This is a genomic window from Chryseobacterium sp. POL2, assembly GCF_011058315.1.
In the GTDB taxonomy this organism is placed as follows: Bacteria; Bacteroidota; Bacteroidia; order Flavobacteriales; family Weeksellaceae; genus Soonwooa.
Map to the genome: position 1 here is coordinate 2,883,390 of NZ_CP049298.1, position 57,671 is coordinate 2,941,060.

The 57,671-nt window shown below is 37.0% G+C and carries 38 protein-coding genes, 2 tRNA genes and 3 rRNA genes (2 of these 43 cut by a window edge); 20 read left to right on the top strand and 23 right to left on the bottom strand.

The genetic code is table 11. The annotated features are described in order from the left end of the window. From G6R40_RS13430 to G6R40_RS13440, 3 genes are all read right to left on the bottom strand, one after another. Positions 1-79, bottom strand: partial view of a tetratricopeptide repeat protein gene (locus tag G6R40_RS13430; RefSeq protein ID WP_165136576.1) — the 5' end (the start) only. The gene continues 1,607 nt to the left of window position 1, outside the view; 79 of the gene's 1,686 nt are visible here — the first part of the coding sequence; it begins with the start codon at positions 77-79; its stop codon lies beyond the left edge, outside the window. A 274-nt stretch (positions 80-353) separates the two neighbouring features. After that, the gene (gene recF, locus G6R40_RS13435) at positions 354-1,430 is read right to left on the bottom strand and encodes a DNA replication/repair protein RecF (protein ID WP_165136579.1); all 1,077 of its coding nucleotides are present in this window, start codon (positions 1,428-1,430) and stop codon (positions 354-356) included. Between the two features lie 44 nt (positions 1,431-1,474). Further along, a complete protein-coding gene (locus G6R40_RS13440; RefSeq protein WP_165136581.1) occupies positions 1,475-2,242 on the bottom strand; it encodes a hypothetical protein in 768 nt (255 codons plus the stop codon). Positions 2,243-2,296: 54 nt separating this feature from the next. On the opposite strand from G6R40_RS13440, the gene G6R40_RS13445 reads away from it, so the two are divergent. From G6R40_RS13445 to rrf, 17 genes are all read left to right on the top strand, one after another. After that, positions 2,297-8,230, top strand: a complete 5,934-nt coding sequence (locus tag G6R40_RS13445; protein ID WP_165136584.1) for an alpha-2-macroglobulin family protein — start codon at positions 2,297-2,299, stop codon at positions 8,228-8,230. 237 nt (positions 8,231-8,467) lie between these two features. Continuing rightward, a complete protein-coding gene (locus tag G6R40_RS13450) occupies positions 8,468-8,926 on the top strand; it encodes a DUF1569 domain-containing protein (protein WP_165136587.1) in 459 nt (152 codons plus the stop codon). A gap of 16 nt (positions 8,927-8,942) precedes the next feature. Beyond that, positions 8,943-9,431, top strand: coding sequence for a hypothetical protein (locus G6R40_RS13455; protein WP_165136590.1), 489 nt, complete (start codon positions 8,943-8,945; stop codon positions 9,429-9,431). Then, positions 9,431-10,492 (top strand): NADH:flavin oxidoreductase/NADH oxidase, encoded by a 1,062-nt coding sequence (locus G6R40_RS13460; protein WP_165136593.1) that lies wholly within the window; start codon positions 9,431-9,433, stop codon positions 10,490-10,492. Before G6R40_RS13455 ends, G6R40_RS13460 begins: the two co-directional genes overlap by 1 nt. A 408-nt stretch (positions 10,493-10,900) precedes the next feature. Beyond that, a complete protein-coding gene (locus G6R40_RS13465) occupies positions 10,901-11,158 on the top strand; it encodes a hypothetical protein (RefSeq protein ID WP_165136596.1) in 258 nt (85 codons plus the stop codon). A 60-nt stretch (positions 11,159-11,218) separates the two neighbouring features. Then, positions 11,219-12,085, top strand: a complete 867-nt coding sequence (locus G6R40_RS13470; protein ID WP_165136599.1) for a BadF/BadG/BcrA/BcrD ATPase family protein — start codon at positions 11,219-11,221, stop codon at positions 12,083-12,085. 53 nt (positions 12,086-12,138) lie between these two features. Next, the gene (locus tag G6R40_RS13475; RefSeq protein WP_165136602.1) at positions 12,139-14,427 is read left to right on the top strand and encodes an NADP-dependent malic enzyme; all 2,289 of its coding nucleotides are present in this window, start codon (positions 12,139-12,141) and stop codon (positions 14,425-14,427) included. Positions 14,428-14,558: 131 nt separating this feature from the next. Next, a complete protein-coding gene (gene ruvA, locus G6R40_RS13480) occupies positions 14,559-15,143 on the top strand; it encodes a Holliday junction branch migration protein RuvA (protein WP_165136605.1) in 585 nt (194 codons plus the stop codon). A 47-nt stretch (positions 15,144-15,190) separates the two neighbouring features. After that, complete coding sequence (gene sprA, locus G6R40_RS13485) at positions 15,191-22,288, top strand: cell surface protein SprA (protein WP_165136608.1); 7,098 nt, start codon at positions 15,191-15,193, stop codon at positions 22,286-22,288. Positions 22,289-22,369: 81 nt separating this feature from the next. Then, positions 22,370-23,611 (top strand): serine hydrolase domain-containing protein, encoded by a 1,242-nt coding sequence (locus G6R40_RS13490; RefSeq protein WP_165136611.1) that lies wholly within the window; start codon positions 22,370-22,372, stop codon positions 23,609-23,611. Between the two features lie 147 nt (positions 23,612-23,758). Next, positions 23,759-24,136: a glycine cleavage system protein GcvH gene (gcvH, locus tag G6R40_RS13495; protein WP_165136614.1), complete on the top strand. Its 378-nt coding sequence runs from the start codon at positions 23,759-23,761 to the stop codon at positions 24,134-24,136. A gap of 28 nt (positions 24,137-24,164) precedes the next feature. Beyond that, entirely contained in the window at positions 24,165-24,494 is a 330-nt protein-coding gene (locus tag G6R40_RS13500) for a VanZ family protein (RefSeq protein ID WP_165136617.1), read from the top strand. 790 nt (positions 24,495-25,284) lie between these two features. After that, positions 25,285-26,801: ribosomal RNA gene (locus tag G6R40_RS13505) — 16S ribosomal RNA — on the top strand. 210 nt (positions 26,802-27,011) lie between these two features. Then, positions 27,012-27,085: transfer RNA gene (locus tag G6R40_RS13510), tRNA-Ile, on the top strand. 83 nt (positions 27,086-27,168) lie between these two features. Beyond that, positions 27,169-27,242: transfer RNA gene (locus G6R40_RS13515), tRNA-Ala, on the top strand. Positions 27,243-27,399: 157 nt separating this feature from the next. Further along, positions 27,400-30,151, top strand: a 23S ribosomal RNA gene (locus G6R40_RS13520). Positions 30,152-30,310: 159 nt separating this feature from the next. Next, positions 30,311-30,418, top strand: a 5S ribosomal RNA gene (rrf, locus tag G6R40_RS13525). Together the 16S, 23S and 5S rRNA genes with 2 tRNA genes alongside form the textbook arrangement of a ribosomal RNA operon. 161 nt (positions 30,419-30,579) lie before the next feature. Here the strand turns inward: rrf and G6R40_RS13530 are convergent. After that, entirely contained in the window at positions 30,580-31,422 is an 843-nt protein-coding gene (locus G6R40_RS13530) for an isoaspartyl peptidase/L-asparaginase (RefSeq protein WP_165136620.1), read from the bottom strand. Positions 31,423-31,427: 5 nt separating this feature from the next. Further along, positions 31,428-32,315: a cyanophycinase gene (locus G6R40_RS13535; protein ID WP_165136623.1), complete on the bottom strand. Its 888-nt coding sequence runs from the start codon at positions 32,313-32,315 to the stop codon at positions 31,428-31,430. Between the two features lie 230 nt (positions 32,316-32,545). On the opposite strand from G6R40_RS13535, the gene cphA reads away from it, so the two are divergent. Continuing rightward, positions 32,546-35,182: a cyanophycin synthetase gene (gene cphA, locus G6R40_RS13540; RefSeq protein ID WP_165136626.1), complete on the top strand. Its 2,637-nt coding sequence runs from the start codon at positions 32,546-32,548 to the stop codon at positions 35,180-35,182. Positions 35,183-35,384: 202 nt separating this feature from the next. Here the strand turns inward: cphA and G6R40_RS13545 are convergent, their stop codons facing one another. Together G6R40_RS13545 and aqpZ are read right to left on the bottom strand one after the other, a co-directional pair. Then, on the bottom strand, positions 35,385-38,975 hold the full coding sequence (locus G6R40_RS13545; protein WP_165136629.1) for a T9SS type A sorting domain-containing protein: 3,591 nt from the start codon (positions 38,973-38,975) through the stop codon (positions 35,385-35,387). Between the two features lie 694 nt (positions 38,976-39,669). Continuing rightward, positions 39,670-40,389, bottom strand: coding sequence for an aquaporin Z (aqpZ, locus tag G6R40_RS13550; RefSeq protein ID WP_165136632.1), 720 nt, complete (start codon positions 40,387-40,389; stop codon positions 39,670-39,672). Positions 40,390-40,514: 125 nt separating this feature from the next. On the opposite strand from aqpZ, the gene G6R40_RS13555 reads away from it, so the two are divergent. Next, a complete protein-coding gene (locus G6R40_RS13555) occupies positions 40,515-41,507 on the top strand; it encodes an LLM class flavin-dependent oxidoreductase (RefSeq protein ID WP_165136635.1) in 993 nt (330 codons plus the stop codon). Positions 41,508-41,549: 42 nt separating this feature from the next. Here the strand turns inward: G6R40_RS13555 and G6R40_RS13560 are convergent, their stop codons facing one another. From G6R40_RS13560 to G6R40_RS13640, 16 genes are all read right to left on the bottom strand, one after another. After that, positions 41,550-42,932, bottom strand: a complete 1,383-nt coding sequence (locus G6R40_RS13560; RefSeq protein ID WP_165136637.1) for an NADH-quinone oxidoreductase subunit N — start codon at positions 42,930-42,932, stop codon at positions 41,550-41,552. A 16-nt stretch (positions 42,933-42,948) separates the two neighbouring features. Then, positions 42,949-44,451 carry a NuoM family protein gene (locus G6R40_RS13565; protein WP_165136639.1) on the bottom strand — a complete coding sequence of 501 codons (1,503 nt, stop codon included), beginning with the start codon at positions 44,449-44,451 and terminating at the stop codon, positions 42,949-42,951. A gap of 2 nt (positions 44,452-44,453) precedes the next feature. After that, on the bottom strand, positions 44,454-46,349 hold the full coding sequence (gene nuoL / locus G6R40_RS13570) for an NADH-quinone oxidoreductase subunit L (RefSeq protein WP_165136642.1): 1,896 nt from the start codon (positions 46,347-46,349) through the stop codon (positions 44,454-44,456). 6 nt (positions 46,350-46,355) lie between these two features. Next, a complete protein-coding gene (nuoK, locus tag G6R40_RS13575) occupies positions 46,356-46,685 on the bottom strand; it encodes an NADH-quinone oxidoreductase subunit NuoK (protein ID WP_165136645.1) in 330 nt (109 codons plus the stop codon). A 3-nt stretch (positions 46,686-46,688) separates the two neighbouring features. Continuing rightward, complete coding sequence (locus tag G6R40_RS13580; RefSeq protein WP_165136648.1) at positions 46,689-47,186, bottom strand: NADH-quinone oxidoreductase subunit J; 498 nt, start codon at positions 47,184-47,186, stop codon at positions 46,689-46,691. A gap of 2 nt (positions 47,187-47,188) precedes the next feature. Beyond that, the gene (locus G6R40_RS13585) at positions 47,189-47,728 is read right to left on the bottom strand and encodes a NuoI/complex I 23 kDa subunit family protein (protein WP_165136650.1); all 540 of its coding nucleotides are present in this window, start codon (positions 47,726-47,728) and stop codon (positions 47,189-47,191) included. A gap of 111 nt (positions 47,729-47,839) precedes the next feature. Further along, positions 47,840-48,904, bottom strand: a complete 1,065-nt coding sequence (gene nuoH / locus G6R40_RS13590) for an NADH-quinone oxidoreductase subunit NuoH (RefSeq protein WP_165136653.1) — start codon at positions 48,902-48,904, stop codon at positions 47,840-47,842. A 77-nt stretch (positions 48,905-48,981) separates the two neighbouring features. Then, positions 48,982-49,980 carry a 2Fe-2S iron-sulfur cluster-binding protein gene (locus G6R40_RS13595; protein ID WP_165136656.1) on the bottom strand — a complete coding sequence of 333 codons (999 nt, stop codon included), beginning with the start codon at positions 49,978-49,980 and terminating at the stop codon, positions 48,982-48,984. Positions 49,981-50,020: 40 nt separating this feature from the next. Further along, positions 50,021-50,857 (bottom strand): hypothetical protein, encoded by an 837-nt coding sequence (locus G6R40_RS13600; protein ID WP_165136659.1) that lies wholly within the window; start codon positions 50,855-50,857, stop codon positions 50,021-50,023. Between the two features lies 1 nt (position 50,858). Then, positions 50,859-52,214 (bottom strand): NADH-quinone oxidoreductase subunit NuoF, encoded by a 1,356-nt coding sequence (nuoF, locus tag G6R40_RS13605; protein WP_165136662.1) that lies wholly within the window; start codon positions 52,212-52,214, stop codon positions 50,859-50,861. Positions 52,215-52,224: 10 nt separating this feature from the next. Next, on the bottom strand, positions 52,225-52,734 hold the full coding sequence (gene nuoE / locus G6R40_RS13610; RefSeq protein ID WP_165136665.1) for a complex I 24 kDa subunit family protein: 510 nt from the start codon (positions 52,732-52,734) through the stop codon (positions 52,225-52,227). Between the two features lie 91 nt (positions 52,735-52,825). Further along, the gene (gene nuoD, locus G6R40_RS13615; RefSeq protein ID WP_165136668.1) at positions 52,826-54,049 is read right to left on the bottom strand and encodes an NADH dehydrogenase (quinone) subunit D; all 1,224 of its coding nucleotides are present in this window, start codon (positions 54,047-54,049) and stop codon (positions 52,826-52,828) included. A gap of 61 nt (positions 54,050-54,110) precedes the next feature. Then, entirely contained in the window at positions 54,111-54,605 is a 495-nt protein-coding gene (locus G6R40_RS13620) for an NADH-quinone oxidoreductase subunit C (protein WP_165136671.1), read from the bottom strand. Positions 54,606-54,617: 12 nt separating this feature from the next. Then, positions 54,618-55,178, bottom strand: a complete 561-nt coding sequence (locus G6R40_RS13625) for an NADH-quinone oxidoreductase subunit B (RefSeq protein ID WP_165136674.1) — start codon at positions 55,176-55,178, stop codon at positions 54,618-54,620. A 14-nt stretch (positions 55,179-55,192) separates the two neighbouring features. Further along, positions 55,193-55,558 (bottom strand): NADH-quinone oxidoreductase subunit A, encoded by a 366-nt coding sequence (locus G6R40_RS13630; protein ID WP_165136677.1) that lies wholly within the window; start codon positions 55,556-55,558, stop codon positions 55,193-55,195. Positions 55,559-55,920: 362 nt separating this feature from the next. Continuing rightward, positions 55,921-57,045 carry a GNAT family N-acetyltransferase gene (locus G6R40_RS13640; RefSeq protein ID WP_165136683.1) on the bottom strand — a complete coding sequence of 375 codons (1,125 nt, stop codon included), beginning with the start codon at positions 57,043-57,045 and terminating at the stop codon, positions 55,921-55,923. A gap of 109 nt (positions 57,046-57,154) precedes the next feature. On the opposite strand from G6R40_RS13640, the gene G6R40_RS13645 reads away from it, so the two are divergent. Then, positions 57,155-57,671, top strand: the 5' portion of a protein-coding gene (locus G6R40_RS13645; RefSeq protein ID WP_165136686.1) for a zinc metallopeptidase. 194 nt of this gene lie beyond the right edge of the window; 517 of the gene's 711 nt are visible here — the first part of the coding sequence; the start codon lies at positions 57,155-57,157; its stop codon lies beyond the right edge, outside the window.

The following is a 57,671-nucleotide window of genomic DNA, read 5'->3' on the forward strand; positions in this document are numbered from 1 at the left end:
TTTGTTTTTTTGCTCTTTGACTAGAAATTATGATTCCACAAAATAAAAGAAGGATAAAAAAAGAGTAGTTTTTTAACATACTTACAAATGTATTATAAAATTTAGTTAATAAAAATAATTAAATGTTAAGGATTTTATTTTGTATCATATTGATAATCATAGGTATTTATTTGTAAAATAATTTGTCCACCCCGATGTCCACCCTGTTTTTTTGGAATGCTTTTAATTTTTTTGGAGTTTTGTCAAAAATATTTAGACAACTATTACTAACCTCTTACCAAGAAATTATGAATGTCTAAATTGATTAATAACCATTCTATTATATGCAAAATGCCAGTTACTAGCTGGCATTTTTATATTTCGTAGATACTGCTTTTCGCGTTGATATTTTTAATGATATTTTCTGTCCTTTCCTTGTGTGTATCGGTAATAAATATCTGTCCAAAATTTTCTTGATTTACCAAATCTATCAATTGTGAAACGCGTTTGTCGTCCAATTTATCAAATATATCATCGAGGAGAAGAATAGGCGTTTTGTTGGTCAATTCTTTTATTCGGATCATTTGTGCGAGTTTCAAAGCGACAAGAAAGGTTTTTTGTTGCCCCTGAGAACCTGCTTTTTTTATTGGATAATGCATCATTTCAAACAACAAATCATCTTTATGAATGCCACGCGAAGTATAAGTAAGAATTCTGTCTTTTTCTAAGTTTAGCTTTAGTAATTCCGAGAAATCTTGTTCCAAATCCGATTGATATGTGATAGTGACTTCTTCTTTTCCTCCTGAAATGCTTTTATAAAATTGTTGCATCACAGGATTAAGTTTCAAGACAAATTCTTTTCGTGTGGTAAATATTTTTTCGCCAAATTTTATCAGAGGCTCATTATAAATTTCTAAACTCTCGATGTCAAAATATCTGTTTTTTGCAAAGGATTTTAATAAAGCATTGCGCTGTTGTAAGGTTTTTTGATATTGTATTAAGGCAAAAAGATAGTCGCTATCGGTCTGAGAAATCATCGCATCCAAAAACTTTCTACGACTTTCTCCAGAATCCGAAATTAAATTTTGGTCATAAGGCGAAATAATAACCGAAGGCAAATATCCAACATGATCGGAAAGACGATCGTAGTTTTTATCATTTTTTTTGATGACTTTTTTGGTGTCTTTGCTGAGGATGATTTTTAAAATATCTTCTTTTTCCTCGTTCTGAATTTCAGCTTCGATACTGAAGAAATCGCTTTCATTTTTAATATTATTAAAATCCGAATTTCCTAGAAAACTTTTACCGACTGACAAATAATACAAAGCATCGAGAATATTGGTTTTTCCGACACCATTATTGCCCACAAAACAATTAATTTGTGCGCTTAGATCCAGTTGCAAACTTTCGTGGTTTTTGAAATTATGAAGACTGAGTTTGTTAATTCTCAAAGTATTGATTTTTTGGAATAACAAAGATAAGTCAATTCAGACTCTTAAAAAAGGTCAAAGCTTTTATGAATGAAATAAATAATTAACGGAAGTCCAGAACAAGACTCGATCCCAAAGGAAAAGTAAGCGTCCGACTTTTTATCATTCGCAAAATATATCAGAATACAACTGATGAGTGATGTTATAAATAAAGCAACTCTTATGTCAGTTTTAAAGCTAAAAACGCTGATAATATTGGCAATCAAAATTAAGAAATAGGCAAGGAGTTTGGTGTTTTTGATGCCAATTATTTTCGGAAAAGTAACAATTGTATCCAACTTCATATCCCGAATGTCAAAGGGCAAGACCAAAGCTGAAATATAAAAAAAACTGAATCCAATAATTTCCCATTTAACTTCTGCCAATCCCAAGAATCCAAAGCACAAGCCCCAAACCAGGCCAACGTAAAATATTTTAAGAAAAGGAATTTTCCGAATGGTAGCTTCCCAGAATTTGCTGTTGTATAAAAGTCCAAGAATAACGATGAGAAGCCACCTTAATAATATTTGCTGGTTATGATTTTTGATAATCAGTAGAACGCAAATAATGCCTGTAATACTGTTGAAAATTAATACTTTGTAAAATATTTTTCCTTGATTTTGGTATTTTGTATAAAGATAGCCACTAAAAAATGTCAGGAAAATAAGATAAAGCTTAGGCAAACGGAACGCGTTTTGTTCCAAAAGGAAAAAAGCTGCCAACATGGTTCCCATTAAGGATACGTAGATTTGGCTGTCAACAATATATTTTTTTGCTAATTTTAAAACTGACATTATTTTACAAAGTAAACAAAATTGTGGCTTTGTAAAATTTAAAAATAAAAGTTTATGAAAAAACTGATTTCTACTTTTGGATTGTTGCTTTTGACAAGTTTTGTCACAACCTTGTATGGACAAAATTTCTACGAGCAACAATGGAAAATTCTTACAGAACAAGCGCAGAAAGGAAACTTTAAGTCCAATCAGCCCATTATTCTCAACATTCAAAAGCAAGCCATGAAAGATAAAAACCTTCCAGAACTTATCAAATCGCTGAAAGCTGAATTTAGCATCATGCGAAGAACGCTAGATGATACGCAGAATGATACGGCGAGTCAATTTTTTAAGAAAATCCAAGAAGCGGGAAGTTTATTTTCTGGTGAAGAAGCCTTGGTTTTTCAAGTTTTGAAAGCAGAGTTTATCCGAGATTATTACGACTCGGTGCAATGGCGAATTCGGTCCAGAACCAATACCGACAACCAAGATGTCAGCCAAATAGAAACCTGGACCAATCTTGGGTTTAAAAATTATTTGAGCAAAGAATATCAAAATATTTTCAAACAAAAAGAGCTTTTAAAATCGATTAGCTTAAAATTCTACCAAAGTATTTTCAATTCAAAATTCGATTTGGAATATTATCCTACGATGTTGGATTGGGCAAGTGGACAATATATTAACTTTTTGAGCAATTCTACTTTGTTTACAAAAAATGAGTTGGAAACGAATGAGGCAACAATTCTTAAACTTTATGATGATGTTATTGCAGCCAATTCGGGTAACGCCAATTTGTATTTTAAAACTCAAAAATTAGATTATCAAATTGGACGAAATCCCAATGATAAAAGCCTAAAGGAAAAATGGCAAACTCTATATAATGATTCTACAGAAGGCGATTACAAAGTGATGATTGCTTCGCGAATCGCTGAAAATTTGATCTCAAATCAAAAAGAATCGGAAGCTTTAGAAATTATTAAAAAAGCAAAATCAGCGTATCCCAAATCAGGTTTTTTAGGAAATATTCAAAATCAGGAAAACCAGATTCTTCTTCCCAATGCTAGTTTCTATTTAGAATCTACAACTTTGGCTAACAAACCGATTCAGCTTTTGGTGGAAGCAAAAAATGTCAAAAAAGCACAGCTTAAAATTTACCAAGTCAAAGAGGATATCAAAGGTTTTTTAGGCTATTTATCTAGGTTTAATGATTCGAACAAATATCAAAATATAAAAAAAGTTTTAGTAAGAACAGAAAGTTTTGATTTTCCTACAAAGAATGATTATAAATCTCATAAAACAGCTTTCGAAATAAAAGCGCTTCCAGCAGGCATCTATCTCACCGAATATCTTGTGGATGGTAAGCCTATGTCATACCAGCGGGATAATTATTTTTTGGTATCTGCCGCAAAATCTATTTTTAAAAATGTAATTAATGATAACAATACAGATTGGGAATATTTTTGGATCAATTCTGAAAATGGAAAACTAATTAAGAATCCCAACCTAAAAGTTCATGAGTTTCCTTTTGAGTCGCAATCTCCCTCGGTTCAACCCATCATTGTTTCGAAAGATTCCAGTTTTAAAATGCCTATTTCTGATAAAAAAGCTTATTATCGTTTCAGTGTTATAGAAGATGTTAACACTGGAGACGTAGAGTTAAAACACACTTATGGCTCGACTAATGATTACTACAACAATAGAAATATCGATAAAGAACATCGTGCGCAGATTTTCCTAGATCGCGCGATTTATAGACCTGGACAAGTCGTTTATTTCAAAGTCATTAATACAAAGCTTGAAAATAATAAGGAAACGACAATGTCGGGCATTAAACAAAAAATTATTTTGGAGGATGTTAATTCCAATGAAGTGGGCGCCCAAACTTTTGTAACCAACGAATTTGGTTCTTATAGCGGGAGTTTCACTTTGCCAAAATCAAAGCTTAATGGACAATTTAGATTAAGTATTAATGATTCTAATCTTGAGCTTTATTCGGGGAAAGCATTTTCTGTTGAAGAATACAAACGTCCAAATTTTGAATTAAATTTTGACCCGATCAAAGACGAATATAAATATGGTCAAAAGATAGAACTAAAAGGAAAAGCAATCATGTTTTCGGGAGTTCCGTTGTCGAATGCTACTATCAATTATGAAATCAAAAAGCAAAATATCCGTTGGCGATATTTCTCGTGGTATCCACAAATTTTTGATAACGAAAATTCAATTCTAGGTGAAACAAAAACCAATGACAAAGGCGAATTCACAATTGTTTTGGATCTCAAGAAAAACGAAAAACTAGAGGGCATCCAGATTGACGAATTTAATATTAATACTAGCGCGACGGATATTTCAGGCGAGACGCAATCGGCAAATACGCGTTTGACGGTGTCTTCGGTTTCGCATTATATCACGGCGACGAATCTTAAAGACCAGTTTTCTGATGATGAGATAAAAGTAAACGTTGAAACCAAAAATTACAACAACCAAAACTTAAAAAAATCCTATCACACGAAATTAAGCAAACTAGAAGAACCGCAACGTATTTTCAGGAATCAGTTTAAAAATCAAATTCAGGATTTACCACAATTATCAAAGTCGGAGTTTGAAAAATTGTTTCCACACGATCGTTTTGATAAAACTGAACTTCCTAAAAATTGGAAAACCGAACAGGTTTTGTTTGACAAAACGGCGCAAGATTCTTTGTTAAATATCGGAAAATTGTCGCCAGGTTTTTACCGATTGGAGTTTTACAATATCGAAGGAAAAGACAGCATCAAAACAAGTCAAGATTTTCAGGTTTGGAGCAAAACCAATTTGGATCCGAAACAAAAAACTTTTCTGAATACCAGTTTTGATAAAAAAGAATATCAAGTTGGAGAAACAGCAAATCTTTTGATTTATTCGGCCATTCCAAATGCTTTAGCCAATATTTATATCCAAAATGGCGATGGAGAAACTTTATATGAAAGCAAATCTTTATCGAATGGATTTTTAAAATATCCAGTTAAGATTAATCAAAAATCAGAAGTCTGGAACGTGCAAGTGGTTTTGGCAGCTTTTAATGATGTACGAACCGAAAATTTGTATGTGCCAATCAAAAGAAAAGATGATGGCTTGAAAATAGAAACCACAACTTTCCGCGACAAATTGCAACCGAATTCCAAAGAAAAATGGAGTTTTAAAATCGTTGGTGCACCAAATGAAAAAGTGCTCGCAGAAGTACTTGCCAATATGTACGATATGTCGTTGGATAAATTTAGAAGTAACAATTTTTCGTTTAGCAATATTTATTATCGCAACGATATTATTAATGATTATAATTTAAATACATCATTAAGTAGTGCATACTTTTCTGATAGACTTAAGAATATAGAATCAAAGTTTGTGAAAAAACCAGAATTTGATTGGAAGTATTTTAATTTGATTTTTACAGATATAGATGGAGATGGCCTAAGTGACGCTGATGATGCTTGTCCAACGGTTTATGGTTTGAGAGAATATAATGGTTGTCCAAAACCTGCAATGGCGTATGCATTGGAAGCTACTGGAGCGGTAAGAGGATCAAATATGAGAAGTAAAATGGCAATTCCAGCTGCTGCACCTATTTCTAAAGAAGAACGCTTAATGGAAGATAAAAATTCATTTAATCAAAATGAGGATTTAGAAAAAATAAAAATTCGGGAAAATCTCAACGAAACGGCATTTTTCTATCCAAATCTCGTGACCGATGAAATGGGAAATATCAGTTTTGAATTTACCACGCCAGAAGCTTTAACCAAATGGAAGCTGATGTTGTTGGCGCACACCAAAGATGCAAAATCTGCTTATGCTGAGAAAACAATGATCACACAAAAAGACTTCTCGGTGACACCAAATTATCCGCGCTTTTTACGGGAAAGTGACGAAATTAATTTCCAAAGCAAACTGAATAATTTAACATCAAAACAACTGAATGGCGTCGCACAAATCAAAATCTTGGATGCTTTTACCAATGAAGATATTACGCAGAAATTTGGATTAAGCCAAATGACAGCAACAAAAGGCTATAATTTTGAACAATCATTTTTACTCAACGGGAATAGTAGCGATGCTTTAACGTGGACTTTAAAAGTTCCGAAAGATGTTAGTTCTATCATTTTGAAAGTCGTTGCAAAAGCAGGCGAGTTTTCGGATGGCGAGCAAAAAGCCATTGCCATTCTCCCAAATCGTATGTTGGTGACGGATGCGGTTCCGGTTTTTGTAAAAGAAGGCGAAACCAAAACTTTCCAGATTGATAATTTGCTTAACAATAATTCTTCGACTGTTTCTAATGTTAGACACACTTTGGAGTTAACAACCAACCCGATTTGGGAAGTGATGTTTGCGTTGCCAAGTCTTAAAAATGAAACTAAAAACTCGGCAGATGTTATCTTTAACAAATGGTTTGCGGATGTTATTGCTTCGGAAGTTTTCAAAGCCAATCCAAGACTGAAAACTATTTTTGACGAATACCAAGCGAAAGGACTTTTGACCTCGAATCTTGAAAAAAATCAAGAGCTGAAACAACTTCTTCTCGACGAAACGCCGTGGATGTTAGACAGCAAAAATGAAGAAGAACAAATGTCAAAATTGGTGCGACTTTTTGATGTCAACACGATGCGTAATAGTATTCAGCAAGATTGGGAAAGTTTGTTGCAATTGCAAAATCCAGATGGCGGATTTAGTTGGTATCCTGGCTATCCGAGTTCTTATTATTCGTCTTTGTATATTCTTAAAAACCTAGGAAAGCTCAATCTTTGGTTAAAAGATAATGTTAAAGAGTATCAGTCGGATTCTCAAAAACAAATGCTAACCAAGCTTATCACATTCGTAGATAATAATATTAATAAATATTGGGATGTTCGTAAAGAAAATCCTTGGAGCAATGCTTCTTTGGAATATCTCGATGCAAGACATTATTGGGAAAAAGATTATCCATTGACAGCGAATCCTAAAACGCTGAAAAATTTAGTTATTAAAAAAACGAAAACGGCGAAGATTGACGAATTCACATTCTTTGGATTGCATCGTGCAGCATTGTTATTCGATCAATATGGATTAAAAGATGTGTCAACAAAATTGATGACCTATCTTAAAGAAACTTCCACCGAATCCAAAACGCAAGGTGTCTATTGGAAGCAAAATCTAGACGATTGGGGTTGGTATGCTTCAAAAGTGGTGAACCATGCTGGCGCGTTGGAAGCTTTCAATGTTTTGAAACCAAACGATCAACAATTTATTGAAGATCTTAAAATTTGGTTGATTACCCAAAAAGAAGTTAACTCTTGGGGAACTTCGAGAAGTACCGCAGAAGTTATTTTTACAATTCTTAATTCTGGCAAATCTTGGACAACGCCAGAAAGTGATAAAGCGACTATTATTTGGGGATCAAAAGATATGAAACTAGCCGACCAAAAAGCAACGGGCTATATTAAAATGAGCGATACAGCTGATAAATTGGACAAGTCTTTGGGAAAAGTTACGGTGACCAAACCTGGTCCCGGCATTGTGCAAGGTGGCTTGTTCTGGCAATATTATGAAGATTTGGATAAAATAAAATCTTCGGAAAATTATATTTCCATCAACAAAGAATACTTCAAAAAAGTGAAAACCGAAAATGGCGAACAACTTATTCCTATCAATGAAAAAACAATCTTGAAAGTTGGTGACAAGATTACAGTGAGAATGATTCTTAACGCCGACCGTAATATGGAATATGTTCATCTCAAAGATATGCGCGCTGCAGGAACCGAGCCTTTGGACGTTATTTCTGCATACCAATGGAAAAATAATTTAGGTTATTATCAATCAACAAAAGATGCGTCAACCAACTTCTATATCGAGTATATGCCGAAAGGAAAATACATCTTCGAATATGATTTGGTAGCCAATGCTTCGGGGATTTTCTCAACTGGGATTTCGACTTTACAAAATTATTATGCGCCTCAAATGAATAGTCATACGGCAGGTTCCAAAATGGAGATCAAATAATTTTTTAGATTTAATAGTATAACAAAGCGGCAGAACTTCTGTCGCTTTGTTATTTTTATTAAGTTTATTTTTAATTTTAAATAGGATAATTTTGCATTGAAAGTTTGAATAATTTCCTAAGATTTATTATTATTTCAAGTTTAATTTTAGCAACTTTGTTATTGGTTTTAATTTTAAAAATAAAATCCAAACCAAAACTTCAAGACAATAAAAACAACTCAAAACCCATCATTTCTTATGCGAAATATTTTCAGTGCCGTAGATGCTGACTTTTACATCAAAGCCATCAACCAACTAACACCGGAAACATCTGCCAAATGGGGAAAAATGTCGGTTGATCAAATGTTGGCACATTGCAATGTGACTTATGAATTGGTGTATGAACCGCAAAAACACAAAAAACCGGGCTTCCTTGCAAAATGGATGATGAAAAAATTTGTGAAACCAAAAGTGACCAATGAGTTAGCTTACAAGCAAAATTTGCCAACTGGACCTATGTTTTTAATTAAAGATAAAAAAGATTTTGATTTTGAAAAAAAACGTTTGATTGGTTTTATACAAAAAACACAACAATTCGGAGAAGCGGCTTTTGATGGTAAAGAAAGTGCTAGTTTTGGAAAGCTAAATGCGCAAGAATGGAATAATATGATGGCCAAACATCTCGATCATCATTTGGCGCAGTTTGGCATTTTATAATTTAGTTAAAAAAAATATGAGATTAATTTTCTTTTTTTTATTGACGATTTCTAACTTGTTTTTTTCTCAATCGAAAGAAGCGATGCAGGCTTACCTTATCAATAACGAAAAAGCTTTTATTGGAAAAATAAATAACGGAACGCCGATTTCTGTTAACATTATAAAAGCTGAAGCTTTAGATAATAACATTAATGAATTTGCAGTTTCAGGAACATCCGATGTGGAAGGCACAGTTTGCAACTTTAATGGAAAATTGACTTTGGAGTCCCAATCCGACAATCCCAAGTTAGCAACTTTGTTTTATAAATTCGAATTTCAAGAAGAAAAACTTCACGAACATACGGGGATTTTTACGGGCTCTTTAGCGATGAAGACGTTGACCGATACTTTGGCACTTGTCGTTTTTGAAGGCACTTGGGAAAGTTATAACAAACGTATGCGCTTCCCCGTTTTTTTTGATAATAATGAATTCTTAAAAACCAAATTGCAAGAACTCGCAAAATAATGAAGCTATACGAAAATATTGATTTCCGAAAACTGACCTTGGAAAACCGAATCGTGATGTCGCCCATGTGTATGTATTCTGCAAAAGATGGTGTGGCAACCGATTTTCATTTGGTTCATTACGGAAGTCGCGCGCAAGGTGGCGTAGGACTTGTAATGGTGGAAGCAACGGGCGTTGTGCCAGAAGCTCGTATCACCCCGCGTTGTCTTGGACTTTGGAATAAAGAACAAGAGCTGGCTCTGAAAAGAATTGTTGATTTCGTGCACAAAAATTCTAAATCAAAAATCGGTATTCAGCTCGCACATTCGGGACGCAAAGGATCGATGTGGAATAGTCAACAACTAAAGCTGTCAGAAGGTGGTTGGCAAACGGTCGCGCCAAGTGCAATAGCTTATGCGCCAGAAGATGAACTTCCAAAAGCATTGAGCATAGCTGAAATTAAAACCTTAATTCAGGATTTTAAAAAATCGGCGAGTAGAGCTGTAGAAGCTGGCTTCAACGTCATCGAAATTCATGCGGCGCATGGCTATTTGATTCACCAATTTTTATCACCAAAATCAAATCTAAGAACGGATGAATATGGTGGAAGTTTTGAAAATCGAATTCGATTTTTGCTCGAAATTGTAGATGCAGTCAACGAAGTTCTTGATGATAATATAGCGTTGTTTGTGCGCGTGTCCGGGTCAGAATATGTGGAAGGCGGTTGGGATATCGATGACAATGTTCGTCTGGCTGAGGTTTTGAAAACCAAATCTGTTGATCTTATTGATGTCTCGTCTGGCGGGAATATTCATGGTGTTAGCATTACTTTGTTTAATTCCTATCAGGTGCCATTTTCGCAAAAAATCAAACAAAAAACAGGTATGAAAACGGGCGCGGTTGGACTGATAGAAGATGCTAAAACCGCGGAAGCTATTTTACATAATAATGAAGCCGATCTTATTTTTCTAGGTCGAGAACTTTTGAGAAATCCATATTTTCCCGTTATTAATAGTTTTGAATGGGATGAACATTGTGCTTTTCCCAAACAATATGAAAAAGCCAAACCAGAAAATTCTTAATTATATTTAAAATTGAAGAAGATTTAAATTGAGAAATTATCGCACAGATGGAGATGGGGTTTTAAAAAATTAAATACTTTTTTAAAAACATAACAATCTGAGATTTAAAACAAATTTGATTGTAATTTTTAAAGAAATAAATATTAAAATTTCCTAAAAAAGTTTCAGAATATTTTAAAATTTTGAGGCGCTCTTTTGTCTCTTAGAATCAATAATCAAAGTCTTTTTTGCCTTTTAAAGAACAGAAATGTTATTTTATATAAGTTAAAAAAATGTTATTTTACTTTGATATTAATTCTGTATATGTATCTTTATTAAGGAAATGATTTGGTTTTTATTATGAATTCAGTTCATTAGCGAAAATCGTATTAACACTTAGTTCATACCACTTACAATACACTATTTATTATGAAAAAACGTCCCAATTACCGGAAATTTCAGCCTCAATTGAAGCGGATTGAGGAACTTGAAAAGAATAATTCTGCTTTCAAAAGAATATATTCAGAATACGAATTGATGTCCAACGAACTGTGGGAAATTGAAAATGATGAGAAAAACTCTATTCCTGATGATTTTATAAACGCCATCCAATTGCAAGCCGAATATCTAGAAGAAGAGATTAACAACTGGCTGACGAATATCACACCAAAGGATACAGAAGCCTAATATGCTATTTAAAGAATAATTTCCTACTTTTACAGGCCTAATTTTTTTATAAAAATATATATGATTGCTATTGTAGATGGAGGTTCTACTAAATGCGATTGGGTTATTCTAGAACAAGATGGTAAAGAAGTTTTTAAAACGGAAACCATAGGTTTTAATCCCAATATTATTTCACCAGAGCTTATCGCGCCAGAAGTTGAAAATAATAAAGCTTTGATGTCTGTTGCAGCAGAAATCAAACATTTGTTTTTTTATGGTTCGGGCTGTGGGGTTCAGAAAAATCGAGAAATCGTTCAGAAAGAACTTAATAAAGTTTTTACTAAAGCTTACGTTACCGTCAAAGAAGATCTTATCGCAGCAGCGTATGCAGCTTATCGTGGTAAGCCCGAAATTGTTTGTATTCTTGGGACAGGTTCTAACTCTTGCTATTTTGATGGTGAGGAGATGAGAACCGAATTGCCTTCTTTAGGATTTTTAATTGGTGACGAAGGCAGTGGCAGTTGTCTTGGTAAGCAGTTGGTACGCCATTTTTTCATGAAAAAATTACCACAGGATTTGCACAATCAATTTGCAGAAATTTATCAATTAAACATTGAAGATCTTTTGCAAAATATGTATCATAATCCTCGTGTTAATGCTTATTTTGCAGATTTTACAAGATTCATTGTCGATCGCAAAACACACCCATATTTTCAACAATTTGTTTATAAAGAGTTAAAGAATTTTTTAGAATTCCAAGTACTCCCATATAAAGAATGCCGCAATAGCGAGCTTAATTTTATCGGATCAATTGCTTATTTTTTTGAAGATATATTAAGAGCTGTTGCAGCAGAGTTTCATTTTACAGTTGGGGACATTGTACAACGACCGATAGAAAGTCTTGTCAACTACCATCGTAACTATATTTTGCCAAAACTTTTACCCTAAGTTTTTGGAATTAATTTGAAGAAGGGAATTTTTTATTAATTAAAAAAATTAAAATGTCGAAACAAAATCAAAAGGATTTAAATGCCTTTAATAAAGCCGCTTTAGATTATCACAGAGCAGAACCTAAAGGCAAAATCGAAGTTGTACCATCCAAACCGCATTCTTCACAAAGAGATCTGAGTTTGGCCTATTCACCCGGAGTTGCCGTACCTTGTATGGAAATCCACAACAATCCACAAGCTGTTTATGACTATACCTCCAAAGGGAATTTGGTGGCCGTTATTTCTAACGGTACAGCAGTTTTAGGATTAGGTGACATTGGCGCGGAAGCTTCAAAACCAGTGATGGAAGGTAAAGGTTTATTGTTCAAAATATTTGCAGATATCAATGTCTTTGATATCGAAATTAATGAAAAAGATCCCGATAAATTTATAGAAATCGTAAAAGGTATTGCACCGACTTTTGGTGGGATTAACCTAGAAGATATCAAAGCGCCAGAAGCGTTCTACATCGAGCAAAAATTGAAAGATGAACTAGATATTCCGTTGATGCATGATGACCAGCACGGTACAGCGATTATTTCTGCAGCGGCGCTACTCAATGCTTTAGAAATTGCAGATAAAAAAATCGAAGATGTTAAAGTCGTGGTGAATGGTGCAGGTGCCGCAGCAATTGCTTGTACCAAACTTTATATCGCATTGGGACTTTCGAAAGATAATATTTTGATGTGCGATTCCAAAGGTGTTATCAATCATTTAAGAACCAACCTTACACCAGAGAAAATAGATTTCATCGCACAAACTCAGTTAGCGACTTTGGAAGAAGCTTTGAGGGATGCTGACGTTTTTGTCGGTTTATCAAAAGGAAATGTCATGACTCCGGAAATGTTGTTGAGCATGTCGGACAATCCTATTGTTTTTGCACTAGCGAATCCCGATCCAGAAATTGACTATAACTTGGCAATCGAAACCCGAAAAGACGTTATTCTTGCAACAGGTCGTAGCGATTTTCCTAATCAGGTTAACAATGTATTAGGCTTTCCATATATTTTCCGTGGTGCTTTGGATGTACAAGCCAACGGAATTAATGAAGAAATGAAATTAGCTGCTGTACGTGCACTTGCCGCTTTAGCGAAAGAGCCAGTTCCGGAAATGGTTAAGTTGGCTTATAACCTAAAACAGTTACATTTTGGAAGAGATTATTTTATTCCAAAACCTTTTGATAACAGATTGTTGACACGCGTATCGATCGCGGTGGCAAAAGCAGCGATGGAAAGTGGTATTGCAGCAAGTCCTATTCAGGATTTTGAAGCTTATGAAACCCATCTTTTGGATAGAATGGGTCGCGATGAAAAGCTGATCCGTATGATGCAGAGTCGTGCCAAGTCCAATCCAAAACGTGTAACATTAGGCAATGCCGAAGAATATAATGTTCTGAAAGCAGCACAAATTCTTTACGAAGAAGGAATTGCCAAACCAATTTTGTTGGGCGAAAAGAAATTCATCAAACAACAGATGGAAAAATACAACATCAATATCGATGTGCCAATTATCGATCCTGTAGATGAAGACCAAGAGGAAAACCGAATAAAGTACCGTGAAACACTTTGGAAACTTCGCCAACGCAAAGGTATGAATGAGTATAAAGCAAAACGTTTTGTTCGTCAAAGAGATTATTTCGGTCCTTTGATGTTGTCACATGGCGATACAGATGCTTTGATTGTTGGTTTTTCTAAAAACTATTCATCCGTTTTGAAACCTGTTTTGGAAGTTGTTGAAAAGGAAAAAGGTGTTGATAAAGTCGCCGCAATGATGATGATTTTAACAGAGAAAAAACCGATTTTCTTTGCAGATACATCAATTAATCAAAATCCAACCTCGGAAGATTTGGTAAACATTGCAAGAATGTCAGAACTAACTGTCAAAACTTTTGCGATAGAACCAAGAATTGCGATGTTGTCATTCGAAAACTTTGCATCAATTTCTGATACATCGAAAAAAGTTGCTAAAGCGGTTTCTATTCTTCATGAAAAATATCCAAAAATGATTGTAGATGGCGAAATTCAGCCAGATTTTGCTATGAATAGCGACCATTTGAGCGATTATCCTTTTTCAAAATTAGGAACAGAACCAGCTAATGTTTTTGTTTTTCCTAATTTGGAAAGTGCGAATTTGTCCTACAAAATTATCCGTGGGATGAAGATGGCACAAGTAGTCGGACCAATTTTGATGGGACTAAAACAACCTGTCCATGTACTCCAAATGCGCTCTAGCGTGGACGAAATCGTTAACTTGGCGACTATTGCTGTTTTGGACGCGCAACGTCGCGAGCTGAAAAATTAATTTCAAGATTCTTAAATAATATGAAAAGCGGGACTCAGGTTTCGCTTTTTTTGTTAAGAATTTTATCAATTTTAACAAGATTTTTTAATTCTCGTTTCGAATTAATATATTAGCAAATTGTTTATAAACATATGATTTATTCATTACAAGGATTTGTAGAGGAGTTGACACCCACTAATGCTGTTGTTAATGTTAATGGTGTGGGCTATTATGTTGGTATTAGCCTACAAACTTCGCAAATGTTGAAGTTGGGTGCGACCCACAAAATATATATACAACAAATTATTCGGGAAGATGCCAATTTGTTATTTGGTTTTAACAGTCTTTTGGAAAAAGAAATGTTCAATCTCTTAATTAGTGTTAATGGTGTTGGTGCTGTTTCCGCATTAATTTTGTTGTCGTCACTTAGCCTAGAAGAAACGGCTTCGGCAATCCAAAATAGCCAGAGTCTAATTCTGCAAAAAGTGAAAGGTATTGGGACAAAAACTGCCGAACGTATTATCGTGGACTTGAAGGATAAGGTCGCGAAATTTGGGCTTTCTTCCGAAAATATTTCTCAGTTTGTAGATAATAAAGTTAAAGATGAAGCGTTAACTGCTTTAGAGGTTTTAGGTATTTCGAGAAAGATGTCGGAGAAGATTGCGGACCGCATCCAGAAGAAAAATCTAGAAATCTCGGTAGAAGAATTAGTGAAAGAAATTTTAAAAAACATTTAACATTTTTTTGTGTTTTAAGACAAACGCAGATGTAAAAAGAAAAGATAGTGAGGAGAGAGTTTTACTTTTATAAGTTTTTTGCATTGTTATTTTTGTTAATCGGCAGCGGAACTATTTCTGCACAAGAGAAAACAAATGACACTGTCAATATCAAAAATCATTTTAATTTAGCGAGTCCTATTCGGTATGAAGCCTTCTACGATGTCAAAGAGGGTATTTATTATTTGTATCCGAAAATTGGAAATACAACTGTCGGAAATCCATTGGTGATGACTTTTGAGCAGTATCGTAATTATATGCTACAAAACCAGTTGAAATCTTATTTTCAAGAAAAGTCAGACACGCATAATCTTGCGAACAGAAAAGATCAAACTGACGCAAAGAAGAAAGGACTTTTGCCGAGTATTACCATTCGGAACAAAATTTTTGAAAACATTTTTGGAAGTAACAAAATTGAATTAATCCCTCAAGGTTATGCTTCTTTCGATTTGGGTATTCTTCTTCAAAAGATAGATAACCCAATGATTTTGCCACAAAACCGAAACAACTTTACGATTGACATTCAACAAAGAATGCAATTGGGTTTAACGGGTAAAGTAGGAGAGAATTTACAATTAAAAGCCAACTACGATACACAAAGTGGATTCGCTTTCGAAAATCGAATGAACTTGATGTGGCAGGCCAAAGGAAGTTGGAAGGATCTTCAAAGTAAAGGTCTTGAAGACAAAACAACGGGCGGCGAAGATAAAGTCATCAAAAAAGTGGAATTCGGTAATGTGAGCATGCCACTTTCTACAAGTTTGATTCGTGGCGCGCAATCGCTTTTTGGTCTTAAGACAGATTTCCAGTTGGGCAAGACGACTGGTACTTTTGTGTTTTCACAACAACAAGGTGAAGCGCGTAATATCGTTGTGCAAGGTGGTGGCGCGATTAGCACTTTTAAAGTTAATGCGTTTGACTATGAAGATAACCAGCACTACTTTTTGGGACATTATTTCTACGATAACTACGATAGAACTTTACAAAGTTATCCTACACTAAGTACAAGGATTAATGTGACCAGACTCGAGGTTTGGGTTTTGGATCAAGGTTCTGGTAATCTTCAGGATCAAAAAAGTATTGTCGGTATCCGAGATTTAGGAGATGGACCATCGGGATATCCTAATAATAATCAGAATGGTGTGTATAGTGCCGTAACAGGTTTGGGTGCTGGTTTGCGTGATGTTAACACCGCTTACAATACGATTAATGGACAAAGTTTACCAGATGCTAATGGTGGAACGGTCCCTTATATTGACGGTGAAAACTTTATATTTAATAGAAAAGCAAAACGTCTTAATCAAGGTGAGTACAAATTCAATCCGCAATTGGGATATATTTCCCTTAATCAAAGGTTGAATGACAATCAGTTCTTAGCGGTTTCTTACTCATATACAATAACGGGATCAGATCAGGTTTATAAAGTCGGCGAATTTTCAGAAGAAAGTTCTGTATTGGTAACGAAGATGTTGAAATCGAATACCATGGTGAAAACGACATCGCCAATGTGGGGGTTGATGATGAAGAACATTTATCCAATGAATGCTAATCAGATTCAAAAGGAAGATTTCTTACTGAATGTTTATTATCGTGATAATGCTAGTGGTGGTAAAGTTAACTACTTGCCTGGGATTACAACGCCAGACCAAAACTTATTGAAAACCCTTAACTGGGACCGTCTTAACCTTAACAATGATATCCAGCTGGAGAACGGTGTTTATGGTGATGGTATTTTTGACTTTGTACCTGGAATAACAATTGAGCCAGAACAAGGAAAATTAATCTTTACAAAAGTTCAGCCATTCGGTACTTATATGGCGAGTCAAATAGGTAGTGCAGACCCCAAAGATTATGTCTATACCGATCTATATACCCAGTTAAAAGAAACAGCGAAACAAAGTAATCTCGCACAACGATATACGATAGAAGGACGTTACAAAGGTGCCCAAGGACAAGGTATTTCTCTTGGTGCGATCAACGTTCCGCAAGGTTCGGTACGTGTGACGGCCAATGGGGTACAGTTGACAGAAGGTGTTGACTATACCGTGGATTATATGTTGGGAGCAGTAACCATTATTAACGAACAAGTTAAGCAGTCGGGACAAGCGATTAATATCTCGATGGAGAACCAGATGACCTTTAACACACAAAGAAAACGTTTCTTAGGATTAAACTTGGAGCGTAAGTTCAATGATCATTTGACCGTTGGTGCAACCTTGGTTAACTATGGCGAAAGACCTCTAACTCAAAAAGTGAATTTTGGTCAAGAAGCGGTTAACAATACGATGGCAGGTTTCAATATTTTGTATAATAATGAATTACCTTTCTTAACCAGATTAACAGACAAGATTCCTTTTATCAATACAGAAGCGCCTTCTAATTTAAATTTTAAAGCAGAAGCAGCTTACCTGATTCCGGGACAAAATAAAGGAACGAACGATCAATCTTACATCGACGATTTTGAACAAACAACCTCCAAAATTTCATTAAAAGAGCCAGCGCTTTGGAGCATTGCATCAAAACCAGAGCTTAACAAGACGGATCCAGTTTTTGCAAACGCAGGGCTTAATGATAATCTTGAAAACGGTTACGGCAGAGGCTTAACATCTTGGTATAACATTGACCCAAGATTCTATGGAGTTGGAGGGAAAGCGCCATCAGGCATTAATGCACAGGTATTATCCAATCACCGCTCGCGTCGTGTGCAGATGTCAGAACTTTACAACGAAAGAGATTTCGTAGCTGGAGAGCAGACGATGATGACGACTTTTGACGTGAGTTTCTACCCGAACCAAAGAGGTCCTTATAACGTAAATCCTCTAGATGAAGCTGCTAATATGCGTTGGGGAGGGTTGATGCGTTCTATAGGCGTTTCTAACTTTGTTAATTCTAATATCGAATATGTAGAATTCTGGATGATGGATCCGTATGCCGATGGTAATGACCTTGGAGCCAATCCAAAATTATTATTGCAATTAGGTAACGTTTCCGAAGATGTTCTTAAAGATGGGAAACTTCTTTACGAAAATGGAATGCCAAGTTCGTCCAACCAAACGCAAACAACGAATTCTAATTGGGGAGATCAGCCAACACAATTCCCGATTTTGTATGCTTTCTCAACAGAAGGTGATGAAAGAGCGCAGCAGGATTTGGGTTATGATGGTCTTAATGACGATATGGAAGCTGCTAGATTCGGTGTGTCATTCATTAACCCAGTAACTAATGAGTTGGATCCAGCGTCGGATAACTTTGTGTTCTATATGTCGGACAAATTCCAAGGAGCGATGGCATCTTCGTTGATTGATCGTTACCGTTATTTCCGTAACCCACAAGGCAACTCGCAAGCTAACACTTTGGAAGTGGCGACGCAGTTGCCAGATGCGGAAGATGTTAACAGAGATTACAACTTGGATCAAAGTGAAGATTACAACCAATATACTATTGATTTATCAAAAGATAAATTAGCGCTTGATGCGGATAACAAAATCGTAGACATCAAAGAAGTTAATGTTAAGTTTGAAAACGGGCAAAACTCAAAAGTAAAATGGTATTTATTCCGTGTGCCGATTTCGCAATACGATGACAAATCTATGGGTGGTAATGCTGATCCATCGATTCTTAATAACGTTAGATTCGCGAGAATGATTCTTAAAGGATTTGAACAAACATCAACTTTAAGATTTGGTACGTTAGATTTAGTAAGATCAGATTGGCGAAAATATACCAACAGACTTGCGTATAACAATTCTCAAGACGATATTAACGAAGGACAATCGATTAACAACATTAGTACTTTCGATGTAGGAAGTGTTAACTTGGAAGAAAATGCGATGGCAAAACCGCCTTATGTATTGCCTCCAGGAGTTGACCGTCAGGTGTTGAGTGGCAACGCAGGTGCACAAAGACAAAACGAAGCGTCATTGTATATGAAGGTTAACAATCTTGGTCGCGAGGCAAGAGGGGTTTTCAAAAATACCAATTTGGATATGCGTCGTTACAAAAAATTAGAACTATTTGTACACGCAGAAGACCTTAAAAATGTAATGAACACAAGTGTTGATCCAGATGCTAAATTCTTTATCCGTTTCGGATCAGATGCTACAGACAACTATTACGAATACGAAGCCTCACTAAAATATACTGCGCAGAATGCAACTTCACCATTAGATATTTGGCCAAACGAAAACCAGGTTAATTTAGCTATCGAAGAATTTGTAAATGCTAAAATGAAACGTGACGAATTGGTGAAAGATAATGCGCCAGGAATTAAATTCGATACGCGTTACGAATATCCTGACTACAAACCTGATGGCGAGAATAAGAAAATCTATGTAAAAGGTCGTCCTAGTTTGGGGAATGTTACCAATATCTTAATTGGTGTTAGAAATAACAATGGAGCAGGATCCAATAGAAGTTTGAAAGCAGGTGAGCAAAAAGATTTGGTACTTTGGGTTAACGAGATTCGTTTATCGGAAATCGAGAATAAAGGCGGCTATGCAGGTAACGCATCGCTTAATTTTAACCTAGGAGATTTTGCTTTAGTTAATGCCAATGCAGCTTACTCATCGGTTGGATTTGGTGCGATAGACCAAAAACCTTCGGAAAGATCGCAAACTGCGAATTCGACTTTTAGCATCAACACAACGGTTAACGTGGACAAATTCTTACCAGAAAAAGTAGGGCTTAAAATTCCGTTAAACTATTCTTACACGCAGACGATTGAAGATCCAAAATACAATCCTTTGGATAACGATATTGAGTTGAACAAATCCCCGAATGAGGCTGAACTTAAAAAAGTGGTGAGAACCTACAGCCAGCAACGTAGCATCGGGGTGGTTAACATGCGTAAAGACCGTATGAATCCTAATAAAAAGCCGAAATTCTATGATGTAGAAAACTTGTCTTTAACAACGATTTATAACGATGATTACTTCCGTGACATCTATACAAAACGTAACTACAGACAATATCTGAAAGGCTCAGTGGAGTATAACTACAATTTCAAACCATTTGTTTTGCGTCCGTTCAATAAGATGATTAGCGACACAGCGAAATCTTACAAATATCTGAGATGGATCAAAGAAGTTAACTTCAATCCAGTACCGACAAGATTGTCTTTCAGAACCATGTTGGACAGAAACTACAACGAGCTAGAATTTAGAAATATCGATGCGTTGTTGAGTGGAAATGCGGATACTAATTTTGATGTAATTCGTAACAGAACTTTCTATTTCGGATGGCAGTATAGTTTAGGATTTAATTTTACTAAATCTCTAAAAATGGAAATCAATTCTGAAACCAGAACTTTGAATGATAATATTACAGTGAACACAATGAACACCAGTAGTATCTTCTCAAATCCTTTCAGAGCGGGGCGTCCTGTGCAATACAACCACAGAGTACAGTTGAATTACCGTTTCCCGTTTGAGTATTTACCATACTTGGATTTTATAAATGCGGAATTGGGTTATGGCTTCCAATACAACTGGAATGCAAGATCTACAGCATTACGATCTTTCCAAAATCCAGATACTGGAGCGATAGAAGATTTAGGAAATATAGGACAAAATACCAACACAATAGTTGCAACATCTACCGTTGACATTCCGAAGTTTTTGAACAAGTTTAAATTCTTCCAAAATATCAATGATAAGATGGCGAAGCGTAAGCAAGAGATTGACTCGTTAAATAATGCTTACTCGCAAAATTTTCTTAAAAAAGGTAAAAAGAAAGAATTTAAATCCTATAAGTTTAAAAATAAACTGAGCCCATTCCAGGCAATTGCTTATTCTTTAACATCGATAAAACAATTGGATGTTAACTATAATGAGAACAATGGTATTGTGTTGCCAGGCCTATTGTCTGCACCTAATTTCTACGGTATAGGGCAAACTTTAGGAGGTCCAACAGTTGGTTTCTTATTAGGGTCGCAAGCGGATATTCGTCGTCTTGCAATTGAGAGATCGTGGATTTCGAGATCGGATTATATGACGGATGCCTATACCGAGATGACCACCAAAAATCTAATGGCTAACCTACAGATAATGCCAATTAACGATTTTAGAATTGATTTTAATGTGATGCAGAATTACACGCGTAATTTTATGCAGACCGGTTTCAATGTCAATCCAGATCCTAACTTCTCATTTGGTTCCGAGATGATCACACACTCCAGCACAGCATGGACTTTCGGGACAGCTTTCACAGATGGTGCGGCACTTTATGATAAGATTAAAGAAAATGCGAGAATTATTTCTCAAGAATTAGGAGGCGCTGCAACTGCAACGGGTTATGCCGATGGCTATGATATTTCGAACGCTTATGTGTTGATTCCTGCTTTCAAAGCTGCGATAGAAGGGAAGTCACCGAAACAATTAGGAAGCGTAAGAAAATCATCTTTCCCATTGCCTAACTGGAAATTGACGTATAGTGGACTGAAAAATATCCCAATTGTTAATAGCCAGTTCTCGAAGTTTGATGTGTTGCACGGTTATACATCAACGTATACGATGGCAGGTGTACAATCGAATGTTGACTACTTCAACAGAGGTTCTGCTGGCGATAGAGATGTTAATGGTAACTATGTTAATCCATACACTTTCTCTCAAGTTGGTTATGTGGAAGCCTTTTCTCCATTGATTGGTATTGATGTTACGATGCGTAATAACATGCAGTTCCGTGCGTCATACAACAAGGATCGTTCTTATATGTTAGGATTGGTTAACCATACTTTAACGGAAGATACAGGCACCGAATATGTTATTGGTTACGGCTATATTCTTAAAGATTTAAAACTAAAAATCAACTTTAAAGGAAGACCGAGAGATATTAAGAGTGATCTTAACATTCGTGCGGATTTATCAATTAGAGATAACAGAACAAGAATTACCAATATCTTGATTGACGATTCTCAAGTAACAGGAGGTCAAAGATTGATGACGGTTAAACTATCTGCGGATTATAACATGTCACAGAATTTCAATCTTAAATTCTTTTATGATCAAATGCTAACGAAATACAAAATTTCTACAGCTTTCCCATTGTCAACAGTGAGAGCTGGTCTTACAGCAACCTTCACATTCGGAGGAAGCGGAGGCGGATTCTAAAAGTAGAATACATTAAATAAGTAAAAAGCATCAGAATTTTCTGGTGCTTTTTTTGTTTAAATTTACTCTAAAATAACTTCCATGAAAAATACAATCAAACTTTATTTCGGATTCATTTTGCTATTAGGACTAATTTCTTGTACTAATAATAATGATGTGGAAAATCTGCAAACGCAGTTGGATGATAAAATTAAAGAAGTGCATCAGGAACTTCAAACCAAAATTAATTATGATGTCCCCTCTTTGAGTGTTTATACCATCTCCCCAAAAGGAAGATTTTTTAGTAGTGTTAAAGGAAAAAATGGGGATTTGGTAACAGAAAATACCAATTTTCGGTTTGCTAGTAATACAAAGAATTTCACGGCCACTGCGATTTTAAAAATGATGCAAGATGGATGGCTGAATATCGATGATCTTATTACCGCTAATATTCCAGGAACCAATATTGCGTACACCCCAAATACGTCTGACTGGGATTTTCCCAACAAACAATCTATTACTATTCTTCAGTTATTACAACATAATGCAGGCGTTTATGATTTAACAAACGATACCAGCCAACTGAGCTACAATGTAGAAGGAGAAGTTATGGCTTATGAAGAATATATATTGAACGCGAATCCCAATCATCAATTTTCCACCTCAGAATATATTAATGTTTTAACACAAAATAATCTTACCTATGGATTACCAAATGAACATTATCATTATTCTAATACAGGTTATTCTATTTTAGGAGAAATCATTCGTAGAATTTATTCCATAAAAAAAGGAACGGACAAAACATTGGCAGATTATCTCAACGACTATATCATCGGACCTAATACAAAAATTCCACTCCAGATTAGATTTCCCGAAATAGCAACAGACCAACAAATGCCAAGTCCTTACATCAAAGGATTTATTTTAGAAGATAACAAGCAAGAGATAACCGACAAAAAAAATGTGTCTGGGAAAATAGCAGAAGGTAATGGCATAGGTAGCATGAAAGATTTGGCGACTTATATCAGAAGTCTTATGAAAGCTGAAAATGTTCTCAATGCACAATCTGTCGAGCTTATGAAGAACAAAAAAGGTCCAGCAACAACTTTGGCGGATAATAATTATGCATTGGGCTGTTTCCATCTGGAAAATGTCGGTTACGGACACAATGGCGCAACCGAAGGTTATCTTTCTCTTATGATGCATGATCCGCAGACCGATGTAACAACAATCGTTTTATTGCCTTTTTGGGATTTAAGAAATGGAGGTCAACATTTTAAAGAATGTATGTTAGCAATGAATAAAGCGGGTGTGGAATCAAAAAAAATACTAGGCTATTAATTCAGTTATTAGCTTTTCATTGATAAAAGATTCTATACTTTTTGATTTTAAACAAGTTAAGACTTAATTTCAAATCATTATAATTTAGCTTTTTAGTATTGGAGAATAAAAAAATCTAATTAAATTTGTATCAAACAATAAATCGTAATGAATACACCAACAGAACTAAAGTACACAAAAGACCACGAGTGGGTAAAATTTGAAGATAATATCGCAATAATCGGAATTACAGATTTTGCACAAAGCGAATTAGGTGACATCGTATTTGTTGATGTTGACACTGTAGATGATGACCTTGCAGCAGGCGATGTATTCGGAAGTGTAGAAGCTGTGAAAACGGTTTCGGATCTTTTCTTGCCAACAGATGGTACAGTTGTCGAGTTCAACGAAAAACTAGAAGATGAACCAGAATTGCTTAATTCTGATCCTTATGGAGAAGGATGGATCATCAAATTACAAATGAAAGAAGGTGCAGACTTATCTTCATTATTAACAGCAGAAGATTATCAAGCAATCATTGGATAAATATAGAAACATATTTCGTAAGTATATAATGCCCATCTATTGGGCATTTCTTACGTATATGCTTTTGCGTCCAGGTGTCGAAAACAAAGAATATCCATTCATGTTCCCGGGTATCGACAAAGTCCTCCATCTTAGTATTTTTGGATTTCTTGGATTTTGTATTCTTGTCGCTTTTCCCAATCTTAAAAAATCGACTTATCTATTGATAGGCCTTGCTTATGCTCTGATTACCGAAATTTTTCAAGAGATAATGGATTATGGACGATCGTTAGAGATATTAGACCTATTTGCTGACATGTTAGGTTTTAGTATTGCAATTTTGGTGTATAATCGACTATCTCAATATTTTTCAAAATAAATTCTTTCCTGGCAATCCGCCTCCTTTTCTAATTCTTTTCGGCGGCCGGGCTGTTCGCTGTATCTTGCTTGCTTCGCTCGGACGTCTATCTTCTCAAGGCTTCGCCTTTCGAAGACGGTCGCCTCGCTGCGCTCGGCAAGGATGCCGCTTCCATCCCTATTGCGATGGGAGAGATTTGTAGATTATGAATGATAAGGACTTCTATGAATTTAAAATTTTTAAAAACGTTCAATTGTTAAGCTGTATAATTGTTGAATTGTTTAATCGTTTAATCGTACAATTGTTCAACCGTTCAACCGTTCAACCGTTCAACCGTTCAACCGTTCAACCGTTCAACCGTTCAATTGTTCATTAAATCCTTTTATACCATTGTTTCATGTTTATTCTTTGTTTTCGGTTCTTGATTCTAAAAAAAAACGAACTTGAAAACAAGCAAGTTAGGATATAATTAAAAAATAAGTTCCGATAAGTTTGTGTGATAATAAAAAAGCCTCTACTTTTGCACTCGCAAATCAGAAGTGTTTTGCAGCGCAGAAGAGGGATAGAAATAAATTAATAGATTGATTATAGGTTTTTGAAAAAAATTTTAAAAAAACTTTCAAAAACATTTGGTCAGTTTGGAAAAAGTTTTTACTTTTGCACTCGCAAATCGGCTGAAAGATGACAGAAAACAGTATGCTGATTTATGCGAAAAGAACGAAGTTCATTGACATAAATATAACAACCAAGTAAGGAAAAAAACCAAAGCGTCAATTTTAAATTGAGTTAGAGTTTAAGGACAAACAAACATACAATGGAGAGTTTGATCCTGGCTCAGGATGAACGCTAGCGGGAGGCCTAACACATGCAAGCTGAGCGGTAGAAATCTTTCGGGATTTTGAGAGCGGCGTACGGGTGCGTAACACGTGTGCAACCTGCCCTTATCAAGAGGATAGCCCGGAGAAATTCGGATTAATACTCTATAATATATTGACTGGCCTCAGTTTATATTGAAAGATTTATCGGATAAGGATGGGCACGCGCAAGATTAGGTAGTTGGTAGGGTAACGGCCTACCAAGCCGATGATCTTTAGGGGGCCTGAGAGGGTGATCCCCCACACTGGTACTGAGACACGGACCAGACTCCTACGGGAGGCAGCAGTGAGGAATATTGGACAATGGGTTAGCGCCTGATCCAGCCATCCCGCGTGAAGGACGACGGTTCTATGGATTGTAAACTTCTTTTATATAGGGATAAACCTACTCTCGTGAGAGTAGCTGAAGGTACTATATGAATAAGCACCGGCTAACTCCGTGCCAGCAGCCGCGGTAATACGGAGGGTGCAAGCGTTATCCGGATTTATTGGGTTTAAAGGGTCCGTAGGCGGGCTTGTAAGTCAGTGGTGAAATCCGGCAGCTCAACTGTCGAACTGCCATTGATACTGCAAGTCTTGAGTAAAGTAGAAGTGGCTGGAATAAGTAGTGTAGCGGTGAAATGCATAGATATTACTTAGAACACCAATTGCGAAGGCAGGTCACTATGTTTTAACTGACGCTGATGGACGAAAGCGTGGGTAGCGAACAGGATTAGATACCCTGGTAGTCCACGCCGTAAACGATGATTACTCGTTTTTGGGGATTTATCTTCAGAGACTAAGCGAAAGTGATAAGTAATCCACCTGGGGAGTACGTTCGCAAGAATGAAACTCAAAGGAATTGACGGGGGCCCGCACAAGCGGTGGAGCATGTGGTTTAATTCGATGATACGCGAGGAACCTTACCAAGGCTTAAATGGGAATTGACAGGTTTAGAAATAGACTTTTCTTCGGACAATTTTCAAGGTGCTGCATGGTTGTCGTCAGCTCGTGCCGTGAGGTGTTAGGTTAAGTCCTGCAACGAGCGCAACCCCTGTCACTAGTTGCTAACATTTAGTTGAGGACTCTAGTGAGACTGCCTACGCAAGTAGAGAGGAAGGTGGGGATGACGTCAAATCATCACGGCCCTTACGCCTTGGGCCACACACGTGCTACAATGGTAGGTACAGAGGGCAGCTACACAGCGATGTGATGCAAATCTCGAAAGCCTATCTCAGTTCGGATTGGAGTCTGCAACTCGACTCTATGAAGCTGGAATCGCTAGTAATCGCGCATCAGCCATGGCGCGGTGAATACGTTCCCGGGCCTTGTACACACCGCCCGTCAAGCCATGGAAGTTTGGGGTACCTGAAGTCGGTGACCGTAACAGGAGCTGCCTAGGGTAAAACAAGTAACTAGGGCTAAGTCGTAACAAGGTAGCCGTACCGGAAGGTGCGGCTGGAACATCTCATTTTAGAGCGTTGAAGAACGTAAAACAAATAAGTCATTTATATGACACTTACCTTAAACAAAGCATAGCTTTGGTTTTTTTTACTCGGTTGTAAATATTAAAATATACCCACTAGAAATTAGTACAGGGAAGAGATACAAGAGCCGAGAGCCAAGAATCAAGACGAAAGAAAGTCTTGTATCTAGGATCTTGAATCTATAAGTCTAAAAAGACAGTCTCGTAGCTCAGCTGGTTAGAGCGCTACACTGATAATGTAGAGGTCGGCAGTTCGAGCCTGCCCGAGACTACTAATTAAAGCGGTAAGCTGTTAAGCGATAGGCAGTAAGCATTTAGCTTAAAGCATATAGCATATAGCGTACAGCACCTAGAGGGGGAATTAGCTCAGCTGGCTAGAGCGCCTGCCTTGCACGCAGGAGGTCAAGGGTTCGACTCCCTTATTCTCCACAGTATTTTGAATTTGATTTAAAAGTTACGGATAGAGCCAAAAACAATATCTGTTCATCAGAGGATAAATAAGACAAAAGATCATTGACATTAACGGTAAAGACATCACAAAGAGAAAACCGAGCACTTATAAGTGCTTGAGTAACCTAAAAATAGGAAAGAAATCGTTAAGGGCGTATGGCGGATGCCTAGGCTTTCAGAGGCGACGAAGGACGTGGTAAGCTGCGAAAAGCTCGGGGGATTGGCACACACGAATTGATCCCGAGATGTCCGAATGGGGCAACCCGGCATGTTGAAGACATGTCACCTCGCAAGAGGAGCAAACCCGGAGAACTGAAACATCTAAGTACCCGGAGGAAAAGAAATCGAAGAGATTCCGTAAGTAGTGGCGAGCGAAAGCGGATTAGCCCAAAAGCTTTTATATGTTTAATAGAATGTTCTGGAAAGAACAGCCATAGACGGTGATAGCCCGGTATATGAAAGGCATATTTAAGTGATAAATGAGTAGGGCGGGACACGTGAAATCCTGTCTGAATATGGGGGGACCATCCTCCAAGGCTAAATACTCCTGAAAGACCGATAGTGAACAAGTACTGTGAAGGAAAGGTGAAAAGCACTTCGAATAGAAGGGTGAAATAGAACCTGAAACCGTACGCCTACAAGCGGTCGGAGCTGGCAAGTCCAGTGACGGCGTGCCTTTTGCATAATGAGCCTACGAGTTAATTTTACTAGCGAGGTTAAGGACTTCAGGTCCGGAGCCGGAGCGAAAGCGAGTCTGAATAGGGCGGTTAGTTAGTAGGATTAGACGCGAAACCTTGTGATCTACCCATGGGCAGGTTGAAGCTTTGGTAACACAAAGTGGAGGACCGAACCCGTTGACGTTGAAAAGTCTTGGGATGACTTGTGGGTAGGGGTGAAAGGCCAATCAAACTGGGAGATAGCTCGTACTCTCCGAAATGCATTTAGGTGCAGCGTCGTATATAAGTTTATTAGAGGTAGAGCTACTGATTGGATGCGGGGGAGTCAAATCCTACCAATTCCTGACAAACTCCGAATGCTAATAAATGTTTTACGGCAGTGAGGGCATGGGTGCTAAGGTCCATGTCCGAGAGGGAAAGAACCCGGACCAACAGCTAAGGTCCCTAAATCTATACTAAGTTGAAACAACGCGGTTGGACTGCATTGACAGCTAGGATGTTGGCTTGGAAGCAGCCATTCATTTAAAGAGTGCGTAACAGCTCACTAGTCGAGCGGTCCGGCATGGATAATAATCGGGCATAAGTATAGTACCGAAGCTATGGGATTATTTAATAATCGGTAGGAGAGCATTCTATTTGCGCTGAAGCAGAGTCGTGAGGCTTTGTGGAGCGGATAGAAAAGAAAATGTAGGCATAAGTAACGATAAAGGGGGCGAGAAACCCCCTCACCGAAAGACTAAGGTTTCCTCAGCCATGCTAATCAGCTGAGGGTTAGTCGGGACCTAACGCGCACCCGAAAGGGGAAGTGGATGGACAATGGGTTAATATTCCCATACTTGCTCACACTAAAAAGGGGACGGATTGCCGTACTTACTGGAGACTGACGGAATAGTCAAGGCCTAGCCTTCGGGCGAAGCTGCTGTAGGGAAAGCGGTTCCAAGAAAAGCCGAAGTGAAGCAACCCGTACCAAAACCGACACAGGTAGTCGAGGAGAGAATCCTAAGGTGCTCGAGTGAGTCGTGGCTAAGGAACTAGGCAAAATAGTCTCGTAACTTCGGAAGAAGAGACGCCATCAGCAATGGTGGCCGCAGTGAAGAGGCCCAGGCGACTGTTTATCAAAAACACAGGACTCTGCTAAATCGAAAGATGCTGTATAGGGTCTGACACCTGCCCGGTGCTGGAAGGTTAAGGAAGGTGCTTAGAGGTAACTCGAAGGCATTAACTGAAGCCCCAGTAAACGGCGGCCGTAACTATAACGGTCCTAAGGTAGCGAAATTCCTTGTCGGGTAAGTTCCGACCTGCACGAATGGTGTAACGATCTGGGCACTGTCTCAGCCACGAGCTCGGTGAAATTGTAGTATCGGTGAAGATGCCGATTACCCGCAATGGGACGAAAAGACCCTGTGAACCTTTACTATAACTTCGTATTGACTTTGAGTAAGTAATGTGTAGGATAGGTGGGAGACTATGAAGCAGGCACGCTAGTGTTTGTGGAGTCAACGTTGAAATACCACCCTTTACTTACTTGGAGCCTAACTTCTTTTAGAAGGACATTGCGTGGTGGGTAGTTTGACTGGGGTGGTCGCCTCCAAAAGAGTAACGGAGGCTTTCAAAGGTACCCTCAGCACGCTTGGTAACCGTGCGTAGAGTGTAATGGCATAAGGGTGCTTGACTGTGAGACCAACAAGTCGATCAGGTGCGAAAGCAGGACATAGTGATCCGGTGGTTCCGTATGGAAGGGCCATCGCTCATAGGATAAAAGGTACTCCGGGGATAACAGGCTAGTCTCCCCCAAGAGCTCACATCGACGGGGAGGTTCGGCACCTCGATGTCGGCTCGTCACATCCTGGGGCTGGAGAAGGTCCCAAGGGTTGGGCTGTTCGCCCATTAAAGTGGCACGCGAGCTGGGTTCAGAACGTCGTGAGACAGTTCGGTCTCTATCTATTGCGGGCGTTAGATGTTTGCGCGGAGTTGACTCTAGTACGAGAGGACCGTGTTGAACAAACCTCTGGTGTATCAGTTGTACCGCCAGGTGCACCGCTGAGTAGCTATGTTTGGATGAGATAAGCACTGAAAGCATATAAGTGCGAAACTCGCCGCAAGATTAGACATCTTTTAAGGGTCGTGGGAGATGACCACGTTGATAGGCTATAGGTGTAAAGGCAGTAATGTCATAGCCGAGTAGTACTAATTACCCGTAGATTTATAGCCTATTGGTTGCTATAATCTTAAAATTAATATTTAAAGACAAGTTCTTATAAGTGCGCTAAAGGTTTTGCCTTTGTGATGTATATTACCGATAAAAAGCAGTATGCTTTACGCTGTAAGCCTAGAGCTTATAGCCTACTGCCTACAGCTATATACCTTATTTAGGGTGGTTTTAGCAGAGGGGCTCACCTGTTCCCATTCCGAACACAGAAGTTAAGCCCTCTAGCGCCGATGGTACTGCTAACGCGGGAGAGTAGGTCGCCGCCAGTTTTTATTAGAAAGCTCATCAACATTGTTGATGAGCTTTTTTTGTTTTAGAATATAATATAAATGGAGAAAGTGAATAAAACAAAGCTGCTTTAAAAACAAAATTTTGATGCTATTAAAATTAAAATTTGGTTTTATTTTAATAGCATTTATATCAAAAATAATTATTCAAAAATTATAAATTTTTCCCCATCATAAGATGCAAATACCATAGTTGGATAAGAGTCGAAATGATATACATTGGCATTTTTGTCGATTCCTATTGCCCCAGCAAAACCATCAATTTGTTTTAATTCTTCGAATGTTTTTTCAAAAGCATTTTTCAAAGTCATACCATCGGTAACACGGGTTACGATTTTAGCAGCTGTTGCATTACTAACAATATCTTCGCCAACACCTGTACAACTTACAGCGCAGAATTGATTGGCGTAATTTCCTGCAACAGTAGCAGAGTCTGAAATTCGTCCTGGGATTTCAAAGCCTTTTCCGCCTGTAGAAGTCGCTACGGCTAGTTTGCCATTTTTATCAATTGCAACAGCGCCAACTGTACCTTTGCCTCCTGTTTTTAATTTTGAGTTATATTCTGAACGACGTTGGGGTATTTCCGTTGAAAAATCTACGAAACCATGCTTGGTGGCATAATTTTTAGCACCAGAATCTCCCAAAACACGATCGTCTTCTTTTTCTAAAGCTTTTGCAACAAAAATTGGATTTTTAACATTTTCGATGTTGATAACACCACTTAATTTTTGAGAAGTACCATCCATAATAGCAGCACTCATTCTTATAACCCCATCACTTTGGATTTGCGACCCAATGCCTGCGTTGAATAGATCATTATTTTCTAATAACGAAACTGCGTAGGCTACTGTATCATAAGAAGAATTTGACTTTAGAAACTCAAAAGATTTTTCAACAATTGATTTTAGGGAAGTTTGTTTAGCGATTTTCGTATCTGTAGATTGATCACTTTCTGAGAAAAAACCGCCATGGATAATAATTTTCATAAGTATTAATTAACTTGCTGAATTGAATTGTACTGAGAATTAATAATTGTCATATCGCGATTAGAAAGATTGTAAGTATCGTTCACAGACATCACATTTACAATTAAATTTTCGATTGAAATTGGTTGACCCATTTCGATATTAGTAAGATTGGTATCTTTAATAAAACGACCATCTACTATAATAACGAGTCCCGATCCAATAGCAGTCATTACATCACCAGAAATGAAAAGCCCAGTATCTTCACCTAGTCCAACGCCTAAAGTCCGAGGATTGTTAACGACCGCCTGAAAAAGTCGTCCCATACGACCACGTTGAACAAAGTGAGTGTCCACGGTTACATTTTCGATAAGTCCAAGACCTTGTGTCATTTTTATTTCACCTTTCAGTAAGGCTTCTGTACTACTGCCTTGGTAGATCATATTCTCGGAAGCTGCCGCTGCGCCAGCCGAAGTCCCAGCGTAGATAAAGTCTTCGTTTTGGTATTTATTTAAAAGTTCATCGTGAAATCTAGTTCCGCCCAAAATAGAGGTTAATCGCAATTGGTCGCCTCCTGTAAACATAACGACATCTGCTGTTTTAATTCTTTCAACAATGGCATCGCTATTGGCCTGTTCGCGATTAAAAATATCTAAAATATTAACATGCTTTGCACCTAAGTGTGTGAAAGCTTTAATATACTCTGGACCTACAATATCTGGGATTTGTGAAGCAGTGGTTATAATTTCAATAACAGAATCTTCTTGCAGTCGAGATTCTAAAATAATTTTTTTTAGTATGCCTCTTTCAAAAAAGTTGAGATTTTTTTCAACATCTTGATCATAAGATATTTCGGTGAAACTCCCTACGTTGACAGCGCCACCTATGATCACTAATTTTCCTATCGCTTTCATGTTACAAAATTATGAATTATTTGCAGGCTATACTTTATAAAAAGACTACTTTAGATAATTTAAATTTAATTTTAAAAAATAAAAAATACTAAAAATTTTTATAAGTACGGAATTTAATATTGTAGAAAGTTAAATAATTTTCGATTTAAATTGAAAAATTATTGAGCTATGTAATGAATACTTGATAGAAACTTTTATCTTTGATTGTAACGATTAAAAAATGATAAAGTATGCGCATTGAAAAAATCCAAATTTTGCGAGGCCCAAATATCTGGAGTATTAGAAGAAAAAAGCTTATCCAAATGCGTCTTAATTTGGAAACTCTCGAAGATTATCCAACCAATAAAATTGAAGGTTTCCGAGAGAGAATCGAATTATTGTTACCATCCATGTATCATCATCGTTGTTCGGAAGGCGAGGCTGGTGGATTTTTCAAGCGAGTAGAGATGGGCACCTGGATGGGACACGTTATTGAACATATTGCTTTAGAAATTCAACATTTAGCAGGAATGTCCGTAGGCTTCGGGCGCACAAGAGAAACCAAAACTCCGGGAACTTATAACGTTGTTTTTGATTATATTGAGGAAAAAGCGGGTGTTTACGCCGCGGAAGAAGCCGTTAAAATCGCGGAAGCTTTGATAGATAACAAGAATTATGATATTACAATTTGTATCCAAAGACTAAGAGAAATTCGACAACAAGAGCGTCTTGGTCCTTCGACGGGGAGTATTGTTGAAGAAGCGGAATCAAGAGATATACCCTGGATTCGTTTAGGAAGAAACTCTTTGGTACAACTTGGTTATGGTGTCAATCAGCAACGTTTCCAAGCCACTATTACTGGTAATACAAGTAGTATTGCAGTCGATATTGCATGTAATAAAGAATTGACCAAAAAGATGTTGGATGATGCCGCAATTCCTGTTCCGATGGGCGGTTTGGTGAATGACCAAAAGGAATTGGAATCAGTTATAAAAAAAATTGGTTATCCTATTGTTATAAAACCTTTGGATGGCAATCACGGACGAGGACAGAGCATTAATGTTAATGATTGGGAAACCGCAAAAATTGGTCTTGAACATGCACAAAGTATCTCCCGACGGGTTATAGTTGAAAAATATATAACAGGATTTGATTTTCGTATTTTGGTGATTAATCACAAAATGGTTGCTGCTGCTAGACGTGTTCCTGCTCATATTATAGGCGATGGCGAGCAAAATATTCAACAACTTATTGATCAAGAAAATCAGGATCCGAGGAGAGGTTACGGACATGAAAAAGTTTTAACAGAAATTAAAATCGATAAAGATACCAACGAGCTTTTAGAAAAGTTGGGTTTTACTTTGGAAAGTGTACCGAACAAAGGTGAAATGCTTTACTTAAAATCAACCGCAAATTTGTCCACGGGAGGAACGTCTATAGATGTTACAGAAATGGTGCATCCAGATAATATCACCATGATGGAGCGTGTTTCCAGAATAATTGGTCTTGATGTTTGTGGGATTGATGTTATGGCTGAGAATCTTACCCAGCCGCTCAAAGAAAGTGGTGGCGCTATTTTAGAAGTTAATGCAGCGCCAGGTTTTAGAATGCATTTGGCTCCCAGCGAAGGTCTTCCGCGCAATGTTGCAAGTCCTGTCGTTGATATGTTATACCCACAAGGAAAAGCTTGCAGAATTCCTATCATGGCCATTACGGGCACCAATGGAAAAACCACAACCACAAGAATTTTAGCACATATTGTTAAAAATAATGGTTTTCGTGTAGGATTTACAACCTCCGATGGGATATATATCCAGAATACTTTGTTGTCAAAAGGTGATACCACAGGGCCTTTGTCTGCAGAATTTATACTGAAAGACCCAACAGTAGAGTTTGCTGTTTTAGAAACTGCACGAGGCGGAATATTACGTTCGGGACTCGGATTTTCTCGTTGTGATGTTGGTATTTTAACCAATATTAAAGAAGACCATTTAGGATTAAACGATATTCATAATCTTAAAGATTTAACACGTGTGAAACGTGTGGTTTTGGATAGTGTAAAAAAAACAGGTTGGGTAATCCTTAATGCAGATGACGAATATTCAATGAAAATTAAAAATGATTTGGATAGTAATGTGGCGCTTTTCAGTATGGATGAAAACAATCCTTACATACAGCATTACGCTAAAGAAGGTAAGATTACTTGCGTTTGCGAAGAAGGTTATATCACGATAAAAAAAGGAGAATGGAAAATCCGAATTGAGAAAGTTAATAACATCCCGATTACGATGGAAGGTAAAGCCAAATTCATGATAGAAAATGTATTGGCTGCATCGCTTGCTGCTTATGTTTACGGTTTCGAAATTCAGAATATTGCTTTGGCTTTGACCACATTTATCCCGAGTGCGCACCTTACGCCTGGACGGCTTAATATTTTTAAATTTAAAAACTTTAAAGTAATGATTGACTTTGCCCATAATCCTGCAGGTTATGAGGCTATTGAAGATTTTTTGAGTAAAATAGATTCTAACAAAAAAATCGGAATAATATCTGGTGTTGGTGATCGTCGTGATGAAGACATTCGGGAATGTGGAAAAATTGCTGGACGTATGTTCGACCATATTATCATCCGAAGCGAAAAACATCTTCGTGGTAGAGAGGAAGAAGAAATTAACAGTTTGATTATTGAGGGCATCAACAGTTCGGGTCGTGAAGTTAGCTATGAGATTATTCCTAAAGAAATCGAAGCTTTGAAACATGCGATGAGCATGGCGGAGGATGGTATGTTTATCACCGCGCTTAGCGACGTATTAACCAATGCAATCGAGTTGGTGCAAGATTACCAACACCGCGAAATGTTGGACGATGAGATGAACTCTAAATTGTAAGCAAACATAAACAAAACTTAAAATAAACTAGTATCTCGATGCTAGTTTTTTTTGTCTTTGAAAAATGTAATGTTGAAATTCTTAGTTTTTGAAATAGAGGAGTAAGATTTTTTCAATATTTTTTTTAAGATGGGCGAAAAGCTACTCATAAAAAAAGTCCAGAACTATATCCTGGACTTTAATAATAAAATGTATTGGCTAATTATTTTTTAATAATTTTCGCAGATTTTGTTTCCGCACCAATTTTTAATGTAATAATATATACGCCTGGTACAAGATTGCTCATATCCATTGTACCAGATGAAGCATTCCATAATTTACTAGAAACTTTTTGTCCTGTAAGGTTGAAGATTTCCACCGCATCAATTTTTGATGAGTAATTGATGTTTACTAAATCAATTACTGGGTTTGGATAAAGTTTAAGATCATTTTTGTTGATATCTTGTGCCAACATAGATCCAGCAAATTCATGCGCACCCATATCTGGTGTAGTCGTGCTTCTTGTTGTATCATCAATATCTACAGTAACTTCAGCTAAAGGCGTTCCTTTATTATCTAAAGAGTTGTTTTCTGTTGTAAGGTGAAGATCTGTTGGAGAAACAAAAATAGGTAAGATATTTAATGAATTGGCATCTTTTCCTGTAGCGGTTTTCCAGTCTGCTAAAGTTGCTTTTGCAGAGCTTAGGTAGCCTAAGTTAGTACCAGTACTGTAATAATCGTTGTGATCGATATTGCTAAAAACTGTTGCAGGAGCAGCTGAGTAGATAGCATATCTGTTAACCGTAGTTGTCTGTGAATTGACTAAGATGTTATTTCTTAAATCAATTGCACCAGCATCCGAGATAGAACTTGTTACGTTGATAGCAGCGGTCATACCTGTTGTCACAACTTGATCGGTATTCATATTAATCGTGTTATTATAGATCTTATATCCTGTACTTTTTCCATTAAATGTGATACCTACTCCATTATCCAAATAACTATTACCATTGTAACCATGGTTTGCGACATCGGAGATAAAATTATTAAAGACATTAACGCCTCCGTTAGCAGCAGTTGAGTAACCATTAAAATAAATTCCTACTGCCGCATAACCTCCTGTGTTCGTATTTTTAATATTACTAATTTTATTTTTAGAAATTGTTACACCACTAGTCCCAGCGGCAGATGTTCCTGCGATCTGAATTCCTGCATTAACTCCAGTTCCAGCAAAAGAAATGTTAGAAATAGTATTAGCTTCAATTACATTATTGGTGTTAAGCTTTGCTCCAGTTGTACCACTAGAAACCAAGATTCCTATAGCTCCATTATTTGTAGCGCTTCCAGCAGAAATATTAGATATTGTATTTCCACTTACATTACTGTTTACAGTACCTGTAGCTAACCAAATTCCTCTTCTAGCGTAAGCTGGTGTTGGATTGAAATTTCCTATCGTGTTGTTTTGGATTACGGCACCATCCGTACCTTGTGCGTACAAACCAGCAAGACCAATAGCATCTGCACCTGTGGCTGACAGATCGTTGTCATTGATAGTAATGCTGCCATTTTCAGCACCTACAGTCGCGAATGCATATACGCCGATATAGGCTTTTTTAATGGTATTGTTCGTTATAGAAATATTACTGAATGTTCCAGCTGTACCTCCATTATCTGCAATTACAACTGCACTTGAGGTGTTTACCCCATTTGTAATAATGGTGTTTTTTAATGAATTGTTGCTCATCGAAGCAGTTCCTACACTACCAAATCTTACCACTTGTGGAGCAGTTGTAGAAAGGTTTGTGATAGAAAGGCTCTTATCTGTACCACCCGAAAGAGAACCGTCGATTGTTACATTGCTAGCGCCAACAGTCCTGATGAGTGCATTGCTGTTAGTTGTTCCAGAAATAATACGTGCTTCACCACTTGGCTTAATGGTTACCGTATAACCTCCTGTAATTGTATTAAGTGGGTTAGCTCCTGTTTCTGCAGTTAAATCTTCAATGATATTGAAAGTTAAATTTCCGCTTACAAGCCCAGCATTGATATCTTCAAAAACACCACCAGTATTTGTTAAAGATGTATAATCCCCAGTGGATCCTACAGTATAAGTACCGTTAAGGGCAGCCTTAAACTCGTCAGCACCCATATCTGGAGCTGTTGTACTTCTTGTTACGCCATCAATATCAGTAGTTACTTCAGCTAAAGCTGTACCTTTGTTATTAAGCGCAGTATTTTCAGGGGTAAGGTGTAGATCTGTAGTAGATGTGAAAATTGGGCTAACATTTAGAGAGTTTTCGTTACTACCAAAGCTGGTTTTTATATCCGCCAATGTAGCTTTTGGCGCAGCACCAATGTATCCAAGATTAGCACCAGAAGAAAAATAATCATTATAATCTATATGTGCGAAAACAGTTTTTGGAGCGCTAGAATATAGTACATATTTTTCGCCTGTTTGCGTTTGATTATTAGCAAAAATATTATTTCTAATGTCAATAGCACCTGCAGTTGTTGCTGAAGTTAAAATGTTAATTGCTGCAGGTCTACCAGCTACATTTTGATTTACATTAAGAGATACAGAATTGTGATATACTTTTACATCAGTACCAACACCACCAAGAACAATACCGTAGCCATTATCTGCAATGCCGCCCCCACTAGAATATCCATAGCTATATACATTAGAAATAAAGTTGTTAGCAACCAATACATTATTAGATGTTGTAAGTGCGTTTACATAAATACCGTTAGATCCATAGCCTATGGTATTTGTATTACGGATTTCGTTTATTTTGTTAGCAGTTACAGAAATATTATTAACAGCGCCACCAACTAAGATACCTGAAGCGGTTGAGGTGCTAGCAGTACTAACACCATCGATTTGGTTTCCAGTAATTATTGCATTTTTAGCATTTTGTAGCGCAATACCTCTGAAGCCTAACATTTCTGCTGTGTCGGCAGAGCCTAATGTATTATTTTTAATAATAGCACCATCATCCTGAGCAGTAGAACTTCCTATGATAAACATCGCATTTTGTGCCTTGTTAAAGGTGTTACTTTCAACAGTTAGATGGTTGTTTGGCACAGTTCCAGCTCCTCCTAAAGTTGGACCAGAAACGAGTAAGCCTGCAATCGTAGCTGATGGTGTGGCGCCAGAAAACTTCACATTTTTAATGGTCGCATAATCTGCGCCTGCTACGGTCGTACTAGCCACCCATAATATTATAGGACTACCTGTTGTGATGGTATTTTTCAAGGTTAAGTTGTCAGAGTCTGTACCATTATTACTACCGTCAATAGTTACATAATCTGCTGCATTTACTTTGATTAACGTTTCAGCAGTATTTCCAGAAATTGTGGCATCAACACCCGCTGCCGGTTTAATAGTTAGCGTGTTGGTTGCACTAGATCCACTATTTTCCTGGATAATAATTGGAAATGTTTCCGAAGGATAAGTTGCATCCAAAAGCGTTAGCGTAACAGGGCCAGTTATAGGAGCTGAATTAAAATCTGCAATGGCAGCTGTTAAAGTTGGGTAATCACCAGATGTGCCAATGGTATAATTACCACTTAAAGCAACACTTTTAGATTGTGGTTTGATGCTGTGCCCCGTTACTTTTGATGCCATCGCATTAACTTGGTCATTGTAGCTCAATTTAGCAATAGAAGATAAATCCTCACTAACTCTTCCGCTTTGGGCATTAGCAAAACCAATGCTTGTCCCAATTAATAAGAAAGACAATGCTGTTTTCATTGAGCTTCGAAAATACATATTGTTTAATGTATTGTTCGTAATGGTGTAGTTTTCTTTCATAAAGTATATAATATTTAAAAATAGTTTGTTAAAATTAATTAAATTTTGATATTGACAAAATTTAATTTGACAAAGTTGATTATTTTTTTTATTTAACATTCTATTTCTAGATTTCTATAATATTAAATAGTGTAACTGATTGATAATTAGTAGTGTTTGTTTTGAACGTTTTTTTAAAAATTTTAATCTTGAAGAATTAGTTAATTATATTAGAAATTTTAAATTTTGATTCTAAAACAAATTTATTTCTACAATTAAATGAGTATTTAGGTAATACCTCTTGCATTTGTCATTATGAATAGAAAATATTGTAGTTAATAATTTTATTTCAGTAATTTGTTTTTTATTAAAAATAGTTTATTATAATACGCTAATATTTCCCAAAAATTCAATTGAAACATGTTTTTAATCAAAAAGACAAAATAATTGTAAGGTAGGACTGTGGAATTCTTATAATGTATTGAATTATGAAATCGAGGTATTTACAAGAAAATCACATTATTAATAATAGAAAAATCCTGCTAAATTGCAGGATTTTTATTTTGCTTTAAACTAAGTATAGAACTTATAAAGATGCACACGAGTGATATAATCCGTATCCAAAAAGTCCAATCATATTGTTCTGAAAAAATAAGATTCAGAATTAATAGAATGCTACTTATAATGAGTAAGCTAATTAGAAATGATTTTTTCATTAGGCAACCACTTCTGTATCTGTTCTTTGTAAAAGAAATTTATAGATAAGCCCACCAGTAATTCCGCCAAGGATAGGAGCCACCCAAAATAACCATAGTTGAGATAATGCTATCCCACCCACAAATAAAGCTTGCGAAGTCGATCTTGCAGGATTCACAGATGTATTGGTAATCGGAATGGAAATTAAATGAATAAGCGTTAATGCTAAACCAATAGCAATTCCAGCAAATTTTCCATTGGCCCATTTATCTGTTGCACCCATGATGATGATTAAGAAAAAGGCGGTTAAAAGAAATTCGGCTAAGAATGCGGCGCCCATACTGTAGCTTCTGTCATAATAGCCAGGCATATCATAAAAGTTAGAGGCAAAAGCGCCCGGACCTTCTGTCGAAAATGCGCCAGCGCCATTAAGAATAACATAAAGACAACTAGCAGCGGCAATAGCGCCAAGACATTGTGAAATGATGTAAGGAAGCAAATCTTTTGCTGATAAACGACCTCCAGCTAACAAACCGAAAGAAACCGCAGGATTGAAATGCCCACCCGAAATAGGACCAACAGCGTAAGCCATGGTTAAAACGGTAAGACCAAATGCTAATGCAACGCCTGCAAGACCAATTCCAATATCAGGAACGCCTGCTGCAAATACTGCGCTACCACAACCTCCGAAGACTAACCAGAATGTGCCGAAAAATTCAGCGAATAGTTTTTTTGACATAGTGTTTTATTTTTTTAATAAGTCTAAGGTAATAATTTATTTTTTTGATTTAGAAATAAAATGAAACTTTGTCATATTTTTTAGAGATGGTTTGTTTTTTGAGCTTTCAAATTAAATTTAAAAAAATGGCAATTAAATATTCGGTGTTGGATTTAGCAACAATTCTTAAAGGTGATAGTATCCGCCAAAGTTTTGAGAAGTCTGTAAAAGCGGCTCAAAAAGTTGAAAGTTTGGGATATCATCGTTATTGGTTTTCCGAACATCATAATATGCCCAATGTGGCAAGTTCGGCGACATCTTTACTCATTGGTCACATTGCATCACAAACTAAAAGTATCAGAGTAGGATCGGGTGGAATTATGTTGCCCAACCATTCGACATTATCGGTTGCAGAACAGTTTGGTACGCTGGATGCGCTTTATCCTAATCGAATTGATCTAGGCCTTGGACGAGCGCCAGGTACGGACATGTTAACAGCAAGTATTCTGAGAAGAGGACAATTGGAAAACCATTATAATTTTGAATTTCATATTCAGGAATTGAAACAATATTTCAGCTTAGGAAATTCGAATTCCAAAGTAAGAGCGATCCCTGGTGAGGGCGCAGAAGTCCCAATCTATATTTTGGGATCTTCAACAGATAGTGCTTTTCTTGCAGCAAAATTAGGTTTGCCTTATGCCTTTGCTGCACATTTTGCACCTTCGCAGATGGAAGTTGCTTTTGAGATTTATGAAGAACATTTCCAGCCAAGTTCCGTTTTGGATAAGCCTTACAAAATGGCTTGTATTAATATTATCGCAGCGGATAGTGTGGACGAAGCCCATTATTTATCAACGTCCCATTTTCAGGCTTTTGTTAATATTTTGACCGATCAGCGTCAGCCTTTGTTACCACCAGAAGAAACTGATTTGGCTAATATTTCTGATGAGCTTGCTTTGCATCTTAACCGTATGGCAGCTAAGACTTTTGTTGGTGATAAAGCTAGTCTTGAAAAGAAACTGTCAGAATTTGTGAAACATAATAAAATTGACGAGATTATTGTTTCGGGACATATATATGATTTTGAAGCCAAACTTCATTCCTACGAAATTGCTTCCCAAATTTTAAAAAATATGTAAAACAAAAAAGCTTCAGAAATTCTGAAGCTTTTGATTTTTTAGTTACAATCCAAATTGCATCGTGAACAAATCTGGGAAGACGCCCAAACTTACCAATGCTAAAATGATAACAACTGCAACGATATTATAAGTAATACTTACTTTTTCTGATGTGTTAAATGTGCTTTCTTTATAGAAAAACATCGCGATAATAAGTCTTAGGTAATAAGCGATACTTAATGCAGAACCCAAAACTGCCACTAATACTAAGAACTCGGCACCGCCTTTTATGGCTTGGTTAAACAAGGCAAACTTAGCCATAAAACCTGCTGTCAGCGGAATACCTGCCATAGACAACATTGAGATAGAAGCTACAACTGCTAGCAAAGGATGTCTTTTTCCTAAACCATTGAATGCGCCAAAAGAAACTTCTCTTTTTACTTTCTCAACCCAAATCAACGCCATGAAAACTCCAACTGTTGCTAAGGAATAAGCAAATAGGTAGAATGCCATATTGTACATAGAAAGGCTATTAAGCCCGAAGAAGATTAATGCGAGATAACCAGCATGCGAAACGCTAGAGTAGGCCAACATTCTTTTTACATTAGTCTGTACCAAGCCCATCACGTTTGCAAGGAGCATTGTGATAATGAGTAGCACGCCAATTACGTTAATCCATTCGCCAGCGATTCCTCCGAATCCTAAAGTCATTAATTTTACAAAAGCATAAAAACCAGAAATTTTAACCACAGTGGCCATAAAAGCTGTAATCAAAGATGGCGCACCATGATAAACATCTGGACTCCACATGTGGAAAGGCGCTAGAGAAACCTTGAAAGCCATCGCAGCTAACATTAGCAATGCTCCTACGATAAGCATTAAGTCTTTAGGATTATTGATGGCAAATTCTGAAATTTTATACATGTCAAAACTTCCTGTTGTGCCATATACTAATGCTGTCCCGAATAACAAAAACCCCGTCGCAAAAGCACCCATCAAGAAATACTTCATTGATGCTTCCGTAGAACGAAGATCCGTTTTATTACTTCCTGCCATAACATATAACGGAATAGAAAGAATTTCGATACCGATGAATAATGTTACTAAGTTTTGGTAACCGAATAAGACAATACCGCCAGAAAGCGACATCAACATCAAAGCATAAAGCTCCGACTGGTGGCTTCTATGATTACTAAATGCAAATCCTCCAATGAAGAAAATAAGCAAAGTCGTAACAATTGAAATTTTTGAAAACAGAGCAGCATTGCTTCCATATTCAAACATGTTTTTGTAAGCGTTAAAAAATTCGCACTCTGGCAAAAAGCTTACATACAATGCAACTAATAATCCTGCAATACCGATGTATCTAGCATATTTGCCCTGTTGGAAAACTCCAGAGAATAATGCTAAGACAGCCGTAAGGAATAATACTATAAAAACACTCATTTTTTAAAATATCAATTTAACTTATCATAGATAAGAAGATAAACTTCAACGAACTACCCACCATGTCAACAATCACTTGTGGGAAAATCCCCATAATGATGACGAAAACAGATAAACTTGCAAGAACGGTAAATTCTGCTGGAGAAAGGTCTTTTGCTGTTGACAACAACATTTCATCTGTTTTACCAAACATCGCTTTTCCGTATAATCTCAACATATATACCGCACATAGGATAATGGTAAGACCTGATAAAATTCCCATGATAAGATTATAATCAAACACAGATTTTAAAAGGATAAATTCTCCAATAAATCCATTAGTTAACGGCAATGCCATCGATCCTAATAAGATAATCATGAACAATACCGCAAATTTGGGTGCTATTTTTGCCAAACCTCCCATTTGACGAATATCTCGCGTTTTGAAACGTTTGTAAAGAATATCCGCACAATAAAACAGACCAACCACGTTGATGCCGTGTGCAAAAGTCTGTATCAAAGCACCTTCTGCACCTTCTACTATTAGCGCAGTGGGATTGAACATTCTTACCGTTAAAATAGCAGAAGCGAAAATACCTGCCACCATCAGCCCAACGTGAGATAGGGAAGAATAAGCGATAATTCGTTTAGAATCATTATTAACAATAGCGATTAATGCGCCGTAGATAACACCGATAACTGCCAAGATGACAACAATGTCGCCCGATATACCGCCAATTGCTAGAGGTGTAATGGGTAACAAATATCTTAAAATACCATAGATAGCCATCTTCAACATGATTCCTGATAATAACATGGACCCTTGTGTTGGCGAATATGTATAGGTATCTGCTTGCCAAGTATGGAATGGGAAAACGGGGAGCTTAACTGCAAAAGCAAAGAAGATAAACCAGAAGATAACCGTTTGTTGATTAATATTAAGCGCTGCGTTGTACATATCTGTTACCGCAAAAGAAGCAGAATAATTGTAAACGTAGATAAAACCTAATAACATGAATAATGAACCAACGAATGTGTACACAAAAAACTTAGTTGTGAATTTGATACGTTTGTCTTCTTGTCCCCAAAGTCCTGCGATAAACCAAATCGGAATCAACGTTATTTCCCAGAAAATGTAGAATAATAATCCATCCAAAGCGGTGAAAACACCAATTAGTCCAAACTGCATTAACAAGATTAACGCATAGAAATTATTGTTGTAAGCTTTGTTTTCGTTGTAAGACGAGAGGATAATTAAAGGTACCAAAATATTAGTGAGTATCACCAAAAGCATACTCATCCCATCGATACCGAAGTGGAGATTACTCTTAATAAATTGAAACCAAGGATATGTAATTTCGTATTGCAATTTAGAATCTACAGTTGGACCAAAATCAAATCCTGCCAACATATAGAAAGCTAAAAACATTTGTATAAACGCAATTGCCAGCGCGAGATGCTTGCTAGAAGAATTTCTCCATGCAAAAACCAATCCCGAACCTACAAGAGGCAATAGTAATAGTGTTGCTAAATATGACATTACTATTTTAATATAAAGTTAACAATTAATATTATTCCGATCGCTAAAGACATGATGAGGACGTAGTTTTCTACTTTTCCATTTTGTAATCTCTTAGCGGCTCTTCCAGAGTCTGCAGCGCCCAATCCAATGAAGTTAACAATCGGATCAAGAACTGCTCTGTCGAACATCGAAGCTGCTTTTCCAAGACCTTCTACTGGTTTTACAACGCAAGCTTGGTAGATCTCATCGATAAACAATTTCTTGGCAGAAAGTCTTTCCCAACCTGTGTATTCTTCTTCCGGAAGTGCTATTTTCTTTTTGGTGACATAGATGTTTTTCACAACGAAAAATATAACAAGCACCATAATTATGGTAACCGCTAACAAAATCATCTCGATGTTAAACGGAATGGCAACATGTTCTTGCGGATACGCATAGATGGGATGTAACCATTTTGCTAAGTTTTGATATTCGCCATGACCAATAAAGTGAGGAAGATTAATAAATCCACCAACCACAGAAAGAATAGCCAACACAACTAAAGGAAGTGTCATAGAAACCGGACTTTCGTGGATGTGTTTTTTTTGTTCCTCAGTTCCGCGGAAATCGCCAAAGAAAGTTAAGAACAATAATCTGAACATGTAGATAGCTGTTAAAGCGGCACTAAACAATGTCAACCCCCAAAGAAGTGGACTCTTGTCATATATTGTTACTAAAATTTCATCTTTAGAAATCATACCTGATAATGGCGGAATACCACAGATAGCCAAGGTCCCTATTAAGAACGTCCAATAGGTTACAGGGATTTTCTTTCTTAAACCTCCCATGAAACGCATATCTTGCTCGCCACTCATTGCATGGATAACAGAACCAGCACCTAAGAACAATAAAGCTTTAAAGAACGCATGCGTCATAACGTGGAACATTCCCGTGGTATAAGCACCAACGCCTAGAGCGATAAACATAAATCCTAACTGAGAAACTGTTGAATAAGCCAATACTTTTTTAATATCGTTTTGTCTTAATCCCATAAAAGCAGCAATCAACGCTGTTGCTAAACCTATTAATAATATAACATTAAGCGTAGAAGGAGCTAATGAGAATAAGAAATTGGATCTTACTACCAAGTAGATACCTGCTGTTACCATCGTCGCAGCGTGGATCAATGCAGAAACAGGCGTTGGTCCAGCCATCGCATCTGGCAACCATGTGAATAACGGAACCTGCGCAGATTTACCAACTGCACCAATGAATAAACAAATCGTGATAAAGATAATCGCACTACTATCTAAAGTGAACTTCGTTGAGTTTTCGGCAACGCTTAAAAAATCAATAGCATTAAGTTGTTGTGCCAAAGCAAAAATACCAATTAACAAACCTAAGTCACCGATACGGTTCATGATAAAGGCTTTGCGAGCCGCTTTACCATATTCTTGGTTGTTATACCAGAAACCAATTAATAGATAAGAACAAAGTCCTACACCTTCCCAACCAATAAATAGAATAAGATAATTGCTTCCCAATACCAATAACAACATTGAGAAAATAAAGAGGTTAAGATAACTAAAGAATTTATGGAATCCTTCGTCGTGACTCATGTAGCCAATAGAATAAAGATGGATTAAAGATCCAATTCCTGTAATAATCATCACCATCATAATCGACAGTTGATCGACCTGGAATCCGAAATTAACTTGCATTCCGTTGACTTTAAACCATTCAAAAGCTTTTACAATAACAGGTGCACTATCGCTATTCATTCCCATAAAGATGCTAACAGCAATCAAAAAAGAAGCAAATACAAGCAACGTTGCCAGCCCACCAACAAGGACTTTCGGAAGATTTTTACCGAACAGACCATTGATGAGGAATCCTGCTAATGGTAAAAGAATAATTGCGTAAACTAAATTTTCCATTCCTAATTATCCTCTTAATTTATTAAATATACTTACGTCTACTGATCGTGTATTTCTGTACATCATGGCGATAATAGCAAGTCCCACTGCTACTTCTGCAGCGGCAACAACCATGATAAAAAATACAAGTATTTGTCCATGTGAGTCACCTTTGTAAGCAGAAAAAGCTGCTAATAGTAGATTGACAGAGTTAAGCATCAACTCGACACAGCCCAAAATGATGATGGCATTTTTACGAATTAATACACCTAGCACGCCTAGACAAAACAAAATGGTACTCAGAATAATAAAATATTCCAAAGGTACAGATTGAATAAAACTGTTAACTTCTCCCATTTTTTAAATTTCTTTTTTACCAATTAATACCGCACTTACGATACCAGCAAAGATTAATACTGATGCTAACTCGAACGGTAAAACATATTCGTTAAATAATAATCTTCCCAAATTTTTGGTCAATCCAACTGAGTAATCCACAGTCGCTGCAGCTGTAGTGTCGCCTGTTAGGCCTTTGTAAGCCCCTAACATCCCGATGAACAAAATCCCAACGGTGAAAATCCCAATAAATTTTGGTAAGTTTTTCTTTTTACTTTCGTCTTTAGCATTTAGGTTTAACATCATCAATACATAAAGAAAAAGTACCATAATCGCACCGGCATATACAATGATCTGTACAATACCCAAAAACTGAGCATTAAGAAGTACATACATCCCAGAAATGCTAAAAAAAGTTACGATAAGTGATAGTATACTGTATAATGGATTTCGTGCAAATACAAAATACACAGCACTAAGAATTGCAATAAAAGCAACTGTGAAAAATAATATCTGATCCATTTTTAATAAGTTTTCTTTTGACGTTCACTAATATCGATACGCTCATCGATTTTTTCTACCAATCTGTCTTTGCCATAGACAAAGTTTTGTCTTATCATTTCAACATCTACAAGACGGTCTGTAAGGAAAATAGCTTCTTTTGGACAAGCTTCCTCACACATTCCGCAGAAGATACAACGCAACATATCGATTTCGTATATTTCGGCATATTTTTCTTCTCTATATAGATGTTTTTCGTCATTTGTGCGTTCTGCTGCGGTCATGGTAATGGCTTCTGCAGGACAAGCTACGGCACACAATCCACAAGCTGTGCAACGTTCTCTACCTTCTTCATCTCTTTTCAGGACATGTTGTCCGCGCCAGATAATAGCTCTCGGTTTTTGCTCCTCGGGATATTGTACAGACGGTACACCTTTTACAAGATTTCTGACAGCATGCTTCAGCGTAATACTCATCCCTTGCGCAATGGCAGGAAGATATAGTTTTTCACCAAGTGTCATTTTCTTGTTAGAAACAACTTTTGATCTGTTTGTTAGTTTCATTTAATTATAGATATTAGATGTTAGATGTTTAGATGTTAAATAATAAAACTGAAAATCAATTTCAAATTTTAGCATTTCGCACACCATCACATCATCATATTATCAACTTTTTTAATTTCCAAATAACAGGATTAAAGCACCTGTTAATAATAGATTAACCAATGCCAATGGAATTAAAGTTTTCCATCCTAAGTGCATCAATTGATCGTAACGGAATCTCGGTAAAGTCCATCTGATCCACATGAATAAGATGATACCAAATATTGTTTTGCTTAAAAATGCAACGATACTCAAAATACCGGCAACATTTTCTCCCCAATTGTTTGTAACCCAATCTATTCCCGGATAGTTGAATCCTCCGAAGAATAATACAGTAATCAACGCATTGGAAATAAACATGTTAACGTATTCTCCAAACATGAAAAGTCCTAACTTCATCGAAGAATATTCTGTTGAATATCCAGTAACCAATTCGGATTCACATTCTGGTAAATCGAAAGGGTGACGGTTGGTCTCTGCCAAAGCCGCAATTAAGAAAATAATAAATGCAACCGGCTGGTAGAAAATATTCCAATTAAGTCCAGAAACTTCAGGAATGATACCCCAAATTTTTCCGTGTGTTTGGCTTTCAGTAATCACTTTTAAATCTAAACTTCCAGCCATCATAATGATTGCTAATAACGAAAGTCCCATTGCCAATTCGTAAGAAATCATCTGTGACGAAGCTCTTACCGCACTGATTAATGAATATTTGTTGTTAGAAGCCCAACCTCCAATCATGATACCGTAAACCCCGATAGATACCATACCAATAAGATAAAGTACACCAACATCGATATTTGCAACTTGCAGATCAAATGATTGTCCGCCGATATTAAGACTTTTTCCCCATGGGATAACAGCACCAGTAATTAATGAAATAAACATCACTAAGGCTGGCCCAATTACGAATAAGAATTTTTCGGCATTGGCTGGGGTGAAGTCTTCTTTGAAGAAAAACTTTCCACCATCTGCTAGAGGTTGTAACAGGCCAAATGGTCCTGCACGGTTTGGTCCGATACGGTCTTGCATAATTGCTGCAACTTTACGCTCTGCCCATGTAGAGTAGGCAGCCACAGTAAGTGCTAGCAAGAATAAAGCAAGGACTAATATTAATTTAAAAGTTAGTAGTTCCATAAAATTGTATTAGAAATTTGAGATCTGATAGCAAATAAAGCGTTGTTACCAAAACATCAAATTATCACATTTTCATATTAAATTTCGTCTTTTTTAGCAATTTCTTTTGCATCTGGATTATCCAATTGTCTGAAATAATCCTTCGGTTTTTCATAATGGTTCAAAGAAATAACTGAATGTCTATCGATATGTCTAGGGCCTTCGATTGTCCAATATTTCACATCTTTTCTTTCAAAACGACATGTATTACAGATCCAATCTTCCACCTCGCCATATTGATCTTGACGCGCTGTAACTCTTATCACTTCGTCGCCTTTCATCCACAACACCACTTTACCACTACATTTTTCACAAGAACAAGAAGCATTCAATGGTTTTGTAAACCACACGCGACTTCCGAATCTTGCCGTTCTGTCTGTTAGTGCTCCTACAGGACAAACATCGATAACGTTACCGATAAAATCGTTGTCCAAAGCCTTGTTAAGATAGGTCGAAATTTCAGCGTGATCCCCACGGAACAAAATACCATGTTCGCGCTTTTCTGTAAGTTGATTGGCTGCCAAGACACATCTTGCACAAAGGATACAACGGTTCATATTCAGTTTGATATATGGACCAATATCGTCTGCTTCGTAGGTGTTTCTTTCGAATTCTGTTCTGGTACCTGCAACGCCGTGTTCGTAACCCAAATCCTGAAGATGACATTCTCCAGCTTGGTCACATATAGGACAATCCAAAGGGTGATTTAGTAACAAAAATTCGGTCACCGCTTTACGACCTTCTTGTGCTTTTTCGGAGGTTAGATTTTTGACCTCCATACCATCCATAACGCCAGTTCTACAACTTGCGACTAATTTTGGCATTGGACGAGGATCGGCATCAGAACCTTTTGACACTTCTACCAAACAAGTTCTACATCTTCCACCACTTTGCTCCAATTTGCTGTAATAGCACATTGCAGGAGGTACAGATTTGCCTCCGATTTGTCTAGCTGCCTCCAAAATAGAAGTACCTGGCAAAACTTCGGTTGTCTGTCCGTCTATGGTAACTTTAAATTTTTTAATTTCTTCGCTCATTTTATTTAATTATAAGCTTATAATTGTAGGTTTTACCCTCTTATTTTTTCTTATTGAATCCAAAAATATATCCGATTCCCAGATTGGCTTGCGCGAACATAAAATCCTGAGAGGCTTTGTCCGATTTATTAAGCGTTGTTTTAATATCTGGCATGTTGATATAACCAACTTTACCTTCTAATCTTAACATGATGTGGTTTGCAAAAATCATGTTAAAACTGGCTCTTGCATCAGCACCAAATCCTGCCAAATGAAAACGATCACTTCTTTCGTTTCCAAATAATTTAACATTCGATTTTGGAAGTAAAGCTCCTACGCCAGCCCCATAAGCGAACTCGATATCTAATCCTTTTTTGTTAAGAATATTTTGATATTTTTCTGCACCAATGTTGATGTAGTTGAGCCCATCTGTATGTTCGAATGTCAAAAATTCGCCATTGCTTAAGTTAACTGCTGAGCCTGGCATAATCATATTGGCGTAGGTTGGATCAGAAATATGACCTTTGAAACCAACACTTTGATTTTGATCCATCACATACTTCATGTGATCCAAGCCCAAAACAATAGCAACATTATCTTTGATAAAATACCCAATTCTTGCATTGGTCTGTGGAATGGTTAAGTTATCTGGTGCAAAATAATCCTTGAAAGTAAACTTTGTAGGTCTATCATGTGCAGATACTCTTTTCAACGTGAAGTCATAACCATCGCCTTTGAAATGGATGTTAGAGTCGCTGTAGGCAGCGGTATTCCAACCCCAGAACACAAATATTTTTCCTTTTTTAGTTAAAGAGCTGTCCTCTTGTGATGTTTGTGCTTGTGCTAATCCCAAAGTGCTAGACAAGGCCAATACACCAGCTAATAAAATCTTCTTCATTTTAGTTTCCTGCTACAACAGGAATAGGGTCAGCATAATTTGCTAAGCCATAATTTTGAGTTAAACATAATTCGGGATTGTTCACATGCCATTCGAACTCATCTCTGAAGTGGCGAATAGCTGCTGCAACAGGCCAAGCCGCTGCATCTCCCAATGGACAAATCGTATTACCTTCGATTTTTCTTTGGATATCCCATAACAAATCGATGTCGGCTAAAGTAGCCTGTCCGTTGTCAATTTTTTTCAATATTTTGTACAACCACCCCGTACCTTCGCGGCAAGGCGTACATTGTCCACAACTTTCATGATTGTAAAATCTTGCTAAAGTCATGGTATGTTCTACAACACATTGGTCTTCATCCAATACTTCGAAACCTCCCGATCCCATCATGGTTCCTGTTGCGAAACCACCATCTGCAAGAGATTCGTAGTTCATTAATCGAGGTTCGCCGTTTATCGTTTTTAATAATAAATTAGCCGGTAAAATTGGAACTGAAGATCCTCCAGGAATACAAGCTTTTAATTTTTTTCCGTTCGGAATTCCACCACAATATTCATCAGAGTAAATGAATTCTTCAACAGAAATGGTCATATCAATTTCGTAAACGCCAGGTTTGTTGATATTTCCACAAGCGGAAATCAATTTGGTACCTGTAGAGCGTCCTACACCAATTTTGGCATATTCTGCACCAGTTATATCGATAATAGGAACAACTGCTGCAATGGTTTCAACATTGTTAACAACGGTTGGTCTTTCCCAAAGTCCTTTTACAGCTGGGAAAGGTGGTTTTAGTCGCGGGTTTCCTCTTTTACCTTCTAGAGATTCTAGTAAAGCCGTTTCTTCTCCACAAATATAAGCACCTGCACCACGCTGAACATAAATTTCTAAATCGTAGCCTGTACCTAAAATGTTTTTACCTAGAAATCCTGCTTTTTTGGCCTCCTCAATCGCTTCTTCTAAAATATCTGGAATCCAAGAATATTCTCCACGAATGTAGATGTACGACACATTGGCTCCTAAAGTAAATGACGAAATCAGCATGCCCTCAATCAAAAGATGAGGAATGAATTCCATTAAATATCGGTCTTTAAAAGTTCCCGGCTCTGACTCGTCGGCGTTAACTACCAAATGTCTTGGCACGCCTTCCGGTTTTGCAAGGAAACTCCACTTCATACCCGTTGGGAAACCGGCGCCTCCACGACCTCTTAGACCAGAGATTTTTACTTCTTCCAGAACTTCTTCAGGCGTCATTTTCAGGGCTTTTTCAGCCGCTGTATATCCACCTTGTTTGCGGTAAACATCGAAAAAGCGTATGCCCTCTACATGTGCGTCTTTTAATAAAAGTTTTCTGCCCATCGTTAATATATTAATCTAAAGCGATTTGTCCTTGTCTGCAAAGTTCAAGGATTTCATCTACTTTTTCTATCGTTAAATTTTCATGATAAAACTTACCCAATTGCAACATTGGAGCATAGCCACAAGCACCAAGACATTCTACTGGTTTCAATGTGAAAAGACCATCAGCTGTTGTTTCTCCATCTTTAATGTTAAGTTTGGTACGGATGTGGTCTAGGATTTTTTCGCTGCCTTTTACCATGCAAGGTCCTGTTCTACAAACTTCCAAAACATATTTGCCAACAGGTTTCATATTGAACATGGTGTAGAAAGTAGCCACTTCGTAAACCTCAATAGGGGTGATATTAAGCACCTGCGCTACATAATCCATAACAGGAACATCTAGCCAACCACCGAATTCCTTTTGTGCAATATGCAAAACGGGAATTAAGGCAGACTTTTGACGACCTTCTGGATATCTTGCGATGATTTTATTTACCTGTTCTAAAGTTTCAGGTTTAAAAGCAATTGTTTCGCTCATATTTATAGATTTTAGATTTTAGATTTTAGATTTTAGATGAAAATCAAAACACTAAAAATCTATTTTATTTATAATTTATAATTCAAAATTCCTAAGCATCAAGCTCTCCCGCAATTACATTCATGCTACACATGGTTACAATCGCATCAGAAATTACCGATCCTGTAATCATCTCTGGATAGGCTTGGTAATAAATAAAGCAAGGTCTTCGGAAGTGTAATCTGTATGGACTTCTACCACCGTCACTCACCAAGTAGAATCCTAACTCTCCATTTCCACCTTCTACCGCATGATAAACTTCGCCACGAGGAACGTCTGTTTCTCCCATTACAATTTTGAAATGGTAAATTAAAGCTTCCATTTTGGTATAAACATCGGCTTTTTCTGGAAGATAAAACTCGGGAACATCTGCATGGAAAGGACCTTCTGGAAGGTTTTCGTAAGCTTGTTTAATAATTTTAATAGATTCCCAAACTTCTTGTTGACGTACCATGAAGCGGTCGTATGTATCGCCTGCTGTACCAATCGGAATTGTGAAATCAAAATCCTGATAAGAAGAATAAGGCTGTGCCACACGAACGTCGTAGTCGACACCTGCAGCTCTTAGGTTAGGACCTGTGAAACCATAGCTTAAAGCTCTTTCGGCGGAGATACCACCCACACCAATCGTTCTGTCCATAAAGATTCTGTTTCTTTCCAAAAGATTACAAAATTCTTGGAATCTTGGTGGGAAAGTTTTTAGAAAATCTTTTATAAGTTCATGGAATTTAGGTGTAAGATCTCTTTCGAAACCTCCAATTCTTCCCATATTAGTTGTCATACGGGCACCACAGATTTGCTCATACATATCATAGATACGTTCTCTTTCCACGAACATGTATGTCAGTCCAGTGATTGCTCCAGAGTCCATTCCAGTAACACCATTACAAATTAGATGATCGCCGATTCTTGCCAATTCCATCAAAATCACGCGCATATAGTCAACGCGTTTTGGAACTTCGCAGCCTATCAGTTTTTCAACAGTCATGTGCCAACCTAGGTTGTTAATAGGCGCAGAACAATAGTTCATACGGTCTGTTAAAGTGGTGATTTGCGAAAAGTTTCTTCTTTCAGAAATTTTTTCGAAAGCTCTATGGATGTAACCAACAGTTTGTTCTGAGTGCAAAATACGTTCGCCATCCATTGTTAGCACATTTTGGAAAATCCCGTGTGTTGCTGGATGGGTAGGTCCAAGGTTGAGGGTGTAAAGTTGACCGTCAATTTGTTCCTTTGATTCGTATTGGTTAAGTATGTTTGATAATTCGTTGTCTTTCATAAATTTTAATGCTTTAGGCTATAGGCTTTAAGCTTACTGCTTACTGCTTATTGCATTAGTTCTATCTTCCGAACATGCTATCGTTTTTGTCAGTACGTGTGCCATCTTCCAGACGATATTCTTTTAACATCGGATGATAACCAAGATCGTCCATATTAAGAATAGGGCGAAGATCTGGATGTCCTTTGAATTTGATTCCGTAGAAATCAAAAGTTTCGCGCTCCATCCAGTTGGCACCAGCAAATAGTTCTGTTAAAGAATCGATTTCCGGATTTTCTTTTGGCATAAAAGCTTTAAGACGCAGACGTACGTTAGTCATCATATTATGTAAATGATAAACCACGCCTAATTCTTTTTCTGGGTTTTCTGGATAATGAATACCACAGATGTCTGTTAAAAAATTAAATTCTAAAGAAGAATCTCTCAAGTAGTGAACCACTTTTTTAATATCATCTTTTTTAACTTCCACCGTCAGCATGCCATAAGGTTCGGATGTTGTAAGAATTGTTTCAGGAAATTCTCTTGTTAAAGCTTCTAATACGAATTCGTTTGTCATGTTTTCCCTGATTTATTTAATTCCGTAAGATTCTAACAATGCTTTATATTCTGGTAAGTCTCTTCTTCTAAGACTTTCTGTACGTGCTAATTCTTGTACCTGCATAACCCCTTCGATGATTTGCTCAGGTCGAGGTGGGCATCCAGGGACATAGACGTCAACAGGTATAATTTTGTCAATTCCTTGAAGTACCGAATAAGTATCAAAAATACCGCCACTAGAAGCACAAGCGCCAACGGCTACAACCCATTTTGGTTCTGCCATTTGGGAATAAACTTGTTTAAGAACTGGTGCAAGTTTTTTAGAAATTGTGCCGCAAACCATCAACATATCGGCTTGTCGCGGCGAGAAAGAGTTTCTTTCCATACCGAATCGGGCTGCATCGTAAGTAGGGTTAAGCGTTGCCATAAATTCAATACCGCAGCATGATGTTGCAAAAGGTAATGGCCAAAGCGAATAACTTCTGGCAAGACCAATAACACTGCTCAATTTTGTTGCAAAAAATCCTTCTCCTTCATAACCTGCAGGAGCTGGATTGTTCATGTTAACAACTGGTTTATTATTATCTGACATTTTTTTTAATTTAATTATTTATCCCAATCCAAAGCACCTCTTTTAAGGACATAGAAGAATCCAAGGAAAAAGATGGATACAAATGTTACAATTGCTAAAAATCCTTCTGTACCCAACTCGCGGAAGTTGACCGCATAAGGATAGAAGAAAACAATTTCGATATCGAAAAGAACAAATAGGATAGCGGTAAGGAAATATTTTACAGAGAAAGGCGTTCTTGCATTGCCGACAACTTCCACACCACATTCAAAACTTTGTCCTTTTACTTCACTCTTTACTTTTGGGCCAAGAAAGTGTGCACCAAGTAAAGAAACGATTACAAACCCTAGACCTACAGCCGCTTGGATAAGAATCGGAATATAATTTTCTGGTAAATTCATTATTGTACCTAATTTATGCACCTGCAAAAGTACTAAATTAAGATGGAATAACAGAGAAATCAACCACTTTAAGTGATTTTGGAAGTGTTGAAAAAAGCTAATTTAGAATAATTATAAATAACGAAATTGCTATTTTTTCTTATTCATTCTTTTTAATATTATAAATGCAAAATATGCGATATATAGAAACAAAATACTTGCGAAAATGATGTTAATCAATGTGTTAGTTTTTGGATCTTTTATAGGGTCTATAAAGTTGAATGCTAAAAATATCAGGATAAGAATTGCGTATATGATAATTTGCTTTTTCATGTTTTGATGACTTTTAATAAAAAAATTAATTTAAGCAATTGTTTAATAAATTATATTTCCTTGCTATAAGTTCGTCTTCTTTTATGATTAATTGGCTCGTAATCTTGCCAAAGTAGTTGGATGTTTTTGTTTTCTTCCAACTCTGGATTGGTCTCTAAGAATTTGACGCCTTTTTTTCTAAAAGTATCATAAATTTCTTTAAAAATAATCGCCGTAACACCGCGGCGTTGATAGTCTGGATGGATGCCTATTAAATAAAAATTCGCACGATCATTCTTTTTTCCAGCATTTAGCAAATGCCACCAACCAAAAGGGAAAAGTTTGCCTTTTGCCTTTTGTAAAGCTCGAGAATAAGAAGGCATTGTAATGGCAAATGATATCAAATTATGATCTTCGTCCTCGATACAGATAATGTAATCTTTGTCGATGAAACCAAAATATTTTTCTTTGTAATGATTGATTTGTTCATCTGTAATCGGGGTATAAGTCGAAAGCCCTTTGTAAGTTTCATCCAAAAGTTTGAACATGGGTTCTACCAAAGGGAGGATTTCTTTTTTGTTATTAAATTTAAGAACTCTTAATTTATATTTTTCTTTAATTAAATTGTTGAATTTGACTACTTTATCAGGTAAAGTTTCAGGGAATTCAATCTCGAATTCTACCCATTCTTTTTCTTTAATCAAACCTAGGTTTTCTAAATGTTTTGGATAATAAGCTTCGTTATAAATGCCAATCATTGTCGCAAGTCTGTCAAAACCCATCGTTAACATTCCGGCTTTGTCCAGATTGGTAATGCCCATTGGTCCTTCTATCTTAGAAATGTTTTTGCTTTTTGCATATTCGATTGCTTTGTTAATTAAGGCTTTTGAAACCGCTTCGTCATCAATAAAATCCAACCATCCAAATCTTAGCTTTTTGATACCAAGATCTTTTTCTTCTTTATGATTAATCATCACCGCGATTCGACCTACAATTTTGCTGTCTTTTAATGCTAAAAATTGTTGCGCCTCAGCATACTCCAAAGCAGGATTTTCGGCAGGATTCCAAATGTTAAGTTCGTCCGCTGTTAAAGCAGGCACATAGTTGGGGTTGTTGCGGTACAAATCGTTTGGAAATTGGACAAAATCTGTCAAATCTTTCTTTGATTCTACCTTTTTTATGATGATTTGTGACATAATTTTCAATATTAAACAAATATAAGCGCAAAAGCTACTCATTGCAATACTTTGGCATAGTTTTTACAACAAAATAAGTGCTAAAATAAAATTTATAAAACTAAATAAAATGACAGGTTATTATTTAATTATCGGTCTTACGATGCTGGCGAGTTGGCTAGTATCGAGTAGGCTGAAATCAAAATTTCAGTATTATTCTCAGGTACATTTGAGGAACGGAATGTCAGGGAAAGAAGTTGCTGAAAAAATGTTGAGAGACAATGGGATTAATGATGTACAAGTAATTTCGGTTCCAGGTCAATTGACGGACCATTACAATCCAGAAAACAAAACAGTCAACCTTTCCGAAGGTGTATATATGCAAAGAAATGCAGCGGCAGCGGCTGTTGCAGCTCATGAAGTAGGTCACGCAGTGCAACATGCTGTGGGCTATTCGATGTTGCAATTGAGATCAAAATTAGTCCCTATGGTTAACATCAGCTCCACTTTATCACAATTCGTAATTATGGCTGGTATTGGTGTTATGGTGGCTTCAAGAACTATTGAAAACCCTCAAGGTAATACTTGGGTTTTGGCAATTGGCGTGGCGCTTTTCGCGGTGACAACTTTATTCGCTTTTGTAACGC

Excerpts from the sequence above, each read along its gene's own strand:
- G6R40_RS13455 (WP_165136590.1), top strand. The coding sequence starts at position 8,943 with ATGAGATTAATTTTCTTTTTTTTATTGACGATTTCTAACTTGTTTTTT.
- G6R40_RS13560 (WP_165136637.1), bottom strand. The coding sequence starts at position 42,932 with ATGAGTGTTTTTATAGTATTATTCCTTACGGCTGTCTTAGCATTATTC.
- G6R40_RS13530 (WP_165136620.1), bottom strand. The coding sequence starts at position 31,422 with ATGAAAATTATTATCCATGGCGGTTTTTTCTCAGAAAGTGATCAATCT.
- G6R40_RS13640 (WP_165136683.1), bottom strand. The coding sequence starts at position 57,045 with ATGTCACAAATCATCATAAAAAAGGTAGAATCAAAGAAAGATTTGACA.
- G6R40_RS13625 (WP_165136674.1), bottom strand. The coding sequence starts at position 55,178 with ATGTCAGATAATAATAAACCAGTTGTTAACATGAACAATCCAGCTCCT.
- aqpZ (WP_165136632.1), bottom strand. The coding sequence starts at position 40,389 with ATGTCAAAAAAACTATTCGCTGAATTTTTCGGCACATTCTGGTTAGTC.
- G6R40_RS13555 (WP_165136635.1), top strand. The coding sequence starts at position 40,515 with ATGGCAATTAAATATTCGGTGTTGGATTTAGCAACAATTCTTAAAGGT.
- G6R40_RS13565 (WP_165136639.1), bottom strand. The coding sequence starts at position 44,451 with ATGTCATATTTAGCAACACTATTACTATTGCCTCTTGTAGGTTCGGGA.
- G6R40_RS13600 (WP_165136659.1), bottom strand. The coding sequence starts at position 50,857 with ATGAAGAAGATTTTATTAGCTGGTGTATTGGCCTTGTCTAGCACTTTG.
- G6R40_RS13450 (WP_165136587.1), top strand. The coding sequence starts at position 8,468 with ATGCGAAATATTTTCAGTGCCGTAGATGCTGACTTTTACATCAAAGCC.
- G6R40_RS13585 (WP_165136650.1), bottom strand. The coding sequence starts at position 47,728 with ATGAAACTAACAAACAGATCAAAAGTTGTTTCTAACAAGAAAATGACA.
- nuoD (WP_165136668.1), bottom strand. The coding sequence starts at position 54,049 with ATGAAAGACAACGAATTATCAAACATACTTAACCAATACGAATCAAAG.
- G6R40_RS13595 (WP_165136656.1), bottom strand. The coding sequence starts at position 49,980 with ATGAGCGAAGAAATTAAAAAATTTAAAGTTACCATAGACGGACAGACA.
- nuoK (WP_165136645.1), bottom strand. The coding sequence starts at position 46,685 with ATGGGAGAAGTTAACAGTTTTATTCAATCTGTACCTTTGGAATATTTT.
- nuoE (WP_165136665.1), bottom strand. The coding sequence starts at position 52,734 with ATGAGCGAAACAATTGCTTTTAAACCTGAAACTTTAGAACAGGTAAAT.
- ruvA (WP_165136605.1), top strand. The coding sequence starts at position 14,559 with ATGATTTATTCATTACAAGGATTTGTAGAGGAGTTGACACCCACTAAT.
- G6R40_RS13465 (WP_165136596.1), top strand. The coding sequence starts at position 10,901 with ATGAAAAAACGTCCCAATTACCGGAAATTTCAGCCTCAATTGAAGCGG.
- G6R40_RS13490 (WP_165136611.1), top strand. The coding sequence starts at position 22,370 with ATGAAAAATACAATCAAACTTTATTTCGGATTCATTTTGCTATTAGGA.
- G6R40_RS13475 (WP_165136602.1), top strand. The coding sequence starts at position 12,139 with ATGTCGAAACAAAATCAAAAGGATTTAAATGCCTTTAATAAAGCCGCT.
- nuoL (WP_165136642.1), bottom strand. The coding sequence starts at position 46,349 with ATGGAAAATTTAGTTTACGCAATTATTCTTTTACCATTAGCAGGATTC.
- G6R40_RS13580 (WP_165136648.1), bottom strand. The coding sequence starts at position 47,186 with ATGGATCAGATATTATTTTTCACAGTTGCTTTTATTGCAATTCTTAGT.
- G6R40_RS13445 (WP_165136584.1), top strand. The coding sequence starts at position 2,297 with ATGAAAAAACTGATTTCTACTTTTGGATTGTTGCTTTTGACAAGTTTT.
- G6R40_RS13630 (WP_165136677.1), bottom strand. The coding sequence starts at position 55,558 with ATGAATTTACCAGAAAATTATATTCCGATTCTTATCCAAGCGGCTGTA.
- G6R40_RS13500 (WP_165136617.1), top strand. The coding sequence starts at position 24,165 with ATGCCCATCTATTGGGCATTTCTTACGTATATGCTTTTGCGTCCAGGT.
- G6R40_RS13440 (WP_165136581.1), bottom strand. The coding sequence starts at position 2,242 with ATGTCAGTTTTAAAATTAGCAAAAAAATATATTGTTGACAGCCAAATC.
- G6R40_RS13460 (WP_165136593.1), top strand. The coding sequence starts at position 9,431 with ATGAAGCTATACGAAAATATTGATTTCCGAAAACTGACCTTGGAAAAC.
- G6R40_RS13470 (WP_165136599.1), top strand. The coding sequence starts at position 11,219 with ATGATTGCTATTGTAGATGGAGGTTCTACTAAATGCGATTGGGTTATT.
- nuoF (WP_165136662.1), bottom strand. The coding sequence starts at position 52,214 with ATGGGCAGAAAACTTTTATTAAAAGACGCACATGTAGAGGGCATACGC.
- nuoH (WP_165136653.1), bottom strand. The coding sequence starts at position 48,904 with ATGGAACTACTAACTTTTAAATTAATATTAGTCCTTGCTTTATTCTTG.
- gcvH (WP_165136614.1), top strand. The coding sequence starts at position 23,759 with ATGAATACACCAACAGAACTAAAGTACACAAAAGACCACGAGTGGGTA.
- G6R40_RS13620 (WP_165136671.1), bottom strand. The coding sequence starts at position 54,605 with ATGACAAACGAATTCGTATTAGAAGCTTTAACAAGAGAATTTCCTGAA.
- G6R40_RS13535 (WP_165136623.1), bottom strand. The coding sequence starts at position 32,315 with ATGAAAGCGATAGGAAAATTAGTGATCATAGGTGGCGCTGTCAACGTA.
- cphA (WP_165136626.1), top strand. The coding sequence starts at position 32,546 with ATGCGCATTGAAAAAATCCAAATTTTGCGAGGCCCAAATATCTGGAGT.
- G6R40_RS13545 (WP_165136629.1), bottom strand. The coding sequence starts at position 38,975 with ATGAAAGAAAACTACACCATTACGAACAATACATTAAACAATATGTAT.